The organism is Fluviicoccus sp., from assembly GCF_030646115.1.
Taxonomy (GTDB): Bacteria; Pseudomonadota; Gammaproteobacteria; order Pseudomonadales; family Moraxellaceae; genus Fluviicoccus.
The window spans coordinates 172,268-217,828 of the sequence record NZ_JAUSMX010000005.1 but is presented as its reverse complement, the minus strand read 5'-3'; the positions used below and the strand labels follow the sequence as shown (position 1 = coordinate 217,828).

The following is a 45,561-nucleotide window of genomic DNA, read 5'->3' as shown; positions in this document are numbered from 1 at the left end:
GTCCAGGTTCACATAGCTGAACAGGCTTCCCTGCCGGGTGTCGGAGCCACGCATGGGACGGGTGTCGATTTCAGGAAATGTTGTGCTATTGTCGCATCATCAGGCAGCGACCGGCAGAGGGTTTTTCACCACCCTGTTAACGACATGGCGCAGCGTTTCAACACGGCCATTATCGTGGTGACGCATGACGAGAAGATCATCCCGACCTTCAAGCGCATTTATCATATTCGTGATGGCGTGACACAGGAGGAGCCGGGGGAAGGGCGGCAGGCATACTCGAATCCCTAGAGTATTGGCGATGTGCTTTATCAAGCGCATGAAATTTATATCGACTGGTATAAATCGCATTCTTTCATCCCGGGTTATTACTCAATCCGCCACCAGCACAATACGCTCCCCCATCTCACGCTTCTTCCGTTTCGCCAACGCATATTCCCGCCCCGCCAGTGACAGCCCCATGAAATCCCGTAACGTTGGCCCGTTATCCAGCCGCTTCGCCCCAAACAGAAAATCCGCCACCTCATGAAACCAGACCCGCCGTCCGATCCGTGTATACCAGCGCATGGCATGCCGGTAATCCGCATCCGGGTGGAATAGCATGCGCAGCAACACGCGGGGGCGGGCCTGCATCAGCACCTCAATCAGCTTGAACCAGACAAACACCCGCCAGGCCGGAACGGGAGCCTCCAGCACCTGATGCTTGTAATCCCAGCGGCGGGTGTCCGGCTGGATGACCCGTCGGTCGGCGACCGTGTCGTAGAACGGCGTCCAGCGGTGCGGGGTGGCATACAGCAGTTGCACCTGGTCCGGATCATAGCCCCGCAAATGCCGGAACGATTGCCAGAAATCTCGGTCGCTTTCTTCCTGAAAGCCGATTACATAGGTCGCCATGGAGACAATACCGTGTTGCCGGAGCAAACGGATGGCCTCCTGATCCTCGCGGATGCTGCCACCCTTGCGGATGGCCTTCAGGGTGTTCTCATCATAATTCTCGATGCCCAGCAGGAAGCGGATGACCCCCGCTTTCTTGTACAGGTGGAGGATATCCGCATCGCGCACGATATCGCCCGCGCGGGTGGAGCCAACCAGCAGCAAGGGCACATCCTCGGCAATCAGCGCCTCCAGAAAACGCCGCCAGGCCTTGCGCGAACCGGTGGGCAGTTCATCGGCGAAATTGATCAGTTCCACCCCGTGCTCGCGGTGCAGGCGGGCCAGTTCCCTGGCGAACTTTTCCGGGTCACGGTGCCGCCACTGTGTCCAGAAACCGCGCTGGCCGCAATAGTTGCACAAGTAGGGACAGCCACGCGAGAACTGCACCACCACCGCCCGTTTGCCGCCCCAGTAGGAATAATGGCGATGATCAATCAGCTCCCAGCCGACGCGGTAGTCGTCAAGGTTACGGATCATCGCGGCGGCCGGCGTAGCGATGACAGCACCGTCACGGCGGAACGCGATGCAGTCCACGCTTTCCAGCGGCGCGCCGTTTGCGATGGCCCGCATCACGCTGAGTGCCGTTTGTTCACCTTCACCACGCACGATGCAGTCAATAGCGGGATAGTCGCGCAAGATTTCATCCCAGTGGTAGGTGGGATGCACACCGCCGTAAACGACCATGACATCCGGCAGGCTGCGCTTGAGCAGCACGCACAGCTCCAGCACGGTCTGGTGCGCGGAACTGGAGCCGGAGTGGCCCAGCATCACCACATCCGGTCCCTTGGCGAGCAGGGCGTCAACAATATCAGGCAAGTTCATCGGGGCGAGTTCTGCGTCAATCAGGCTGACCTGGAACCCGGCATCGATCAGCGGTCCACCGATGCTGAGGAGGCCGAGAGGTGGCAGGTGTTCGCGGGGAATCCGGCTGCCGATGGCCGTGTGAGGCGGATTGACCAGGACGATGTTCAGCGGGGCGATGGTCTGTTTGTCGGGGTGGAAAATGCTGGTCATGGCGAATGTGTCCGTAAGCCGTTTGGGGGGTTGAGCGGACTATAGTCATGAACGCATGGCGGTCAGAAGGGGGCGTTGTGCGGTTTCACGGAGACTTCACCGGGGCTTCACGAAGCTGCCTCTGGTGAGGAACATGAAGGTATCATGCGCTTGTGGATACGGATGCCGGTATGCAGAATACCTACGTTCAGGATTGCATCATGATCTGCACGCTCAATGCATAACGATCATGTCCGAGACAAAGGCCCGCCGTATCCGGGGCGCTGTAAAACATCACACCCACTGGAGCATGAACATGCCCTTCGAACCCACCCTCGACCTTGGCCACGGCATTACCCGCATTGAATCCGGCATGGTGCGCGACGAGCTGGTCGCCTGTTATCTGGTGCAAGGCGGTGATGATTACGCGCTGATTGAAACCGGCACCAACAACAGCGTACCGCGCATCCTGGCGGTGCTGGAGCAGCGCAATATCCGTCCCGAACAGGTGAAGTATGTAATTCCCACCCATGTGCATCTGGATCATGCCGGGGGTGTAGGCGGGCTGATGCAGTGTTTGCCGGATGCGACCTTGCTGGTGCATCCCAAGGGCGCACGGCATCTGATTGAGCCGGGCAAGTTGAAGGCGGGTGCCATTGCCGTGTACGGCGAGGCGGAATTTGCGAAGGTGTATGGTGACATCATTCCGGTGGAGGCGTCACGGGTGCGCAGCATGGAGGACGGAAGCGAGGCGATGCTGGGTGACCGCAAGCTGGTGTTTCTGGATACGCCGGGGCATGCGCGGCATCATTTCTGTGTGTTTGATCCGGCGTCGAAGGGGGTGTTTACCGGGGATACTTTTGGGCTGGCGTATCCGGCGCTGACCACCGCGAAAGGGCCGTTCATTATCCCGACGACGACGCCGGTGCAGTTTGAGCCGGAGGCGTTGAAGGCGTCGATTCGGCGGTTGCTGGCGTTGCAGCCGGAGCGGATGTATCTGACGCATTATGGGGTGGTGGAGAATCCGCAGGCGCTGGGGGAACGGTTGTTGGGGCAGGTGGACGATTATGTGGCGCTGGCTTTGGCGGCGAGGGATGCCGGTGGGGCGGGGGATTTGGAGGCGCGGCTGGTGGCGGGGATGAGGGTTTATCTTTTCGGGCGTGCGCGGGGGCATGGTTGCCAGCAGAACGATGAGGAGCTGGAGGGGTTGTTGGGGATGGATTTACGGTTGAATGCGCAGGGGTTGGGGGTTTGGCTTGCCGGATTGAATTAGGTAACTTAGATTTCTATCAGTGTATGTTGCGCTATGTAAGGGGCTGAACATGGCTAACTTGACAATACGCAAGATAACTCTGGCAGCGCTGAGTCGCGATCTTGGGCTAACCAATGAGGACTGCGAGGTTATTAGGGGTTAGGCTGCATGGCTGTTCGCGTTCAAAACGCTGTATTCCGGACTGACATGACGTGAGCGATGCTCGCTATAAGCCACAGTAAGAAACCACACAAAAACGATGAGCAGCCATGCAAAGAAACGATGCATCGACGAACTGCGACGAGTGCGAATCAGGTGTATGAGTGCTGTTGCGTTGACGATCGCAAAGAGAAAGAGAAATGGTGCGACGCACAGCAGCCAATACAGACCATCCCCAGGACCACCAGGGAATCCTTGGTCTTCAGGAGTTGGCCAAAGAGCTACAGAGTTGCGCAAGTAGATCGCGATCCCAGAAACATTGGCGACGGCCCAAATTATGGCCCTGTTGCTCAGTGGCAAGACGTTCCCCATTGGTAGTGGAGAAATTTACGCGGAAAGATAAATGTGTCCGCCCTCATTATGACCGGAAATGGGTGTGGTTTTGGTACTACTTGGGGTAGAAGAAGATCGGAGTTTAATCGTGTTTTCTCCCGTGATCTGACCTTGCAACTATTGAACTTCATTAAGCAACTCTGGATGTCTGTCCAGCAAAGCCAACAATTTCAACAACGCAATCGGCGGCTTGGTTTTTCCATTCTCATAACGCGAAAAGGCGTTATCCCCGCCACCAAACAACCTGCCAGCCTCTTTCTGATCCAACTGGAGCTTTTTCCGAACCCGCATGATGAAGAAGGGGTCAGCAAGACTGCCATTGACCTGTTTATTGAACGCCAGCATCAACCCCGACACCCGCTCGGACTCCGCCAGACTCAACACGCTTTCATCGCAAGCAGGACAGAAATCCCCATCCACACCGGGAATGACCGTCGATTGCCCTTTGTAGGCATAAGGCAGATCACGAAAATCATGCACCAGATCAGCCGCGCCGCAAGCCGGACATTTCATGATTCATTCTCCAGTGCCTTGAAAGACACAATCAGCACATCATCAATAACGGTCAGTTTCAGATAGACCTGACCAACAGATGTTGTGGGACGGTAAACATCCTGCCAAACCTGATGATCCGCATGAGTCGTCATGCTCTTGTAGAAATCAGTCCGGTTCAGGGAATTCACAACGGCAATCATTCCGGTTACATCCAGTCCCAAACTCGCCGCACCACGAAGCGCTGTGCCGGTGACTCGAACTTTCCCCTCAGCAATCAATGTCTTGACCCTATCAAGCCGACAGTGTGGCGTACGCTTTTCCATCCCAACATCCAATGTTTGAGCACCGTTAAAAATAACCTAATGGGTTATATTTTGGCAAGTAGGTTCTATGAGAGCATGCCAGATATACTACCTTCCAGCCTTATCGATTCCGTCCTCACTCCGCCACCGTCCAATCAATCAACCTCTCCGTCAACTCCCCCAAAATCTCCTCCACCGCAACCCCCGCCGGCGGCCCCAACACCACCTGCAACAGCGTTCCGCCCATCAGCGTATTCATCAAAAACAACGACGCCGGCGACGAAAACACCCGGTAATGCGGCGCCGCCTCCCGATTCGACGTCACCGCCACCCGCAACAACATCGCCCCCAAATTCTGGAACGACTCCAGCTCGCGCGTAAACGGAACCTCGAACAGCATCACCCTGATCAACGCCTTGTCCCGCAACATCAACCGGTACGCCGCATCCACCGCAAACCGCACCCCCTCGCGGCCAGGCAGAGGAATGATCTCCTGCGCAATCGCCAGCATTCCCGCCAGCTGCTTGCGGATGCACCGTTCCACCACCTCAGCCACCAACGCATCCTTCCCCGGAAAATACTCATACACCGTGCCAATGCTTACCCCGGAAAGCTCCGCCACATGATTCGTGGTCAACCCGTGATAACCCCGCTCGCACAGAAGCTGAGCCGTCGCATCCAGCATGGCGTCCCAGGTGGCTTGTGAACGACCTTGGCGCGGGCGCTTTTTGGGCTCCAGATCAAAGGTCGGGTGTTTCAAAGGCGACTCCGGCGAGGGGTGGTATGGCAGTAGAGAATAACTGAGTTTTTGCTCAGGTTGGCATGCTGAACATCGGAACGGACCGTGCAGGTTCATCCATGCACCTTAAGCAATCTGTTGGGGTACTTTATAGGCATTAATCGTTTCATAGGAAACGTTTATTGCCTTACTCTTGTTCAAGTCGCATAATCATTCCTATTGGACACTTAAACTTCCAAAAGCATTCTTATGGGAACGCCAAACATGGAAACCCCGCTGCCATTGCCGGTAGAGCGAGCCATCCTCAAGCTGGGCAACGACATCTCGCTTGCCCGCCGCCGCCGTCATATCTCCCAAGCCTCTCTGGCCGAGCGCATGGGCGCATCCGTTTCCACCGTCCGCCGCATGGAAAAGGGCGATACCCGCATACCCATCCATTTTTATGCCCGCGCCCTGCATGTGTTCGGCGAAATCCGGGCGCTGGAACACCTGCTGGATACCCCCAACGACGACATCGGGTTGACGCTGATGGACGAACAACTGCCCAAGCGCATCCGCCGCAAACCGGCATCCTCGGGGGCCTTATGAAAGCCCAAGCCGAGTCGCAGCGCCGACAGGTCAAACTGTGTCTGGGCCGGGCAGGGGTCGACATTGGTACGCTGGTCTATGTACGGCAGGGGCGGCGCGCGCATAGCGCTGTTGCTTATGACGAACCTTGGCTGGCAAACCCGGACCGCTTTGCCGTATCCGCCGACTTGCCTGTGACACCGGGATACCAGACGCACAAGGCTGCTTCTGTGCACGACTCCGTCTTTCATGGCGCCATCGCCGACACCGCGCCGGATGCCTGGGGTCGACGGGTGATTGCCCGCGACCACGCCAAACGCCGCAAGGACAATCCCGGTCTGTCCGCACTAACCGAACTGGACTATCTGCTGGCGGTGGACGACTTCAGCCGGGTCGGCGCCTTGCGCCTGCGTGAACCTGACGGGTCATTCCTTCGTACCGTGGAGGAGGGTCGTCGCAACACACCGCCGTTAATCGAACTGGAACGGATATTCCAGGCCAGCCGGGCGCTGGAAAAGGGCAGTGAAACGGCGGCGGATTTGCGCTATTTGCAGGGCAAGGGCACTTCTTTGGGAGGCATGCGCCCCAAGTGCACGGTGCTGGACGAGGACGGCAGTCTGGCCATCGGCAAGTTTCCCAGCGTTGGCGATCTGCGAAGCGTGACACGCGGCGAGGTACTGGCGTTGAGGCTGGCAGCCAAGTCCGGAATTGACAGTGCGCAGGCTCGGATCGTGACGATCGGCGAAGTGCCGGTGGCGGTGATCCGCCGGTTTGACCGTGATCATGAACAAGGCCGTATTCCTTATCAGTCGGCGGCATCCCTGCTGCAAGCCTCGCGGGAGGAAGACCATAGCTATACCGAAATTGCCGATGCCATCAGGACTTTCGGGCATGCACCCACACAGGATTTGCAGCAGCTTTGGCGGCGAATAGTCTTCAACCTGCTGATCACCAATGTGGATGACCATTTGCAGAATCACGGCTTCCTGCATGTGGCGCGTGGGCAGTGGCGTCTGGCCCCGGCGTTTGATCTCAACCCCTTTCCAGATAAAGACCGGGAATCCAAGACCTGGTTGTCTGAACAGGACGGGCCGGTGACGGATCTGGAAATGCTGTTGGCCCGGTGTGGCTACTTTGCCCTGAGCAGGCCTCAGGCGGTGGCGTTGATTGCTGAAGTCAGCACGGCGGTGTCGGACTGGCGACGGGTGGCGCTGAGCCCCGAGGTCGGGTTGCTGGAGAGGGAACTTGAAGATTTCGCCCCGGCTTTTGAACACGATCAGCAGGAAGCCGCGAAGCTGTTACTGAAATAACCCACGTTCGCACAGAAGCTGAGCCGTCGCATCCAGCATCGCATCCCAGGTCGCTTGCGAACGCCCCTGGCGGGGCCGCTTTTTCGGTTCCAGATCAAAGACTTGATGTTTCAAAACACAACTCCGTGAAGGGCAGTTCGGCATCCGAGTACAACTGAGCATTTGCTCAGGTTAACATGGACAAAATCCAGACGGGTAGGGCGGCTGTATTCCCGCACGCATCCGAACCCAGCGCACCTCGAGAACGCCCTCCATGAGCCAGGAAGTCATCACCTATTGCCGCATCTGCGAACCCTTCTGCGGCATGGTCGCCACGGTGGAAAACCGCAAACTGGTCAGTCTGCGGCCCGACAAGGAACATCCGCTATCGCAGGGCTTTGCCTGCCCCAAGGGCATTGCCTACACGCAGGTGCAGAACGACCCCGACCGTGTCCTTTATCCCCTGAAACGCCAGCCCGACGGCCGCTTCACCCGTGTCAGCTGGGACGAGGCCATGGCCGATATCACCGAACGCCTGCGCCGCATCCACCGCAAACACGGCGGGGATGGCATTGCAGTCTACGGCGGCAACCCGGCGGCGCTCAACTACAGTCACGCGCTGTGGATGAATGTCTTCCTCAAGGCTTTGGGCATCCGCCATTTCTTCGGCCCCGGCACGCAGGACACCAACAGCCGCTTTGTCGCCAGCCACCTGCTATACGGCAGCCTGTTCACCGTGCCGGTGCCCGATATCGACGCAGCGGAACTGGTGGTGATTCTGGGCGCGAATCCGGCGGTGTCGCACGGCAGTCTGGTGAACATGCCGCGCATGATGGACAAGCTGCACGCCGTGACCGAACGCGGCGGCCGGGTGCTGGTGATTGATCCCCGGCGCACCGAGACCGCCCGCGAGTTTGAATGGCAGCCGATTGTGCCGGATGCCGATGCCTGGCTGTTGCTGTCGCTGCTGCATGTGCTGTTTGCCGAAGGGCTGGCCGACCAGCGGGCGCTGGCGACGCAGGCCACCGGCGCGCGGGCATTGCGGGAACTGACGGCCGCTTTCCCGCCCGAAGATACCGCTGCCCTGACCGGCATTCCGGCCGGGGTGGTGCGTGATCTGGCGCGGCAGTTGTCGCAAAAACGCGCTGTGGTTTACAGCCGGTTGGGAACCTGCCTGGGCAGTAGTCCCACGCTGGCCAATTTCCTGCTGGATGCGGTGAACCTGGTGTCCGGCAACCTCGACCGTCCGGGCGGCTGGGTGTTTGGCAATCCGCCCATTCCCTTGCAGAAGATCGTTGCGCCGTTGATGTCCTACGGCAAGTGGCACAGCCGCATCGGCAGTTTCCCGGAAGTGATGGGTATGGAACCGGCGGCGAACATGGCTGCGGAAATCACCACGCCCGGCAAGGGACAAGTGCGGGCGCTGATTGTCTCGGCGGGCAATCCCGTACTGTCCACGCCCGGCGGCGGCAAGCTGGCTGAAGTGCTGGACCAGCTGGAGCTGATGGTGTCGATCGACCTCTACCAGAACGAAACCAACGCCCATGCCGACTACATCCTGCCCGGTGTCGCCATGTACGAGCGCGAGGATTTCCCCATCTTCAGCATGGGGCTGTATGTGCAGCCGTTCATGCAGGCCACGCCCGCTGTGGTGCCGCCCGCCGGGGAAGCCCGTCATGAGTGGATGGTGTACGAGGAACTGGCGCGAAGTGTGCTGCCGGAAACCCTGCGCAATGCGGTTTCCCAGGTCCGGGAGAAAGGACTGGGGCCCACACCGCGTCTGATGCTGGACAGTCTGATCCGGCTGGGTTACGCGGGTGATCGCTGGGGGCTGCGCCGGGAAGGACTGAATCTGGACACACTGCTGCAGCGTCATCCCCACGGCCTGAAGTTGGCCGAGCGCCCCACCACGGGCCAGTTGCACAACGTGGTGCGTCACCGTGACCGCAAGGTGCATCTGGACCATCCGGAAATCCGCGAGGAAGTGCGCCGCCTGCAAGCGCGACGGCCCGACCCGGATTACCCGTTGTACCTGATCGGCCTGCGCGAACTGCGCTCGGAAAACTCGTGGATGCACAACCCGCCCGCCTTGCGCGCCGCCCGGCCGCCGCACGCGGCGCGTATCCATCCCGATGACGCCGCTGCGCTGGGGCTGCTGAACCGGGGCCGGGTGCGGCTGGTGTCGCCATGGGGAGCCATTGAACTGCCGGTGCTGGTTACGGATGAAGTCAGTCAGGGCGTGGTGGCCGTGCCGCATGGCTGGGGGCATAAAGGGCAGGGTGGCTGGGCCAACGCCAACCGCGACGGTGGCGTCAGCGTCAACGACCTGATGGGCACACGACCCTCTGCACTGGACCCGCTCTCGGGCATGTCGCACCTGTTCGGGGTGCGCATCCGCGCCGAGCATGTTCCTGCTGAACCTGAATCACACGCCGTCGCGGCGCTGGAAGCCGGAGCCTGACATGCCTTATGTGATTGCCGCGCCCTGTGTGGCCGATTATTCCTGTGTGGAAGTATGCCCGGCGCAATGCATCGCGCCGCTGCCGGACGATGCCGCCTTCGATCGCACCGAACAGCTGTTCATTGACCCCGACCGCTGCATCGATTGCGAAGCCTGCGTCGCGGCCTGCCCGGTGGGGGCCATTCACGAAGCCTCGCGCCTGCCAGATAAATGGGAACACTACCGCGCCATCAACGCCGCGCATTTCGGGAGAAAGCCATGAACCGTCCGCTGCGCATCGCCATTGTCGGGGCCGGACCGGCCGGGATGTACGCCGCCGGGCATTTGCTGGAAGGGGCCGGTGGCACCTGGCTGGACGGCCGCCTTCAACGGCTGGTGAACCGTCCGGTGGAAGTCGATATGTTCGAGCGACTGCCGGTGCCGTGGGGGCTGTTGCGGCATGGTGTGGCGCCGGATCATCCGGACAAGAAACAGGTACAGCAAGTGTATGAAGACATTGCCGCGCGGCCGGGGTTCCGGTACTTCGGGAATGTTGAACTGGGTGTACACATCCACGCCGGGGAACTGGCGGAATGGTACGACGCAGTGATACATGCCGTCGGTGCTTCCGGTGACTCCGCACTGGGGATTCCGGGGGAATATCTGCCCGGTTCGTTATCCGCGCGGGAGTTTGTCGCCTGGTACAACGGGCATCCGGATTACCGGGATCTGGCAGTCGACCTTTCTGCGGAACGGGTGGTGATTGTCGGCAACGGCAATGTCGCCATGGATGTAGCGCGCATTCTCAGCCAGTCGCCGGACGCGCTGGCGAAAACCGATATCGCCACGCATGCACTGGAAGCCTTGCGGCACAGCCGGGCGCGGGAAGTGGTGTTGCTGGGACGACGGGCGCATGTCCATGGCGCGTTCAACAATCCCGAACTGGAGGAACTGGGGGAATTGCCGGGGGTGGATATTGTCGTCGATACCGGCGGTCTGGATGGGACACATGAGTCACTGCAAGGCCTGACTGATACCGCTACCCTCCGTAAAATCACGACGTTGCAGCGCTTGGCGGAGCGCCAGCCCAAAGAACATCCCCGACGCATTGTGCTGCGTTTCCTTAGCTCGCCGGTACAGGTGCTTGGGGAAGGGCGCGTTCAGGGCGTGAAGGTTGCCCGTAACCGGCTGGAACGGGATGAAGCCGGTCAATGGCGGGCATTATCCACCGGGGAAGTGCAGCAACTGGATTGCGGTCTGGTGATGCGCGCCATCGGCTTCTTTGGCCAACCGCTGCCCGGTCTGCCGTTCGATGCGGTTCGCGGGGTGGTGCCGAGTGAGGAAGGCCGGGTGTTGCAGGGCGGTCAGGTATTGCCTGGTCACTACGTCACCGGCTGGATCAAGCGCGGTCCGCGCGGCATCATCGGCACCAACAAGAAGTGTGCGCGGGACACGGTGCGCTCCTTGCTGACGGATGCAGACGCCGGGCGGTTGCCGACTGCCGGAACGCTGGATGCCGCCGCCGTGGAAAATCGAATACGGGAGCGGCAGCCGGACTACGTCAGCCAGTCAGAATGGTTGCGGCTGGATGATGCGGAACGGCGGGCAGGGCGGCTGGAAGGAAGGCCGAGGATGAAGCTGACTCGGGTGGAGGAAATGCTGGCGGCGGCACATCCTCCGCAAGGCTAATACCAACCCTAATCCGGTACACCTGAAGTCCCCTTGGAAAGGGGACGGCGCAAAGCGCCGGGGTTTTATCCCGGCACCCTCACAAACACCTTGCCGTTTTCTTCCGAAGTCTCATACACCGTCAGCGGTTTCGGATCCTTGCCCATCGCCACCAGCTTGTGCGACCACTTCGGCAGCGGCACCCCGGCAAAAGCGTTGCACCACTCCACGTTCTGCCCGGTGCAGACATCGAATTTCGCACCATGCCAAGGGCAAGTCACCACACCGTCCTTGACCGTGCCCTTGGCCATGGGCATGCCCATGTGCGGACATTTGTTGATGAAGGCTTGGACCTGACCATCGATGCGGGTCACCAGCAGCGACGCGCCGTTGGCTTTCACGGCCAGCAACTGGTTGTCGGTCACGGCGCCCGAGAGGGCAACTTCAATCAGCGGCATGGGGAGCTCCGGGGCATGGGAAGAGAAAGAAAGTCATCAGCAATACCCGCTTACCCTAACAAACAATTCGATATTATGCAAAGTATCGTATTGATTCAGGGTTAGATACCGGTGAAGCGCCCCCGTCAGTCATGCACCGGGGGCTGTTCCTTACACCATTCAACCCAACCCGAAAGCCGGTGAAATACTCTTCAGCCAGGCGTCCAGCCGCTGCTCGGTCAGACCGCTCTGGTTGTCCAGATCCAGCGCCAAGCCCACAAAGCGGCCGTCCACCACCGCGTCGGAGTGCTCGAATTCGTAGCCGTCGGTAGGCCAGTCCCCCACCAGGGTGGCCCCTTGCTGCTTCAGGAAGTCATAGAGAAGGAACATGCCGTCCAGGAACTCATGCCCATAGCCCACCTGATCGCCCAAGCCGTAAATGGCCACGGTCTTTCCGCTGAAATCCGCGCCTTCCAGCTTGGCCACAAACTCCTCCCAGCTTTCGCTGTCGCAATCCGCCGACATGCCGGGCAACTGCCCGTCGCCCAGTGTGGGCGTGCCAAGGATCAAATACTCGTAGGCCATCATGCCTTCCACCGTGGTGCGATTCACGTTCAACGGATCGGCCATGGTGTCGTCGTCATAGCGCTTCTTGATCAGCTTGGCGACCTTACGGGTTTTGCCGGTGTTGGTGCCGAAGAAGATTCCTATTCTGGCCATCATCTACCTCTACTGGATTCGGGAAGGGGTGTTTGCTTTACGGCAGACGGTCATCGCCAGCCCTAAGGCTATTAAGCAGGAAGCAGGCCAACCAGAATACGGTTATATATATTTGTTTTTATTGGATTTAATTTCAGTAAATGGGGAGGCGCTGCTGATTTTGTCGCAAAGCCGACACAATGCTGACGGCCTGGGGAAGGGGCGGTTTGTCGGGTTGGCGACAAACCGCCGGGCAGTTTGCTAGAAGGAAGCCTGACGGGCGGGTGCGGCCGGAAAGTTTTCCAGAGCGGCTGGGTCCAAGGATGCAGGGGCCTCAATCGGCGTACTGACCACAACCAGGGCGGACTCCCCGTTTTCCGCCGCCGGGGCATCCAGCACATAACGGGCCAGACCCGGCGTTGAAGGCAGGGTGAACATGGTCTGGTGCAACGCGGCTTCTAGTACGGCCCGCAGGCCGCGCGCCCCGGTGTGGCGGGCCAGCGCCTGAGTGGCGATGAAATCGACGGCGGCGGCGGTCACGTCCAATTCCACGCCTTGCAATTCGAATATCTTCTGGTACTGCTTCACCAACGCATTGCGCGGTTCGGTAAGGATGCGCACCAGCGTGGCATGGTCCAGTTCCTTCAGGAAAGTAATGATGGGAAACCGGCCGATAAACTCCGGAATCAGCCCGAAGTCCTGCAAGTCATCCGGCAGCAGGGCAGCCATCAGCGTGTTGACTGACAGCGCTTCCGTCAGCGCTGCGGGTGGCTTCAGGAAGCCCATGCCGCCCTGCGGCGGCCGCACCCGGCTGCCGACCAGTTCCTCCAATCCCGGAAAAGCGCCACCTACAATGAACAGGATGTTGCTGGTGTCCACGGTCAATTCCTCACCGCCTTCGCGGCGTCGGCCGGATTTCGGGAGACGCAATTCCGTGCCTTCCACCAGTTTCAGCAAGGCTTGCTGCACGCCTTCCCCGGAAATATCACGTACGGCCGCTGACCCGCCGCCGCGCTTGGCCAGCTTGTCCACTTCGTCGATGTAGACAATACCCCAGTGAGCCTGCTGCACATCGCCGCCAGCGGCTTCCAGCAGGCGGACGATGATGCTGTCGACATCGTCACCGACATATCCGGCCTGGGTGAGGGCGGTGGCGTCGGCGGCGGCGAATGGAACACCCAGGATCAGCGCCAGGCTGCGCACCAGCAAGGTCTTGCCGGTTCCGGACGGGCCGACCAGCAGGATGTTGGCCTTTTCCAGTTCCACGGATTCCTGCAACGGGGAAAACGGCTGCTTTTCCCGGCTTTGCAGGCGCAGATAATGATTGAACACCGCGACCGCCAGCGTCTCCTTCGCCGCATCCTGACCCACCACGTAGGCATCCAGATGCTGCTTGATGGCGACAGGAGTGCGCAGTTCGGGCGTTGCCGACCGGCTCTTGCGGCGGTGCCCCCAACTGTTCACCACCTGATGCGCCAGGTTGACGCAGGCTTCGCAGATGCGGCCTTCATTACCGGCAATCAGCGGCACCTGCGGGCTTTTTTCCACGCCGCAGAAAGAGCAGTGCAGGGAAGTGCTTGTCGTATCGGCCATGAATCAGGCTCCCGAGGGTGGGTTTGCAAGGTGGGCTTAGGGGTTGAGCAGGCTGTGCAGCCAGCGTTTCCGGGCGCGCCGCCGCTGGCGTTCGTCAAGCTGTTCCAGCAAGCGCGGCAAGACCTCTTCTATGGCGGCGGTATGCGACGGCTGGATGCTGTCGCACAGCAACACATGGAATCCCAGGCTGGATTCAATCACCTCGCTGACTTCCCCGGGGCGAAGGCGGAACAAGCAGCTGTCCAGCTCCGGAAACAGCATGCCGCGTGACACCGTGCCCAACAGCCCGCCCTGCAACGAGGTCGGGCATTCCGAGTGTTTCAGCGCCTGCTCGGCGAAACGTTCCGGTTTGCGCCGCAGGCGGCGGGCGATGGCCGAGATGCGGGCCAGCGCTTGCTCACGGGTGTTTTCCGGGAAATCGTTGTTGATCGTGATCAGGATGTGGCGGGCGGCCCGGCGCTCCGGCAGTTTGAACTCGTCGAGATGCAGGTAGTAGAACAGGCGGGCATCGGTATCACTGACGGCGGGCAGTGCGGCGCAGACCCGGTCCAGCACGCATTCAACACGCAGTTGCCGCGCCAGGGCGGCCTCGATATCCGTCTCATCCAGTCCGTGGCGCTGCATCTCAGCCTGAAGGGCCTCCTGGTCCAGTTGACCTTCCGCATCCCTGAAACGCTCTTGCAGTTGCGCCAGCGCCTGCTGAATAACGGCTGGCGGCACAATTACTCCGGACGCTTCCGGACTGCTGAGCACCGCGTCTTCGATCAGCATCTGCCGCAGGGCAATCTGCCGGACCTCATGCTGTTGTTCCGGGCTGAGTGCGTCCGGCGTGCATTTGAAGCGTTCCGAGGCGATGCTGAGCCGGTGGTAGGCCAGCAGGCTGTCCTCCAATTGTTCCGCGCTCCGCTCATCGGCGGCAGGATTATCCGGCATGTGCCTGTTCATGATTTGCGGTCTCCGGGGAGGCGAGGGCGGTTTCAGGAACCTGCAAAATCCGTCCGTTGCCGAAATGGATGTGGTACTGCACACCGCCGGGCCAGTCGCGCAGCACTTTTTCCACGGTGCCTGTGCCGCCTTTTTCCACGATGACTTCACCCCGGATGGCCAGCGCCTTGCGCACAACGACCGGCTCGCGGAACTCGAAGAGATTGGGAATCCAGGGCTCCGAGGCGGCAATCAGCTCATCCTCGCGGCAGCCGACGGTGCGCCCCGCGTCCAGGAAGTGCACGCGGTAGATCAGCTGGTCCTGCAGGTAGCTGCCGACGTCATAGACACAGCCCACCGACCCGCGCCGCACCAGCAGTTCCCCGACCGCCGTGCCGGGATAGGTGCCGTCATTACGCACATTGCGGATCAAGCGGACGGCCTCGCCATACTCGAATTGTGGCAACATGAAGGGCTACTCCAGCAAGTCGATGGAGACGAACGTCTTTTGCGGCCCCTGACGCTGGAAAACCTTGAACACTTTTTCGTCCAGCGCCGTCGAGTTCACGAAGTCCTGATAGGCGTGCGCCAGCAAGCGCTTGTAAACCTCGAAGCGGGCCTCGTCACCGGCTTCGGGCATCTCCGCCTGGGTCAGGTAATTGTGGTAGCGCTGCATGATGTGCAGGCGGTTGACATGAACCACAGGCTGGTCAAACGGGATGCCGAAGAAATTCAGGAAGTCCTCGGCGGACACCAGCTCTTCCATCGCCTCATCCAGCGACAGGCCCGATAGTATTTGCAACAGGTTGGCAGTCATGGTCACCCCCTCAGTTTTCTGGCGGCGATCGGAAATGGCACGATCTCCGCCTGGTTGTCCGCCAGCACATCCAGCAGGACCCTAGCACCCAGGCGATCGGCCTCATCGAGTGATGCGACCTTGGTCAGCATGTGCTTGCCTTCTTCAAACCGCGCCAGCCGCAAATTGATGTATCCCGCCGCTTTCAGCGCCAGCAGGTAGAACCGCACCAGGCTCAGAGAACACAGGATCCCCCGTTCCAGCGCGTGTTGCCCCACTTCCGTCCAATGGCCGGGGAACTCGATACGCGGCGCAATCAAGGTCATCAGCCGTTGCGCCACAGTCAGCGCGTCCTCGTAACGGTGCTGGTAAAAGTAGAAACGGTACAGACCGACCAGCACGGACAAGCTTTCCGGCGCCAGCAGCAGAGCCTCCAGCAAGGGAGCTTCCGCCTGACCGCCGGCATAGGCTTCGGAAGCTTTAGCCATCAACCGGGTGACTTCGATCATCACCGGCTCGTCGAAATACAGCGCCTCACTTCGAAAATCCTGCAGATCCATGATTCACTCCGTACACGTATCAGGCGGTTTGCAACATGACGGCGCCCCCGGCGCAGTCGCTTTCGCACAGGTTGTTGTCAATGTCGCAGGCCTGATAACGTCGAAACTGCGTTCCTGCCGCGATCAGCCGTTGCGTTTCCATCTGTTTTTCCAGGGTGTCGATGCGGTCCAGCAGGCAGGCGATGGCCTTGCCGACCGGGTCGGGAATCAGGTGGTGGTCGAGGTCGATACCGAAGGAATGCACGCGGTCCGGCTGACGCATCTGAACCACGCGTCCGGGAATGCCCACCACTGTACAAGTGCTTGGGACATCGGTGACGACTACCGAATTGGCTCCGACACGCACTTGGTTGCCAAGCCGGATCGGCCCCAGAATCTTGGCCCCGGCCCCAACCAGCACACCGTCACCCAGTGTCGGGTGGCGCTTGCCGTGGGTCCAGGACGTGCCGCCCAGGGTGACGCCGTGATAGAGCGTGACGTCATTGCCGATTTCCGCCGTTTCACCAATCACCACGCCCGCGCCATGATCAATGAACAGCCGCGCGCCGATGGTGGCGCCGGGGTGGATATCGACATTGCTGAGCCAGCGCCCGACAAAAGCCAGTGAGCGAGCGCCGTAATGCCAGCGCCGCCGCCACAGCCGGTGACTGACCCGGTGCAGCATCACCGCATGCACGCCCGGATAGGTGGTCAGCACCTCCAGCCGGTTGCGGGCGGCAGGGTCGCGGGCAAACACGCATTCCACATCATCCCGCCATTCGGTCAGCAGCGACATGGCCCATCCCCCTTAACGGTTTCAGGCGAAACCAACCACGCGCGCCGGGCGTTCGGCCATCAGCGTGCGGTAGAAACTTTCCAGCTCGGCGCTTTCCGGACTGCGTTTGGCGGTCATCGAGAAGTGCCGTATCTGACCGAGCAGAGCCTGCGCCTGCCAGTCCTCCAGATCGATGCCCAGATCGTGATAGCTGCTGCGGACCATATGCGTGCCGGAATGCTTGCCCAGCACCATGCGGTGGCTGCGGCCCAGTTCGTCGGGGTTGAGGCCTTCGTAGTTGCGGCGGTCCTTCAGCAGGCCGTCGACATGCACCCCGGCTTCGTGGGTGAAGACCCCGGCGCCGACCACGCTCTTCTGCCAGGACACCGAACGCCCGGAGGCCTTCTCCACCAGCGCCGACAGCGCGGGCAGGGCATGGGTGTCGATGCCGGTATCGATGTCGTACAGGCGCTTCAGGCCCAGCACGCATTCTTCCAGCGGTGCATTGCCCGCGCGTTCGCCAAGGCCGTTGACCGTGGTGTTGATGTGGGTGGCGCCAGCGATCACCGCGACCAGCGAATTGGCGGTGGCCAGGCCGAAATCGTCATGGGCGTGCATTTCCAACTCCATATCCAGCCGTTGGCCGAGGAAGCGGATGCGCTGCATGATGGCGAAGGGTTCCATGATGCCGACGGTGTCAGCGAAACGGACCCGGCGCGCCCCGGCCCGATGCGCAGCCTCGGCTATCTGGATGATGAAGTTGATGTCGGCGCGGGAGGCGTCTTCACAACCCAGGCACACGTCCAGTCCCTGATCCCGCGCGCGAGTGACAAGCCGGGTGACTTCGGCCAGCGCCCAATTGCGGTCGCGTCCCAGCTTGCCGCGCAATTGGCGGTCGGATACCGGCACCGACAGGTCCACCATACCGACGCCGCTGTCCAGCGCGGCGGCGAGGTCGGTGTCGCACAGCCGGCACCAAGCCAGCAAACGGGAGGGCAGTTTCAGGGCGGCGATGGCGCGCATGCCTTCGCGTTCTTCAGGGCCCATGGCCGGGATGCCGATTTCCAGTTCCGGCACGCCGCAGGCCGACAATGCCCGGGCGATGGCGATTTTCTCTTCCGGCCGAAACGCCACACCCGCGCTCTGTTCGCCGTCGCGCAGGGTGGTGTCGTCGATGATGACCGTGTCCGGCGCACCGGATGCCACATACTCGTCAAACATGATGCAACCCTCCTCAGGCATAGACCGGGGCAAAGGCCAGGGAACTTTCTTCCGCCGGGCCGTTATCGCTCCAGTACGGGGACAGCTTGCGCAGTTGCGCGACGATCGGCGGCACGGCGCGGATGACCTGCTCGATTTCTTCCGCTGTGTTGTAGCGGGACAGCGAGAAGCGGACGGTGCCATGCGCGGCGGTGTAGGGAATGCCCATGGCGCGCATGACGTGCGACGGTTCCAGCGAACCGGAGGTGCAGGCGGAACCGCTGGACGCGGCGATGCCCGCCTTGTTCAGCAGCAGCAGGATGGCTTCGCCCTCAATGTATTCGAAGGCGATGTTGCAGGTGTTTGGCAGGCGGTTGTCGGTATCGCCGGTGACGAAGGCGCTGGGCACGGTGGCGAGAATGCCGCGTTCCAGCCGGTCGCGCAGTTCCCGGACTTCCGTGTTTTCAAAGGCCAAGTGCTGCATCGCCAGCTCGGCGGCCTTGCCCAAGGCGATGATTGAAGCGGTGTTCTCGGTCCCGGCGCGGCGGCCGCGTTCCTGCTGGCCGCCGCGCAGCAGCGGACGGAAACGGGTGCCCCGGCGCAGGTAAAGTACGCCGATGCCCTTGGGCGCATGCAGCTTGTGACCCGAAAGCGACAGCATGTGAATGGAGGTGTTTTTCAGGTCGATGGGCAGCTTGCCGACGGCCTGCACGGCATCGGTGTGGAACATCACCCCGTAGTCCTCGGCCAGCTTCGCCATTTCTTCCACCGGAAACAGCGTGCCGGTTTCGTTGTTGGCCCACATCACGCTGACAATGGCGACGTTGTCGGACAGCAGCGCCTCATAGGCCTGGAGGTCGAGGCGGCCGCGCTTGTCCACCGGCAGCTTGTGCACGGTGTAACCTTCCATTGCCAGCTGGTCGCACAGGGTCAGCACCGCCGGGTGTTCAACAGTGGTGGTGATGATTTCCTTGCGCTCCGGCTGCGCCTTCAGCGCGGAAAGAATGGCGGTGGAATCGGATTCGGTGCCACAGGAAGTGAAGATGATTTCCGATTCGTGCTCCGCGCCCAGCAGCACCTGGATGCTCTGGCGCGCTTTTTTTAAAGCCTGGCCGACGCGATTGCCGAAGCTGTGCATGGATGAGGGATTGCCGAACTGTTCGGTGAAGTAGGGCAACATGGCCGCCACCACCTCCGGATCGACCATCGTCGTGGCGTTGTTGTCGAGGTAGATATCCCCGTGATGCAGCGTCTGGTTCGTCATCTCACACCCCCACGGCATGGGCGGTCGCGTTGGCGCTGACCGGAATCACTTTCACAAATTCTCCAAGCTCTTCGATCAGCTTCTGCTGGATGCCGCTGAGAGTCATGCCCGCCATCTGGCAGCCGGTGCAATTGCCGATCAACTTGACGTAGACGTTCTTGCCGTCCACTTCCACCAGTTCAACATCGCCGTGATCCATTTTCAGGTTGGGGCGGATGGATTCCAGCACCATCTCGACTCGGCGGATGCGTTGCAGGTTGGTCATCTTCTCCGGCACGGCCACGGCAGCCACCGGCAGCGCTTCCGGCGCGGGTTTCTTCACCGCCACCTTCTTGACTTTCGGCTTGATCGGCGCGGCCACGAACACCTCACCGCGTTCAGCCAGCATCTCGGTCAGGATCTGCTCGATCTTCTCGTGGCAGGACGAACAGCCGCCGCCTGCCTTGGTGTAGTTGGTGACGTCTTCGACGGTGCTGAGGTTGTTGGCTAGCACGGTATCGCGCACCATCACCTCGTCCACCGCGAAGCACTTGCAGACCATCGCACCTTCCTCGTGGTCGTCTTCCAGAGCCTCCCCCCGGTAATCCGCCACGGCCGCGCGCAGGGCTTCACGGCCCATCACGGAACAGTGCATCTTTTCCGGCGGCAGGCCGTCGAGATAATCGGCGATGTCCTGGTTACTGATCTTCAGGGCTTCATCGACGGTCATGCCTTTGACCATTTCCGTCAGCGCGGAGGATGAGGCGATTGCCGATCCGCAGCCGAAGGTCTGGAAACCGGCATCCTCGATGACATCCGTTTTCGGGTCCACGCGCAGCGACAGGCGAAGCGCATCGCCGCAACTGAGGGAGCCGACATCGCCCACCGCGTTCGCGTTCGGCACGGCACCGGCGTTACGCGGGTTGTAGAAGTACTCTTTCACCTTTTCGGAATAGTCCCACATGATTCTGGCCCCCCAAGGCTGGATTCAATAACGCCGATCAACAGGAAAAGGACTTGCCGCAACCGCAGCTCTTGCTGGCGTTGGGGTTTTCGAAGGTGAAACCGCTGCCTTCCATGGTCTCGACGAAATCGACGGTGACGCCTTCCAGCATTGGTGCGCTGGCTTCATCAATCAGCACGGTGACGCCGCCGATGTGGACCTGCTGGTCGTGTTCGGCCAGCGAATCCTCCAGCTTCAGTCCGTATTTGTAGCCGGAGCAGCCGCCGCCCTCGACCCGGATGCGCAGCCCGGCGACCGGCTTGTCGGCGCCGCGGATGAAACGGTTCACAGCCTGTACCGCATTGTTGGTCAGCGTGATCATGATGTGCTCCTCGTGCTGGTCGGGGCGGGGTGAAACGGATTCATCCCGGGATACAGTGAAAAGAGCAAGAGGTGTGCCACGGCATGTTTTGTGAAAATATCCTTTTATTTCATGTGATTGATTCGATGCCTTCCTGTCGTGAAGCCGACTGCGGCATCGGCAATCGACGCGGTGTTGTCAGGTTTGCGACAGGAAACCCGACAACGTGGTGCAGGGAAATTCCGGATAGCTGCAGCACGGAAGCTAATGGTATGTTATTTGTAAGGTTATTCAGGCTGGTACCCCGTCCTTCATGATGCGGGGGCCATTCAGGCGGGAAAAAATGGTTCTACATGCTTTCCGGGCGCTGGGCGAACGCCGTTACCGACGCTATTTCACGGGTCAGGCGGTTTCACTGGCGGGAAACTGGGTGCAGCAGGTCACGGTGGCCTGGGTGGTTTACCGCATGACCGGATCGGCCCTGATGCTGGGCATGGTGGCCTTTGTCAGCCAGGCGCCATACCTGCTGCTAGCGCTGACCGGCGGTGTGCTGGCTGACCGCTTCGACCGCCGCCGCCTGCTGCTGCAGATGCAGTGGCTGCAGGGTCTGGTGGCGGCTGTGCTGGCGGTGTTGGCCATGAGCGATGCCTTGACCCTGAGCTGGTTGCTGGGGGCATCCGCTGTTCTTGGTATCACCGCTGCCGTAGAGATGCCGGTGCGGCAGGCCTTCCTGTCCGAGGTGCTGCCCGACAGGGCGCTGTGGCCCAATGCCATCGCCCTGAACTCCCTGACCCTGAACGGCGCGCGGATGGTTGGGCCGCTGCTGGCCGGCCTGATGTTGAGGCTGATTGGCGAGTCGGCCTGTTTTGCTTTCAACGCGCTGTCTTTTCTGGCGGCAATCATCTCCTTGTCGCTGATCCGGACCTCGGACGGCGTAACCGAACGCCGGCGGTCAACCCTGTCTGAAACCCTGAATTGGTTATCACGGACACCCTCGGCCAGCTGGTTACTGGCCACCGTGGCTGTCACCAGCCTGTGCCTGTCGCCGTTCATGACCTTCATGCCGGTCTATGCCCGCGATGTCTTCACGGGCGGTCCGGATACGCTGGGCATGCTGATGGGGGCATCAGGGCTGGGGTCACTGGTTGCCATTGTTTTTCTGGCGTGGCAGCACGACACCGGCAATTTGCGGTACCTGATCCGTTCTGCCGCCCTGATTTTTGGCGCAACCTCACTGCTGTTTGCCGGTAACACGGTCTTTATCCCGGCCTTGCTGCTGCTGTTCCTCTGTGGCGCGTCGATCATCGCCATTGTCACTTCCTGCAATATCCTGCTGCAAAGCCACCTGCCCGACGAACTGCGCGGCCGGGTGATGTCGCTGTATGTGATGGCCTATCTCGGCATGATGCCTGTAGGCAGCCTGGTGACCGGCAGTCTGGCGCACTGGGGCGGTGTACCGATGACTTTCCGGGTTTCCGGTGTCGCGGCGCTGGTGCTGGGCGGGTTGCTGTATGGCCGCAAGCCGTTCTGAGGTAGTGCCCTGTTTTTTAATCCCGCCGTTGTCGCGTTATGTACAAAGTTATATAACGCCCCTGCCGATTGTGGCAAAATCGACAAAACCTGAAGGCGGTTTCCGTATGGAACAGGATGAAACCGGTACTAAGCTCGGTTTCAAGCCAATGTATCCAAAAGGTTTTTTGTTGATGGCCAACTAGTCGCGTCCGACCCGCAGGCTTGGTACAAGCCTTGCTGAACACCCGGTACGACTCCGGATGTATCCCCGGCGGCCCTGAATCCGTCTTGATGAGGACACCCCGATGACCGACACCCCGCTCGAAATTGACGGCCAGCTGTGGTTCAACCGCGACGGCCAGGGCTTCATCAGCGGCAAGCGTATTGCGCTGCTGGAACAGATTGACCGTACAGGATCGATTTCCAAGGCGGCCAAGGAAGTGCAGCTCAGCTATAAGGCGGCCTGGGACGCAGTCAATGCGATGAACAACCTGTCCGGAAAGCCGCTGGTGATTTGCGCGACCGGCGGGCAGGGCGGCGGCGGTACGCAACTGACGCCCCTGGGAAGGCAGCTGGTGCACACCTGGCGTCGCATGCAGTCGGAATACGAGCGCTTTCTGGCCAAAGTGGCTGAAGGCATCGACAACTTTGACGACATCAACCAGCTGCTGAGGGCCATCGCCATGAAAACCAGTGCACGCAACCAGTTACGCGGAACCGTTACCCAGGTCACCAAAGGCGCCGTCAACGGCGATGTCATCCTGGATCTGGGCGACGGCCTGCAGATCTTCGCCAACATCACCAACGACTCCATCGACGAGCTGCAACTGGCGCCCGGCAAGACAGCGGTCGCCATCATCAAGGCCAGTTTCGTGCTGTTGTCGCCGGACCCCGATATCCGCATCAGCGCCCGCAACCGGCTGACCGGCACCGTGGTGAAACTGACCCCCGGCGCAGTCAACAGCGAACTGAAACTGGAACTGCCGGGCGGCAAGATGATTACCGCCGTCGTCACCCGCGAGAGCGTGGAAGAGTTTTCCTTTGCGCCGGGCCAGCGCTGCACCGCGCTGATCAAGGCCTCGCACGTGATTATTGCGGTGGATTGAAGGAGTCCTGTCATGAGCCTGTCCCTGACCCGTTTCGCCTTATTTACCGCGCTGACCACCGTCGGAATGAGCCCGTCGGCCATGGCTGACGACATCCCGGTCGCCGTGGCCGCCAACTTCTCCGCGCCGATGCAGGCCATCGCCGCCGCCTTTGAAAAGGACAGCGGCCACAAGCTGCTGTTGTCCTTCGGCGCCACCGGCAAGTTCTACGCCCAGATCCGGAACGGCGCGCCCTTTGAAGTGTTCCTGTCCGCGGACAACGAAACACCGGCCAAGCTGGAAAAGGAAAAAATGGCCGTACCCGGCACCCGTTTCACCTACGCGATCGGAAAGCTGGTGCTGTGGTCCGCCGACAACGCCACCCTCGACGCCAAAGGCGAGGTGCTGAAGAAGGGAGCGTTCTCCCATCTGGCCATCGCCAATCCCGCCACGGCCCCCTATGGCGCGGCGGCGGTGCAGGCATTGACCGGACTGGGGCTGCTGGACATGGTGCGTCCCAAATTCGTTCAGGGTGACAGCATCACCCAGGCCTACCAGTTTGTGGCCACCGGCAATGCCGAACTGGGTTTTTTGGCGCTGTCGCAGGTCAGCAAGGACGGCAAGCTGATCAGCGGCTCGGTGTGGCCGGTACCGACCTCGCTGTACGACCCGTTGCGGCAGGACGCCGTGCTGCTGACAACCGGACAGGACAAACCCGCCGCGAAAGCCCTGCTGAAATACCTGCAGGGCGACAAGGCCAGGGCAATCATCCGTTCCTACGGCTATGAGCTCTGAACCTTGAATGCCGAAGACCTGGCGGCCGTCTGGCTGACCCTGAAGCTGGCGACCGTGGTGACGCTGATCCTGATGTTGCTGGGCACGCCGCTGGCCTGGTGGCTGGCGCGCACCCGCTCGCGCCTGAAGGGCGTGGTAGGGGCGGTGGTGGCCTTGCCGCTGGTGCTGCCGCCCACCGTACTGGGTTTCTACCTGCTGCTGATGATGGGACCGCATGGTGCGGTGGGGCAACTGACCCAATCGCTGGGCCTCGGCCTGCTGCCGTTCACCTTCACCGGGCTGGTCATCGCCTCGGTGCTGTATTCCATGCCCTTTGTGGTGCAACCCCTGCAGAACGCCTTTGAAGCCGTGGGCGAGCCCCTGCTGGAAGCCGCCGCCAGCCTGCGCGCCGGCGCGTGGGACACCTTCCGCCATGTGGTGATGCCGCTGTCCCGTTCCGGCTTCATCACGGCCGCCATCCTCGGATTTGCCCACACGGTGGGGGAGTTCGGCGTAGTGCTGATGATCGGCGGCAATATCCCCGGTCAGACGCGGGTGGTATCCGTGCAGATTTATGATCACGTAGAAGCCATGAACTATACCGGCGCGCATTGGCTGTCCGGCGGACTGATGGTGTTCAGCTTTGTGGTGCTGCTGGTGCTGTACTCCCTGCGCGCACCAGGAGGCCGTCGTGTCTGAAGATCGTATCCACGCCCGGTTTCACGTGCAATTTTCAGCCGGTTTTGATCTGGATGTGGGGCTGGATTTGCCCGGACACGGGGTGACGGTGCTGTTCGGCCGTTCCGGATGCGGCAAGACCACCGTGCTGCGTTGTCTGGCCGGATTGCATCGCGCCGAAGGTGAACTCCGGTTCGGGTCCGAAATCTGGCAGGACGCCCGCACCTTCATCCCCACGCACCAGCGGCCATTGGCTTATGTCTTTCAGGAACCCCGGCTGTTTCCGCATCTGGATGTGCAGGAAAACCTACTGTTCGGCTACCGGCGCATCCCGGAAACCGGACGACTGGTACAGCCGGAAGACGCCATCCGGCTGTTGGGGCTGGAAAGCTTGCTGACACACCGGCCTTCGCAACTGTCCGGCGGCCAGCAACAGCGTGTCGCCATTGCCCGCGCCTTGTTGACCAGCCCGCGCCTGTTGCTGATGGACGAACCGCTGGCCAGCCTGGACCTGGACAGCAAGGCGGAAATCCTGCCGTATCTGGAACGCCTGCGTCAGACGATGCAACTGCCGATTGTCTATGTCACCCATGCCCCGGAAGAAATGACTCGGCTGGCGGACCATCTGGTGCTGCTGGAAGCCGGAAAGGTGCGGGCGGCGGGGCCGCTGAACGAATTACTGACCCGTCCGGAACTGCCGCTCGCGCATCTGAATGAGGCCGGGGCCGTCATGGAGGCAACGGTGGTGTCGCATGACACCCATTACCGACTGAGCCAGGTTTCGGTGCCGGGTGGTCTGCTGACGGTGGCGCTGTGCGACCAGCCGCCCGGCCGTGTGACGCGGGTGCGGATTCTGGCGCGGGACGTGAGTATCGCCCTGCAGCCGGTGCGGGACAGCAGTATCCAGAATTGCCTGCAGGCGAGGGTCGTGGATATCAGCGCCGACCGGGACGAGTCGCAGGTGCTGGTGCGGCTGGATCTTGGCGGTGTCTGCATGCTGTCGCGGGTGACGCGGCGGTCGGCGGACCGGCTGGGGCTGGTCGAAGGCATGCTGGTATTTGCGGTGGTGAAGGCGGTGGCGTTGATGCGGTGAGGGCTAGCGAATCCCCCGAACCCTCGCCGCCAGCCCCGGCACCGCCAGCATGAACCCCATCCCGAAAGCCATCAGCCGACTTTCCATCAAATCCCGCTCAATGGGGCGTTAATGCTTCCGCCAGCGTTTCAACCGCGGCAGGCCGAGGGCAAAGAACTTGCCGATGAACCGTGGAACACCCTTTTCCTGCAGTTTGTCCACCACCAGCGCCTTCATCTCTTCCAATGTCATGTCGGGGTTAACCAGCGCCCCGTTGACGTAGCAGTAGCTGCAATATTCGCGACTCAACGAGCCGTCGGCGTTGGTGCCGCCGCCTTTAGGGTCGGCTGTCAGTGGCATACCGCAACTTTGACATTTCGGACTGCTGGTCATGGCGATCTCCGAGTGTGAGGGCTTATCAATTTATTATAACGCCTACCTTGCTTCATATTCCCGGTACAGCGCTTCCGCCACCCGGCCAATCAGGTCTACAGGCAATGGCTGGTTCAGCGGAAAAGACAGATTGCCTTTTGGCCCCCGCCAGGGCGCGAGTTCCGCAATCAATTCCACATCCTGTGTCAGTGGCGGATAGATGCCGATGTGCTTTTTGAAGGCGGCGAAATAGAAAAAGATCCGTTTCCCACGGAAAGCGGGCATGTTGTAGCCGATGCATCGGCTTGCACTGGGAAGCCGCCTTTCGACGAGCGTTTGAATGGCTTCGAGCCGGGCGCGCGATTCTGGCGGGACGGTGGCAATATAGGCGTCGTGGGATTCGTAGGGCATGTTTGCTTCACCGGGTGATCACGCATGTTGACTGATATTAGAGCGCCGCTACCCGATACTCCACACCCTCCCCGAAAATCCGCGTCCCGCCGCCTTCCGCCACGGTCTGCCACAGCACAGACGACGAACCGACGCCGACCCCGGCCAGATAATCCACCCCTAACTGACGCCACCCCGGCAGCCACGGCAGGCTGGGCCCCATCAGCACCACGCACGCGTTCTGCGACCATTCCAGCAACCGGGGCAAGGTGCCGTTGGCCAGACTGCTCGCCGTGATGAACACCCAGTCCGCCGCCGCCAGCACCTCCGGTGCGGCGCTTTCCGGCAAATCCCCGGCTTGCGGCCGCCGTTCCAGACATTGATAGGGCAGGTCGGCCCACAGCCGGTCCAGCCCCGGATAGCGTCCGACGACCACGACCTTCCGGCCGCGCACCTGCTCGCTGAAGTGCTCGAACACCCGCAAATGCGGATCGGCAGCGCAGGTCAGCACGGTGGCCTGCGCCAGCAGCGGCGATCCCGGATTCAGGGCTGCATTGATTACCGCCAGCCCCACGGCCGCGTCGGCCGCCGACTTATGGCGCAACCAGGATGCCAGTTCCGTTACCGGCCGTCCGGCCAGCGTGCCGGGCCAGGGCAGGGTGCGAGGGGAGTCCAACGGACTGAAGGCCAGCCCGGTTCCGCCATTGACGTCCGCCAGAGTCCATTGCAGGCCCAGCAACACTCGCGATACCGTGCCCGTGGCCAGTTCCGATTGCGATAACAGCCAGTCGTAGAGGTCAGCGGCCATCAAGGAACGCCCGGCATCGGAAGCAACCGAAGTTCGGCTTTCAGTTGCCCCAACGGCCCCCAGGCGGTGACAGCTTCAATAAACCGGCCCGGCAGCGCGGGATGGCGGATGAGGACATCGTGCTCAGCATAGATCAGCCCGTCCGGATACAGCAGCACATGCCCGCAGGGAAAATCCTGTGCATTACGCCACTCCAGATAACGGGCCTCACTACCGTCAAACACATCGCGCCGGATTTCCCGGCGGGCAACGTCCGAGTCGGGCAGTACCCGGGTGGCCCCGACCCTTTGCAGTACCAGGCTGAAAGCCCTTTCTATCCGGGACAGCAGCTCGGCTTCGTCGGGAAAAGCATCAATGACGGTCTGGCTCCGGTTCATGGCGCTCACCACAACTCGGCGGGTGTCAGCTTGTCAGCCCAAGGCGTTCCACCCAGGATGTGCTGCTCGATGATCTTTGCGGCATCCGCCGCTTCGATCCAGCTGTACATCACTGCACCGGGATAGACCAGCACATTGGCCCCGGCCTGGCACGGCCCAAGGCAGCCGGTGGAAGTGAGAGCGATGCGGTTTTGCAGGTTGCGCTGGATCAGCGCTTCGGCGAAAGCGGTGTACAAGGCTTCGCTGTTGCGCGCCCCGGCGCAACTACTGCGCGGGTGTCCGTCCGCACGGCGCTGGGTGCAGATGAAGATATGCTGTTCCGGTCTGGGCATAGCGGGGTTCTCCGGTCAGCCCGGCAGGGCTTCGTGAGTGTGGCACTGCTTGGGGCAGACGCGGGAGCAGGACATGCAGCCGATGCAGTCCATGGCGTCCTTCAGGGTCATGACTTTCATTTCGTCATCATCGTCATAAAAGTCGTCGTCATCGTCCGCCGCCAGCACTTCGCCGCGATCCACCAGCTCAAAGACATCGCGCGGGCAGACCTTGTAGCAGCGGCCGCAACCGATGCACTTTTTCGCATCCAGCGCCGTCACGAACTCGGGGGTCCACGTTGCGCCGCCCCGGGTGCGGCCAATAATCGTGTCGCTCATGGGGTCAACCTCCGGCCTGTTCCAGATTGACCTTGGCCGCCTGCCAGGCTTCGCAGGCTTCCACGGTTTGCCGCGCCAGTTCCGGCAGTTCGGCGTAGGCCGACCACAGGCGGTCTTCCACCAGATCGTGCACTTTCGAGGCGCAGTCGGTGGCGATGCGCTTGCGGGTGCTGACCTCCTTTTGCAGCGCTTTCAGTTCCTCGGGGCTCATGACCTGTCCTCCCTCAGAGTTCGGCAACCGTGCGGTTTTCGTCCACCAGCAGCTTGGCCTTGGCCAGCAGCTTCTCGGCGTCCTCGGTCATCTTTTCCAGGCTGTCGAAGCCGAAGCGGTGGACATCGCGCAGGGTCTTGTCCAGCGCCACCAGTTTGCCGACCAGGATCAGCGCGCGGCCGAAGCCTTCGTGGGTGATGTTGATCACCGGCACCGCCAGCAGACCGGTCTGCTTTTCCAGCGTCTGCGCCAGCGCGTTGTAATAGGCTTTTACCCGCGACAAGGTGGTTTCGTCGGGATCGCCGACCACCGGGATTGCCTTGCGCCGTTCCTTGGTCAGCACCAGCGGGTCCAGCACGCGGGCGTCCTTCCAGGTGTCATAAGCGCCATAACCGTCCATGGCGCGCAGCTGCACCACCATTTGCTTGACGAAGGGCAATTGCAGCGCCGGATCGTCTTCCGCGACGACTTCAGGGGCGGTCTGTTCCAGGGTAAACATGTTCATCAGGGTTTCCTCTGCCTGTGTGTGGGAAAAATCAGTCCTGCCAGCCTTCGGCTTCCATCGCGTCGAAGCGGGAGTCGGTCTGGCTCTGTTGCCGCGCAATGGCCTTGGCCAGCCAGCTGGAGGGGCCTGCGCGCAGTTCGGCCTGCAAGGCCTCGATCAGCTCCGGGATCGCGGCGTTTTCCGGCACCTTCACCGGCTGGATGCCCATGGCCGTCAACTGGCGCACGGCGGACGCGCCGCAGGCCCGGCAATAGACGGCAATACAGCCGTCAAGCATCGCAATCTTGCTGACCAGCTTGTCCTCGTTGCCGTCCTGGCTGAGATCGCCGAACTCGGTGATGGTGAACAGCTGCGCCCGCTCGGGATTGACGCCGTAAATGGCGAAGGAGCGCGCCGAGCCGAAGTGCTGGTCCACGTGCTGTCGGTCCGAAGTGGCGAAGGCGACATTGAGGAAGGTGCCGTCGTTCTCGTCATCCAGCACCTGCAGTTTCCGGGTGGGAGCGGTCATGGTCAGTGCCTCCGGGAGGGCCGGGCGGCATCCGCCGCATCGGTCTTTTGCGCGTAGACGGAGTGATAGGGGGCAATGCCGGAGTGATGCCCGACAATGAGGTTGGCCAGATCGAACAGCGCCTGCTGCGTGCCGCGATAGCCGAACCACTGGCGCTGGAAACCGCCCAGCAGGTCGTATTGCGGAAACCCGGCGCGCAACAGCGGGATGTCCAGCCGCTGCGCCGTTTCCACCGCATGGCTGTTGCAGATCAGCACCTGCGCCCGGCCCCGGCGCGCGGCCTGTTCCAGATCCTCCAGATCGCCGATCTGCACCGTGTCCGGGCCGTCCAGCACCAGCGCCGTGGAACGGGCGGGCACCACGGCGGCCGCGGTATGCGCGCCCATGTTGCGCAACAGTTTGTCGAAGCCCAGCACCAGATCCGGGTCGCCACCCAGGGCGATGCGGGCGTCGCCCAGCATGAAATGGGTGTCGAGCATGGCGTCCTGCAATTGCCGGCGGTGACGCTGCCAGCGCCCCGGCACCGGCTGCCCGCTGAGACGGCTCAGCGTCATCAGCCAGTCATCCACCGCATCCAGCCCCATCAGGTGTCCAAAACGGAAGTCCGGCACGCCGGTCTTGCGGCGCAGCACATCGGCGGCCTCATTCATGCTGGCGCCGATCACCAGCGTCGCCAGACTGTCATTGACCGTGGCGAGGTCGGCCAGCGTCAGGCCGCCGGTAGTCAGCGCATTGAAGGGGGCATCATCCAGATGACCGTCCAGCGATCCGGACAGGTCCGGCACCAGCAGCGCCCGCAGGCCGAAGCTCTCGATGCTCTCGCTGACAAACTCCAGATCACCCGGCGTCAGGTTGGCCCCGCACAGCACATTCACCTGTTTCGGCCGCAAACCGCTGCGGCCGGTGTCATCGCGCACCAGCGAGTCCAGCATGCCTTTCACCGCCAGCGCATAACCGCTTTCAAAACTGCCGGTGTAATCCGGGGTGTTTACCGCCACCACGGCATGGCCTGCATACTCGGGATACTCGGCGCGGAAATCCTTCACCGCCCGCTGGATGTCACAGCCCTGCGTTTCCGCCAGACCGGTGGTGACCAGGCCGATCACGGCCGGTTGCTGTTTCTCGCAAATCACACGCAAAGCCTCGATGATGTTGTCGTCCGCGCCCATGATGGAGCCCACCTGATCCATGGCCGTGGTCTGCAAGGGCACCGGCTCGCGGAAATGACGCACGAAGAAGACCTTGGCGAAGGCGGTGCAGCCCTGTGAACCGTGCATCAGCGGCATGCTGCGGTGCAGGCCGAGAAAGGCGAGGGCGGCGCCTACCGTCGAACTGACCTTGAGCGGACTGACGGCGAGGGCTTTCTTGCGGCTGATCAGTTCGGCCATGGTCAGGCTCCGGCAACAGAGGGAACGGGGGCGGTGAGGGGCGTGCCCACCGCATGCGGACTGCTCCATGGCGCGGGACGGCGCACCGCCTTCCACACCGGGCTTTCCAGGGTCAGGCACAGTTGCCGCACCAGCTCCAGCATGCCGTCATATCCGGCATAACCGAACTCGCGCTCCTGGTTGATGTCGAGGAAGGGAATGCGCGCCTTCAGCGCCGTGTACATATTGCGGCCCCCGGCGATGAGGATATCGGCACGGTAGTCCTCCACCGTCTTCAGCAGGATGCGCGGGTTGCCTTCATCCAGCATCTTCACGTCATCACCCATCAGCTCGCGGATGCGCGCCTTGTCTTCCTCGGTGGATTTCTTGGTGCCGGTGGCCACCACCTTCATGCCCAGATCCTGCAGGGCGGATATCACAGACCATGACTTGACGCCGCCGGTGTAGAGCAGCACCCGCTTGCCTTCCAACCGCGCCCGCCACGGTTCCAGCATTGCGCGGATGCGGCTTTCCTCGCGTTCGATCAGCGCTTCGGTGCGGGCGGTGAGGTCGTCATCGCCGATCAGCCGGGCGAAATCACGCAGGGATTGCGAGGTGTCGCTGATGCCGTAGAAGCTGCCTTCAAACCAGGGCGTGCCGAATGTATCCTGCAGCTTGCGGGCGACGTTGATCATGGCCTTGGAGCAGACCATCATGTTGACCTTGGCGCGGTGCATGGTCTGCACTTCGCGGAAACGGGCGTCGCCGGAGAGGGTGCACAGTACGCGCAGGCCCAGTTCGTCCAACAGCGGCAGCACATGCCAGAACTCCCCGGCAATGTTGTATTCCCCCACCAGGTTGACGTCGTGGACAGTGATGCCGTCGCGGCGGGCGGCGGCGGGCAGCGGGTCGGGCTCGCGGGTGCCGACCACGTATTTGACCATCGCTTCCCCGGCAATGCGGTTGCCCAGGTTCTTGGTGCCATAGAAACCGGCGGCGTCCACCGGCACCACGGGCGTGCCCCAGCGTTCGGTGGCGGCCTTGCAGACGGCGTCGATGTCGTCGCCGATGAGGGCGGGGACGCAGGTGTTGTAGACGAAGACGGCGGGGGGGGCGTGGGTGTCGATGGCTTGTTTGATGGCGTGGAACAGGCGTTTTTCCGCCCGGCCCATGATGACGTCCTGTTCGGTGAGGTCGGTGGTCATGCCGATGCGGTAGAGGGTGGCGCCGCTGCTGCGGGTGCCGCGGTTGTCCCAGGAGCTGCCGGCACAGGCGATGGGCCCGTGAACGAGGTGGGCGACGTCGGCGATGGGCAGCAGGGCGATCTGGGCGCCGTCGAAGGAGCAGCCGCCGTCGGTGGCGCCTGGTTTGGCTTTGGCGCAGCCGGATTTTTCTTTGTGGTTGTGGCTGCAGGCCGGTTCGTTGAGCAGTTCGGCGATGTCTTTGGCTTTCATGCGCACCTCGGGTTGGCGGTGGGCCGGGGGTTGAGGGGGGAGTTGCAAGGGGAGTGCCAGAGGGGTAGGTGTTGAATTTTATGGGGAAATTGGGGGGAGGGTTTGTCGGGGGGTGGGGGGATTGTCGGGTTTGTGACAGGGGCCGAGTCGATGCGACAATCGTGGATGTAGGATGGGTTGAGGCACGAAACCCATCAACCACCCCAAAAAGAATAAAGAATTATATATAACTTCCCAAAATAAATATTGGATATGCGGGTTTTCAATTGAATATCGTGTTTGGTCGAGATGATGGGTTTCGTGCCTCAACCCATCCTACGGTATTAATAATCGGTAATTTAAATAATAACCGGAATTGAATAAAATTAAATCTTGCGATAACATATCGCCCGGCAAAAGGAGTTGCTCATGACCAATTATCGTCGGGACCGCACCATCGGTGGAACCTGGTTCTTCACCGTCAATCTGGCCAACCGGAAATCCGACCTGCTGGTCAGGCACATCGATCTGTTGCGCGAATCCTTCCGCCATGTGCGACAAAAACATCCGTTCACCATCGATGCCATCGCCGTGATGCCGGAGCATCTGCATTGCATCTGGACCTTGCCGGACGACGATCATGACTTTTCCCGGCGGTGGCGGCTCATCAAGACGCGATTTTCACATCAGCTGCCTTATCAGGACGATGAGCTTTTTACCCAAAGCCGGGAATCAAAGGCTGAAAGGGGAATTTGGCAACGCCGTTTCTGGGAACACCGGATTCGGGATGAGGCGGATTTCAAGGCCCATGTTGATTATATCCATTTCAATCCGGTGAAACACGGTTGGGTAATATCCGAGGCGGATTGGCCATATTCATCATTACACCGGAATTATAATAAATCCCGTAGGATGGGTTGAGGCACGAAACCCATCATCTCGACCAAACACGAATCCCATTTTCTAAAATATAATTTGCGCATTAAAAATTAAAATAACTCTTTATTCTTTTGAAGTCGGTTGATGGGTTTCGTGCCTCAACCCATCCTACATTCGGGAATCACTCAACTTTCAACCTCTCCCCAATCGCCGCCAACACCTCAGGATCACTCTCCCCAGCCAGCGCCTTCAACGCCGCAACCGGCGCATTCCCCACCGCCGCCAACCGCACCGTCCAATCCCCATCCGACAAAAACTCCACCACATCCTCACCCTGCAACCGCGACGCCACCAACCGCCGCACCTCCGGCTCCGGATCACCCGCCATCAACCCCAGACTCTCCGCCGGCAAACGCTGCGCCACCAGCTTCCGCACATGCCGGTCCTCATCCCGCATAAACCGGAACAATCGGCCCGCCGGCAAACGCTGCACCACATACGCCCGCACCAGATAATCCGAATCCTTCGCCATCGCCTCCAGCTGCTCCAGCGGCAAACGGTCCGCCACCGTAATCCGCACCTCCCGATCCTCATCCGCCATCAGCAAACCCAACTGCTCGCGGGGCAGGCGATACGCCACAGCCCGCCGCACCGCCTCGTCGCTGTCATGAATCATCGGCTCCAGCCGCTCCACCGGCGCATAGCGCACCGCAATCGCCCGGCGCTCCCAGAAGGCATCGCGCAGATACAAGGCCGCGAACTGCGGATTCGCCCGGAAAAAACGGTCAATCTGCCGCCCGCTGTTCACCGCCACGCAGGCATCGCCGGGATGGCAACGCCCGCTCAGCAGCAGCTCGGTGCGAAAACGGCAGAAACGGCAATCGCCCAAGGGCGTCTGGTCCGCATCGCGCTGATTCGACATGCCTCATTCCCCCACAGCGAAGTCTCACGCCCGGCGGCGTGTTCAGTCCGGCAGCACTTCGGCAATCACCATCCCGGAGGCGACGTCGAAGTCGTTGGTGAGCACCGAGCAATGATTGCTGGAATTGACCAGATAGATGTTGAAGCCGTCACCGCCCGCCACCGGCTTGGCGTTTACCGGAATGTCGTCGTCCATGCAGCCGGTGAAATGCACGCCGGGCCAGGTTTGGCGCAGGGTGCTCAGCAGGGTGTCGCCCAAGCCATGGGTGGCCACCAGCTGCAGCACGGCGGGCAGGCAGCTTTCCGACAACGGTTGTGCAGGGTTCATGAGCGGTTCTCCGGTGAGAAGCGTTGACGTTGCGGCGGTTCCGCGCCCATGGCCTTGGCCAGCCAGGGCGGCGCGGCGGTAGCCAGCACCCGTTGCAGTTCGCCCGCCACGGCGCGGGCCGGGGTGGGGCGCTCCAGCTTGATCAGGTGTGCCCCGGCGCGCACCACCTTAGCGGCAGCGGGGCCGCCGATGGACAGCGTGTACAGCAACTGGCAGTCGTGCAGGCAATCGGCGCGCTGTTGCAGGCGTTCCTCGCGGCTGCCGCTGAACTCGGCATTGCGCAGGTCAATCAGCCGGATTTCCTGCGGCGACACCTGATAGATCAGCAGCCGGGTGCAACTGTTGAAACCGGCGTTGATCTGTTCGCCGCTGTCCGAGGTGCAGGCAATGCGCACCGAGTCCGGCATATCGCCGTCGCGGTAGGGCACCACCACCGGTTGCGGCGGCGCGGGCACGCCTCGGCCTTTCAGCAGCGCCACGGCGCGCTGCCAGGCGGCATCCGTGGGTAAGGCGGCAGGCGGTTCCGGAAGGCTTTCCAGGCACTGGCGCAGGCGGTTGCCGCGCAGTTTGCCCAGCCGGTCGGCGGTGAGGGGCTCACCCGCGCAGCGGATCAGCGCCTGCAGCAGTTGCGCCGGTTCAACGCCGTCCAGCGCACGCGCCGCCAGGGCGATGCGCAGGGCGATGGCGGCGGACAGGGGAGCCATGACGGCGGGTCCCGGCCGGGTCAGTCGTCATCGCCGCTGCGTTTGGCGCGCAGGGTGATGGGCAATTTGGGGGGAGCGGACAGCGGGGTGATGTAGTAGCTGGAACCGTCGCCCAGCTTGAACTCGCCGCCCCAGCAGTCCGGGCGGTCGTGCTCAATGGAGATGATGTTGTCTTCCAGGTCTTTCTTGGCGATGTAAAAGGTCAGCTGACCTTGCGGATTGCGGCGGATCATGACGCTGGGCATGGAAAGCCCTCCCGAATAAGCGACCGGACGGAGGCAGACCGAAGTCCGCCTCCGTGAAGGACTGCGAGCGACCGCCTTAGCGGATCAGGTCGTAGTTGTAGTCGGTGGTCTGCATGCCGCGTGTCTCTTCATCCAGACGTTCCAGCACGGCGTTGACCAGCGTGGTCAGGATCTGCATCGCGCCTTCGTAACCCATGGTCGTCTGGCGGTGCAGGTGGTGGCGGTCAAAGATCGGGAAGCCGAGACGGATCAGCGGCACCTCGAACTCCTTGCCCTTGTGCAGCGTGTCGCGCTGGATGAACTTGCCGTAGCTGTTGCCGATCATGAAGTCCGGCTTGTCGGTGAAGACCAGCGACCGCATGTGCCACAGGTCCTTGCCGATGTAGACGGTGCTGTTCTTGCCATAGGGCGAGGATTCCAGCAGCGTGTCCACGGCTTTCTTCCAGCGCTTGTTGCCGTTATGGCTCAGGATGTGCACCGGCTCCGCGCCCAGTTCCAGCAGGAACTTGACCATGCCCAGCACGAAGTCGGGGTCGCCCCACAGTGCAAAGCGCTTGCCGTGCAGCCAGGTGTGCGAGTCGGTCATCATGTCCACCAGGCGGCCGCGTTCCTTGGCCAGGCTGGCCGGGATTTCCTGACCGGTGATTTCGCTGACTTTCATCAGGAACTCGTCGGTCCAGTCCAGGCCCATGGGGATGCTCAGTTTCGGCACCTCATGCTTCCAAGTGTTTTCGATGTACTTCTTTGACTTTTCCAGCTGCCAGGGTTGCAGCAGGATGGTGCTGAAGGCATTGGGTGCGTCGCGCACTTCATCCAGTGTGGTGCCGCCGGAGTACATGCGGAACTCGCCGTCGGCGGGGGTGTCCAGCACTTCTTCCGGATCAGAGAGCAGGGTGTAGCCCACGTCCATTTCCTTCAGCATGCGCTTGATGACGCGGTAGTTGCCCAGATAGGTTTCAAAACCCGGCACGATGTTGATCTTGCTGTTGCTGCCCGGCACCTTGTCGGCCATGTAGTTCAGCGTGAAGTAACGGGCAATGCCTTCAAACATGTTGTCCCAGCCGGTGACGTGGCTGCCGACAAAGCTGGGGGTGTGGGCGAAGGGAACCGGGAACTCCTGCGGCAGCAGGCCGTCCTTCTTGGTGTTGTTGATGAAGGCGTTGAGGTCGTCGCCGATCACTTCCGCCATGCAGGTGGTGGAAACGGCGATCATCTCGGGCTTGTAGACGGCCTGGCAGTTCTGCAGGCCGTCCTTCATGTTCTGCTGTCCGCCGAACACGGCGGCGTCTTCCGTCATCGAGTCGGAGACGCAGGCAATCGGCTCCTTGAAATGACGGTTGAAGTAGGTGCGGAAGTAGGCGACGCAACCCTGGGAACCGTGCACGTAGGGCATGGTCTTTTCAAATCCCAGCGAGCACAGCACTGCGCCCAGCGGCTGGCAGGCCTTGGCCGGGTTGATGGTCAGGGCTTCGCGCTGGAAATTCAGCTCCTGGTATTCCTTGGTGGTGCTCCAGAGGAAGGCTTCGTCAATCTTCTCCTGGCTGTGCTTCTCTTCAAAATCATCACGCTTGCGCGCCAGCATGTCCTTGTATTCCTGGTCGCGGAACAGCGGATAGCTGGGCTTGATGTTGTCGACTTGCTGGCTCATGGCTTTTCTCCTCTCGCGCCACTCATCTGTGGACGGCGAATGCAGGGATACCGGCGCGCGGGGCGTCCGCCCGGGGGGAGGGCGTCCGGCGGCCGGCAGGGTGTCACGGTGAACGGGTCCGCTGACAGATCAGGCGTTGACGGCGATCTTCTCGACCGCAGCCTCTTCCTTCTTCTGCCAGGGGGCCTTCAGTCGCTTCCAGCAGGGATTGTTCAGCGTCATGTCCATGTCACGGGCAAAGATGGCGAAGCCGTCAAAGCCGTGGTACGGGCCGGAATAATCCCAGGAGTGCATCTGGCGGAAGGGCACGCCCATCTTCTGGAAGATGTACTTTTCCTTGATGCCGGAGCCGATCAGGTCGGGTTTCACCCGCTTCACGAACTCTTCGAACTCGTAGCCGGTGACGTCATCGTAAAGCAGGGTGGCGTCGCCCATTTCTTTCAATGTCCGGTCGTAGTCGTCGTTGTGGCCAAACTCGTAGCCGGTGCCGACCACTTCCATGCCCAGGTCTTCATAGGCACCGATCACATGACGCGGACGCAGGCCGCCGACATAGAGCATCACACGCTTGCCTTCCAGGCGCGGGCGGTACTTGGCGACCACGGCGTCCCATTCCGGCTTGTACTTGGCGATCACTTCCTCGCATTTCTGCTGGATGCTTTCGTCAAAGAACTTGGCGATTTCGCGCAGCGATTCGATGGTCTTGGTGGGGCCGAAGAAGTTGTATTCCATCCAGGGAATGCCGTACTTTTCTTCCATGTGCCGTGAGATGTAATTCATCGAGCGGTAACAGTGCACCAGGTTCAGCTTCACCTTCGGCGTCAGTTCCATTTCCGACAGCGTACCGTCGCCGGACCACTGGGCAATCACGCGCAGGCCCATTTCCTCCAGCAGGATGCGGCTGGACCAGGCGTCGCCGCCGATGTTGTAGTCACCGATGATGGCGACGTCATAGGGCGTGACCGGGAAGGAAGTGTCGTCATCGCGCGCGCCCAGCACCCAGTCGCGCACGGCGTCATTGGCGATGTGGTGACCCAGTGATTGCGACACACCGCGAAAGCCTTCGCAACGCACCGGCACCACGGTCTTGCTGATTTCCGCGCCTTTCTTCTTCGCCACGGCTTCAATGTCGTCACCGATCAGGCCGATGGGGCATTCGGACTGGATGGTGATGCCCTTGTTCAGCGGGAACAGGGTTTCGATTTCGTCGATCAGCTTCGACAGTTTCTTGTCGCCGCCGAAGACAATGTCCTTCTCCTGGAAATCCGAGGTAAAGTTCATGGTGACGAAGGCGTTCACGCCGGTGGTGCCGATGTAGTAGTTGCGACGGCCGGCGCGCGAGTACTGGCCGCAGCCCACCGGACCGTGCGAGATGTGGATCATGTCCTTGACCGGACCCCAGACCACGCCCCGCGAACCGGCGTAGGCGCAGCCGCGGATGGTCATCAGGCCGGGGGCCGATTTCTTGTTCGAGGTGATGCACTTCTTGGACTGTTCCAGCGACGGATCGTTGGGGGCCAGGTGCTTGGCGCGGTCTTTACGCGCCTTTTCCGGATAAACTTCAAGCACTTCCTGGATGAGGGCTTCCACCTCGTCCCGGGACAGCTTGTCGTGCGAATTGCCAGTCATGGTCTGTCTCCTTTCATGAAGGTCGGGCAACAGCCTGCGGGGGAGTTGCGCCGCCCGCGGCTGACAGGGCCCATCTGCCCTGTCCCGGATTTGCCACAGACACAGCTCAGGCGGCAACTACCGCTTCTTCAGCGGCGGTCTTGCCGATGATGCTGGTGTCTTCCTCGTCCATGATGCCGAACTCCATCAGCAGCTCTTCCAGTTCATCCATGGTCACCGGGGTGGGGATCACCAGCATCTTGTTGTTGATGATCTTGTTGGCCAGCGAGCGGTATTCATTGGCCTGGTTCGCCTTCGGGTCATACTCGATGACCGTCATGCGGCGGATTTCGGCGCGCTGGACGACGTTGTCGCGGGGAACGAAGTGGATCATCTGGGTGCCCAGCTTGGCCGCGAGGGCCATGATCAACTCGTCTTCGCGGTCGGTTTCCCGGCTGTTGCAGATCAGGCCCGCCAGACGCACGCCGCCGGAGTTGGCGTACTTCACAATGCCCTTGGAGATGTTGTTGGCGGCATACATCGCCATCATTTCCCCGGAGCAGACGATGTAGATTTCCTGCGCCTTGTTTTCACGGATGGGCATGGCAAAACCGCCGCACACCACGTCGCCCAGCACGTCGTAGAACACGAAGTCGAGGTCTTCCTCATACGCGCCTTCTTCTTCCAGGAAATTGATGGCGGTGATGATGCCGCGACCGGCGCAACCGACTCCTGGCTCCGGGCCGCCGGACTCGACGCAGCGGATGCCGCCGAAGCCGGACTTCAGCACGTCATCCAGTTCCAGGTCTTCCACGGTGCCGGCTTCGGCCGCCATTTCCATGATGGTGTTCTGGGCCTTGCCGTGCAGGATCAGGCGGGTGGAATCCGCTTTCGGATCACAGCCCACAATCATTACTTTTTTGCCGGCTTCGGCCAGGGCCGCAACCAGATTCTGGGTCGTGGTGGATTTGCCGATACCACCTTTGCCGTAAATGGCGCATTGGCGCATTGCCATGATGTGCTTCTCCTCCAGGGTTTACATTCCGCACCGCGATCAGCGTTGCGGGCGATGCCTGTGAACCGGGACTGCGGTTGCAATTCTGCCGGTGCATCCTGAAGGTTGCAGGCTTTGTGCCAGCAGGTTGGCATGCATTCATACTATTGTTTTTAAATGGTTATTTATGCAGCGTGATGGTTTTTTCATCGTGGGATACCCAACAAAGCCGGCGGCTTGTCGTGTGGGGTTGGCGACAAAGGGACAAAGGGGAGAGGGGACTTCTATTCCGAAATGGCATTGGTGTTGATCCGCCCCCTGTGACAAAGCCGACAAATTGTCTCCCGCCATCCGGAACCGTCTCCCAACCGACAATCACACACCCATCAAATCCCATTCCAGATCAATCGCTTAAAACCCTGCGCCTACTGGCCTGCAAATTGCTGAAGCACCCATACCCGTTCCCTTTCTGGAAACCCGCCATGAGCCTGACTGCCGCCGAATCTGTTCACCGTCATCATTCCCCCCTGTGCCCGAACGCCCTGGCCGACATTCTGGAAGGCCTCAGTGATGGCTCCGTGGTACCTTGTCTGGGCCCGGGTGCCTTGACCGGCGTGGTCGACAGCAAGGATCAGTCGCCGATCCCCGCCGACAGCAACAGCCTGATCCTGTCCATGACCGGCGGCCAGCCGATGTCGCCCAAGCTGATGTTCGAGTTCTCCCGCGCCGCCATGCATGTCGAGAACAAGAAAGGCCGCAACTACATTGAACGCTTCCTGACCAGAATCTATGCCGAGCGCACCTGGACGCAGTCGCCGCTGCATCACTGGTTGGCCGCTCAACGGCTGCCGTACATCATTGACTGCAACCGCGACACCCAGTTGCAAACGCTCTATGCCGACCGGCCCTATACCTTGATTGTCGGCACCGCACGGCTGGGCGGAACGCACTATCGTTTCCACCTGTACCAGTGGGAAGGCAACCGCTATCGGGTCATCAGCCAGGAGCAACTGGACACCTCGCTGCCGATCCTGTTCAAGCCGCTGGGCAGCCCCTGGCCCAAACCGACCTATGTGGCGTCCGACGCGGATTTTGTCGATTACTTCACCGAGCTGATGGGCGGCTTCGCCATTCCTGAGGCGGTGAAACGGCTGCGGCTGGACAAACGCTATGTGATGCTGGGCATGAATTTCACCCGCGACACCGAACGCATGCTGGTCAGCGACCTGATCTATGGCGCTGCAGCGGCGGAGGCGGGTTGGGCGCTGATTGAAGGGGCGACGGCGAAGGAACAGCAGTTTTGCGCGCGGCAGCGTCTCAGTTGGGTGGATGCGGACTGGCAGCGATTGATGGGTTGAAAAACATTTCCGGCGCGGCAAGCCGCGCCGGAAATCCGGGACTCAGATCGCCCCGTGGGTTTCCCTCTTGGTGGCGGTGGTGGTCTTCAGCGCTTCCTCGACCGTGCCCGCCGGATACCTGAAGGTGTTGTCGCGGAAGGCGTCATACAGCCGGATCACCTTGTCCGCCGCACCCAGCCCCTTGAAGTCGCCTTTCTCCAGCGCCACCAGATCCAGCAGTTCATTCCACACCAGGCCTTGCACCAGCGGGGCAAAGACTACCTTCGTTCCATTGGCGTCGGCGATGAACGGCTTGTCGATATTGACGGTGAAAAAGAACAGCACGCTTTCCGGCAGCAAATCCGGGCCGAATTTATCCAGCAACGACGGGAAGAACTGCAACTCATCCAGCAACCCCGCCATGAACAGCAGTTTGTCACCTTCGGCCAGCAGCACCGCTTCCTTCAGTAACTCTTCCGGCGGCCTGCGACGGCCCTGCGCGTCAGCAATTTCGCCTTCCTTCAGCACCAGTTCGCCGCGATAGGCGGCGCGACCGGACGTGGCGGCCGATTCCTTGAAATTGACGTTGAAAAACAGCAGATCGGATTCGTAGCGGTCCAGTAACATGGCAATGCCCCTTTCAGTGGTTTAGTCGGTCATGGCGACGTCGGACGGGACCCATGCCTCATCCCGGTCGAAGCGCGCGCGTTGTTCGGCGTTGACGCCCAGCAGTTTCGCCATCCATGGCGGCGGTGAACTCACCATCACTTCCTGCAGGCGTTCCAGCGCTTCCCGCGCCGGGGAGGTGTCCTTCATCTTTAGCGGATACAGGCCCGCGCGCACGACCTTGGCCGCCGCCGGTCCGCCAATGGACTGCACGAACAGCACCTGGCAGTCGCCGATCAGTTCGGCCCGGTAGGCGTTGCGGTCCTCGGCGAGATCGGCGTCCACCGTCGAGCGGATATCCACCAGCCGCAGTTCAGTGCGGCTCATTTCATAGACCAAGAAGCGCAGGCAGGAGCCGAAGTGGCCGTCCAGCAACTCGTGGTTATTCGAGGCGACCGCCACCCGCAGCACGCCGCTGCGGTCTTCAAAGGGCGCTTGCAGCGGTGGCAGGGCGTCGGTGTCATCCTCGCCCCACAGAATGCGCACACAGGATTTCATGTCCGCCAGGGCAATGCCGGGGTCCATGCCGTCTTCCTCGTTTTCCACCCCGGCCAGCCCGGCCTTGATGTCGGTGACGGTGACGGTCTTCAGACTGTCGGCATCCAGTCCGCCGGCGATGCGGGTGTTCAGCACCTCCAGCAGTTGGCCGACACTGACGCCCGGCATGGCGCGCGCGGCCAGGGCGATGCGCAGGGCGGTTTCACGGTTCAGGCCGCTGGCGGCCGCGACGGGAGCATTCATGGCTGTTCTCCTCGGAAAAGGGGGGCGTACCAGTGACGGGGATCAGTCATCATCATCATCGTCCTCTTCATCCAGCACGCGGGTGATCTTGCGGTAGATTTCCACGCGGTCGCCTTCACGCAGCGCGGCATCCAGCTTGACGAACTTGCCGAACACCCCGACTTTTTGCCGCGCCAGGTCGATGTCCGGACAACGCTTGAGGATGCCGGAAGCGTCGATGGCCTGACGCACCGTCGCGCCGTCGTCCAGCCTGCACTGCAGGGCCACCGGCTGCGGACCGGCATACACCACTCCGATTTTCATGGCGCTTCCTCCTACAACTGTATCTGCACCGGCAGCGCGGCTTCGGCGCGTAGGGCTGCAGTGCGACGGTCTTTCAGACGCTGGTCCACCCGCCGTTTGCCAGCCAGCATGATCCCCAGCACCATGAATCCGCCCGGCGGCAGGATCGCCAGCAAAATGCCCTTATCAGCAGGCATGACGGTCATTTCCAGCCAATGGAAGTGCGGACCGAGCAGGGTGGATGCCCCGGCAAACAGGGTGCCGCTGCCCAGCACTTCACGCACACCGCCCAGCAGTGTCAGCGCCCAGGTAAAACCCAGCCCCATGCCCAACCCATCCAGCACAGACGCGACCGGGCCATTGCGCAGGGCGAAGGCTTCAGTGCGGCCCAGCACCGCGCAGTTGGTGACGATCAGCGCAATGAACAGGCCCAGCACCTTGTACAGTTCGTGCATCCAGGCGTTCATCGCCATGTCCACGACCGTGACCATCCCGGCAATGATGGCGATCATCACCGGGTTGCGGACTTCCGGCGAAATCACGTTCCGCAACAACGAGATCAGCAGGTTGGACAGCATCATTACCGCCATCGTTGCCACGCCCATTCCCAGTCCGTTGGTGGCGGTGCCGGTCACGGCCATGGTCGGGCACAGGCCCAGCATCTGCACCAGCGCGACATTGTTGTTCCACAAACCCGTGGTGAGATTCTGCCGGTAACCGCCGCCCGGTGTTTCCGGAGCGGAGGCGGAACCGCAGCCCTGACAACCGATATGACTCATGATGACCTCCCGGAGACTGCCGTCGGGGCGGCCAGCTCCCCCGCATGCCGAGCGTAGAAATCGAGACCGGCGCGAACCCCCTTCACAACCGCGCGCGGGGTGATGGTGGCGCCGGAGAACTGGTCAATTCTGCCGCCATCCTTCTTCACGGCCAGTTCCCCCAGCGGTGTCAGCGCCAGGGACATGCCGTTGAAGACGGTGATCCAGTCGCTCTTGCCGATGTCGATCCTGTCGGCCAGGCCGGGGGTTTCCTTGTGCGAGAGCACGCGCACGCCCAGCACCGTACCGTCGGCGTCCAGGCCGATCATCAGCGTGATGTCGCCGCCGTAACCTGCGGTCCTGACCTGAAAAGCGACCGCAGCCAGCTTGCCCTGTTTCCGCGCGGGATAGACCGTGACCGGTTTACTGTCCAGGACGCTGTCAGTAATTTCCACGGCATCGCGCAGCGGATTGTTGTCGTAGAGACGAGCGGGCATCACCTGCTCCAGATTGGCCAGCCGGTCCTCCATTTGCCGTTGTCCGATAGCATGGCGGGTCCGGAGGTCGCCGCTCAGCATTGATACGGTGACGACGGCGCAGACCACGCCCAGCAGCAGGCCGTGGTAACCGGGGCGGGTCCGCCAGCGGCGGAGGCGGGACTGGGGGATGTCCGGCAAGGTGTCAGTGGTCATATCTGTCCGCTCCCCTTGACGGTGGCGACGGGGCTGGCGGCCCGCAGGGGCTTGCCGCTGTCCGCCCGGCCATAAACACGGGGACGGCAGTAACGGTCCAGCAACGGCGTCAGTGCATTCATGAACAGCACGGCAAATGCCACCGCTTCCGGAAAACTGCCCCAGCTGCGGATGACCCAGGTCATGAAGCCGCATCCTGCACCAAAGATCATGCGGCCGCTACGGCTGACCGGAGAAGTGACCGGGTCGGTGGCGATGAAGAACGCTCCCAGCAGCAAGCCGCCAGTGCCGAGGTGAAACAGCGGCTCCGGGTAGCGCGCCGGATTGACGGCATGCGCCAGCCACGATGGCAGTGTCACCGCCAGCAGCATCATCACCGGAATCTCCCAGCTGATGATGCGCAGCGCCAGCAGCCAGCCCGCACCCAGCAGCACCAACAGTTCCGATGTTTCCCCGAAGCTGCCGCCGGTAACGCCGGTCAGGGCCTCCGCCAGTGAAAAGTCAGCCGCCAGCACCTGCCGCGCGTCCTGATGCAGGGTGAATGCGGTTTTCAGATGGCCGAGGGCGGTGGCGCCGGTGCTGGCGTCGGGCGGAGTCAGGCCGCCAAAGGTGATTTGCAGTGACTCGGCGAATCCGGGCGGTGTGGCGGAAGGCAACACCCAGAGGCTCATCTGCAATGGAAAGCTGATCAGCAGCGCCACCCGCGCCAACATGGCGGGATTGAAGATATTCTGGCCGATGCCGCCATAGAGGTGCTTGCCGACCCCGACCCCGAAAGCCGCGCCGCCTGCCCCGATCCACCACGGTGCCCAGGGCGGCAGGGTCAGGGCCAGCAGCCAGCCGGTCAGCAGGGCCGAGCCGTCCAGCAGCCGTCGCCAGGAGTAGCCCAGCAGGCGCAGGCAGGCAGCTTCTGTCAGCAGGGCGGTGCTGCAGGTGACCAGCCACAGGTTGAACGCGGGCCAGCCAAACAGGTAGATACCGAATGCGGTGACCGGCAGCAGCGCCAGCGCCACATGCAGCATGATGCGGTCCAGGCGCGACCGGTCATGGGCATGCGGCGAGGACACCGGCAACGGCGGGATGTTCTGAGTCATGACGGGGCTCCTGCAGATTCACGGCCGGCGCTTTTTCCGCGCCGTTGCTGTTTCGCGGCGGAGCGGGCTTCCTCCTCCAGCCGCAGGCGTTCCGCCCGGGCCGCCATCATGGCCATGACACGGTCACTCTTGCGGGCAGCGCGGCGGCGGGTGTCCTGCTCGCCCATGGCGTACTGGAAGTACTG

The 45,561-nt window shown here is 61.5% G+C and carries 56 protein-coding genes and 1 pseudogene (1 of these 57 running past the window's edge); 15 read left to right on the top strand and 42 right to left on the bottom strand.

Annotation, left to right across the window (positions count from 1 at the left end; all coding sequences use genetic code 11):
• Window positions 1-288, top strand: a pseudogene (locus Q7T36_RS03500) (hypothetical protein); the annotation flags it as partial.
• A gap of 81 nt (window positions 289-369) precedes the next feature.
• Here the strand turns inward: Q7T36_RS03500 and bchE are convergent.
• Window positions 370-1,944 carry a magnesium-protoporphyrin IX monomethyl ester anaerobic oxidative cyclase gene (bchE, locus tag Q7T36_RS03495; protein ID WP_304844076.1) on the bottom strand — a complete coding sequence of 525 codons (1,575 nt, stop codon included), beginning with the start codon at window positions 1,942-1,944 and terminating at the stop codon, window positions 370-372.
• A gap of 295 nt (window positions 1,945-2,239) precedes the next feature.
• Between bchE and Q7T36_RS03490 the strand changes: the two genes are divergently transcribed.
• On the top strand, window positions 2,240-3,196 hold the full coding sequence (locus Q7T36_RS03490) for an MBL fold metallo-hydrolase (protein WP_304844073.1): 957 nt from the start codon (window positions 2,240-2,242) through the stop codon (window positions 3,194-3,196).
• A 138-nt stretch (window positions 3,197-3,334) separates the two neighbouring features.
• Here the strand turns inward: Q7T36_RS03490 and Q7T36_RS03485 are convergent, their stop codons facing one another.
• From Q7T36_RS03485 to Q7T36_RS03470, 4 genes are all read right to left on the bottom strand, one after another.
• Complete coding sequence (locus Q7T36_RS03485; RefSeq protein ID WP_304844071.1) at window positions 3,335-3,694, bottom strand: hypothetical protein; 360 nt, start codon at window positions 3,692-3,694, stop codon at window positions 3,335-3,337.
• A gap of 150 nt (window positions 3,695-3,844) precedes the next feature.
• Window positions 3,845-4,240 (bottom strand): type II TA system antitoxin MqsA family protein, encoded by a 396-nt coding sequence (locus Q7T36_RS03480; RefSeq protein WP_304844069.1) that lies wholly within the window; start codon window positions 4,238-4,240, stop codon window positions 3,845-3,847.
• Entirely contained in the window at window positions 4,237-4,545 is a 309-nt protein-coding gene (locus Q7T36_RS03475; protein WP_304844067.1) for a type II toxin-antitoxin system MqsR family toxin, read from the bottom strand. The genes Q7T36_RS03480 and Q7T36_RS03475 overlap by 4 nt, the downstream gene beginning before the upstream one ends.
• 115 nt (window positions 4,546-4,660) lie before the next feature.
• Window positions 4,661-5,284, bottom strand: a complete 624-nt coding sequence (locus Q7T36_RS03470; RefSeq protein ID WP_304844065.1) for a TetR/AcrR family transcriptional regulator — start codon at window positions 5,282-5,284, stop codon at window positions 4,661-4,663.
• Between the two features lie 243 nt (window positions 5,285-5,527).
• Here Q7T36_RS03470 and Q7T36_RS03465 point away from each other — a divergent pair, with 243 nt between their 5' ends.
• From Q7T36_RS03465 to Q7T36_RS03445, 5 genes are all read left to right on the top strand, one after another.
• Window positions 5,528-5,851, top strand: coding sequence for a helix-turn-helix transcriptional regulator (locus Q7T36_RS03465; RefSeq protein WP_304844062.1), 324 nt, complete (start codon window positions 5,528-5,530; stop codon window positions 5,849-5,851).
• Window positions 5,848-7,140 (top strand): type II toxin-antitoxin system HipA family toxin, encoded by a 1,293-nt coding sequence (locus tag Q7T36_RS03460; protein ID WP_304844059.1) that lies wholly within the window; start codon window positions 5,848-5,850, stop codon window positions 7,138-7,140. Before Q7T36_RS03465 ends, Q7T36_RS03460 begins: the two co-directional genes overlap by 4 nt.
• Window positions 7,141-7,393: 253 nt before the next feature.
• Window positions 7,394-9,580 (top strand): molybdopterin-dependent oxidoreductase, encoded by a 2,187-nt coding sequence (locus Q7T36_RS03455; protein WP_304844057.1) that lies wholly within the window; start codon window positions 7,394-7,396, stop codon window positions 9,578-9,580.
• A 1-nt stretch (window position 9,581) separates the two neighbouring features.
• A complete protein-coding gene (locus tag Q7T36_RS03450; protein WP_304844055.1) occupies window positions 9,582-9,842 on the top strand; it encodes a ferredoxin family protein in 261 nt (86 codons plus the stop codon).
• The gene (locus Q7T36_RS03445) at window positions 9,839-11,248 is read left to right on the top strand and encodes an FAD-dependent oxidoreductase (RefSeq protein ID WP_304844052.1); all 1,410 of its coding nucleotides are present in this window, start codon (window positions 9,839-9,841) and stop codon (window positions 11,246-11,248) included. Before Q7T36_RS03450 ends, Q7T36_RS03445 begins: the two co-directional genes overlap by 4 nt.
• Window positions 11,249-11,313: 65 nt before the next feature.
• On the opposite strand, the gene Q7T36_RS03440 is transcribed toward Q7T36_RS03445, so the two are convergent.
• The 12 genes from Q7T36_RS03440 to Q7T36_RS03385 all read right to left on the bottom strand — a co-directional run bounded on the left by Q7T36_RS03440 (window position 11,314) and on the right by Q7T36_RS03385 (window position 20,758).
• Window positions 11,314-11,685 carry a Rieske 2Fe-2S domain-containing protein gene (locus tag Q7T36_RS03440; RefSeq protein ID WP_304844050.1) on the bottom strand — a complete coding sequence of 124 codons (372 nt, stop codon included), beginning with the start codon at window positions 11,683-11,685 and terminating at the stop codon, window positions 11,314-11,316.
• Window positions 11,686-11,844: 159 nt separating this feature from the next.
• On the bottom strand, window positions 11,845-12,387 hold the full coding sequence (locus Q7T36_RS03435; protein WP_304844047.1) for a flavodoxin: 543 nt from the start codon (window positions 12,385-12,387) through the stop codon (window positions 11,845-11,847).
• Window positions 12,388-12,624: 237 nt separating this feature from the next.
• Window positions 12,625-13,956 carry an ATP-dependent Clp protease ATP-binding subunit ClpX gene (gene clpX, locus Q7T36_RS03430; RefSeq protein WP_304844044.1) on the bottom strand — a complete coding sequence of 444 codons (1,332 nt, stop codon included), beginning with the start codon at window positions 13,954-13,956 and terminating at the stop codon, window positions 12,625-12,627.
• 36 nt (window positions 13,957-13,992) lie between these two features.
• Window positions 13,993-14,901 (bottom strand): nitrogen fixation protein NifM, encoded by a 909-nt coding sequence (nifM, locus tag Q7T36_RS03425; RefSeq protein WP_304844042.1) that lies wholly within the window; start codon window positions 14,899-14,901, stop codon window positions 13,993-13,995.
• A complete protein-coding gene (locus Q7T36_RS03420; protein WP_304844040.1) occupies window positions 14,879-15,349 on the bottom strand; it encodes a nitrogen fixation protein NifZ in 471 nt (156 codons plus the stop codon). The genes nifM and Q7T36_RS03420 overlap by 23 nt, the downstream gene beginning before the upstream one ends.
• Window positions 15,350-15,355: 6 nt before the next feature.
• Window positions 15,356-15,697 (bottom strand): nitrogenase-stabilizing/protective protein NifW, encoded by a 342-nt coding sequence (gene nifW, locus Q7T36_RS03415; RefSeq protein ID WP_304844037.1) that lies wholly within the window; start codon window positions 15,695-15,697, stop codon window positions 15,356-15,358.
• 2 nt (window positions 15,698-15,699) lie between these two features.
• A complete protein-coding gene (locus Q7T36_RS03410) occupies window positions 15,700-16,236 on the bottom strand; it encodes a hypothetical protein (protein ID WP_304844035.1) in 537 nt (178 codons plus the stop codon).
• A 19-nt stretch (window positions 16,237-16,255) separates the two neighbouring features.
• A complete protein-coding gene (cysE, locus tag Q7T36_RS03405; RefSeq protein WP_304844032.1) occupies window positions 16,256-17,011 on the bottom strand; it encodes a serine O-acetyltransferase in 756 nt (251 codons plus the stop codon).
• 21 nt (window positions 17,012-17,032) lie between these two features.
• Window positions 17,033-18,211, bottom strand: coding sequence for a homocitrate synthase (gene nifV, locus Q7T36_RS03400; RefSeq protein ID WP_304844030.1), 1,179 nt, complete (start codon window positions 18,209-18,211; stop codon window positions 17,033-17,035).
• Between the two features lie 13 nt (window positions 18,212-18,224).
• The gene (gene nifS, locus Q7T36_RS03395) at window positions 18,225-19,454 is read right to left on the bottom strand and encodes a cysteine desulfurase NifS (protein ID WP_304844027.1); all 1,230 of its coding nucleotides are present in this window, start codon (window positions 19,452-19,454) and stop codon (window positions 18,225-18,227) included.
• A 1-nt stretch (window position 19,455) separates the two neighbouring features.
• On the bottom strand, window positions 19,456-20,397 hold the full coding sequence (gene nifU / locus Q7T36_RS03390) for a Fe-S cluster assembly protein NifU (RefSeq protein WP_304844025.1): 942 nt from the start codon (window positions 20,395-20,397) through the stop codon (window positions 19,456-19,458).
• Window positions 20,398-20,434: 37 nt separating this feature from the next.
• Entirely contained in the window at window positions 20,435-20,758 is a 324-nt protein-coding gene (locus tag Q7T36_RS03385) for an iron-sulfur cluster assembly accessory protein (protein ID WP_304844022.1), read from the bottom strand.
• 322 nt (window positions 20,759-21,080) lie between these two features.
• Here Q7T36_RS03385 and Q7T36_RS03380 point away from each other — a divergent pair, with 322 nt between their 5' ends.
• The 6 genes from Q7T36_RS03380 (at window position 21,081) to modC (ending at window position 25,879) form a co-directional block, all read left to right on the top strand.
• Window positions 21,081-22,268 (top strand): MFS transporter, encoded by a 1,188-nt coding sequence (locus Q7T36_RS03380; RefSeq protein ID WP_304844020.1) that lies wholly within the window; start codon window positions 21,081-21,083, stop codon window positions 22,266-22,268.
• Complete coding sequence (locus Q7T36_RS03375) at window positions 22,249-22,452, top strand: hypothetical protein (RefSeq protein WP_304844018.1); 204 nt, start codon at window positions 22,249-22,251, stop codon at window positions 22,450-22,452. Before Q7T36_RS03380 ends, Q7T36_RS03375 begins: the two co-directional genes overlap by 20 nt.
• Window positions 22,453-22,554: 102 nt before the next feature.
• Complete coding sequence (locus tag Q7T36_RS03370; RefSeq protein ID WP_304844016.1) at window positions 22,555-23,355, top strand: TOBE domain-containing protein; 801 nt, start codon at window positions 22,555-22,557, stop codon at window positions 23,353-23,355.
• A gap of 12 nt (window positions 23,356-23,367) precedes the next feature.
• Entirely contained in the window at window positions 23,368-24,129 is a 762-nt protein-coding gene (modA, locus tag Q7T36_RS03365; protein ID WP_304844014.1) for a molybdate ABC transporter substrate-binding protein, read from the top strand.
• Window positions 24,130-24,132: 3 nt separating this feature from the next.
• Window positions 24,133-24,807, top strand: coding sequence for a molybdate ABC transporter permease subunit (gene modB, locus Q7T36_RS03360; protein WP_304844012.1), 675 nt, complete (start codon window positions 24,133-24,135; stop codon window positions 24,805-24,807).
• Complete coding sequence (gene modC, locus Q7T36_RS03355; RefSeq protein WP_304844010.1) at window positions 24,800-25,879, top strand: molybdenum ABC transporter ATP-binding protein; 1,080 nt, start codon at window positions 24,800-24,802, stop codon at window positions 25,877-25,879. Before modB ends, modC begins: the two co-directional genes overlap by 8 nt.
• A 108-nt stretch (window positions 25,880-25,987) precedes the next feature.
• On the opposite strand, the gene Q7T36_RS03350 is transcribed toward modC, so the two are convergent.
• The 11 genes from Q7T36_RS03350 to nifE are packed head-to-tail and all read right to left on the bottom strand — an operon-like array spanning window position 25,988 to window position 32,500.
• The gene (locus Q7T36_RS03350; RefSeq protein ID WP_304844008.1) at window positions 25,988-26,251 is read right to left on the bottom strand and encodes a zinc ribbon domain-containing protein; all 264 of its coding nucleotides are present in this window, start codon (window positions 26,249-26,251) and stop codon (window positions 25,988-25,990) included.
• Between the two features lie 42 nt (window positions 26,252-26,293).
• Window positions 26,294-26,641: an iron chaperone gene (locus Q7T36_RS03345; RefSeq protein ID WP_304844005.1), complete on the bottom strand. Its 348-nt coding sequence runs from the start codon at window positions 26,639-26,641 to the stop codon at window positions 26,294-26,296.
• A 37-nt stretch (window positions 26,642-26,678) separates the two neighbouring features.
• Entirely contained in the window at window positions 26,679-27,428 is a 750-nt protein-coding gene (locus Q7T36_RS03340; protein ID WP_304844003.1) for a DUF364 domain-containing protein, read from the bottom strand.
• The gene (locus Q7T36_RS03335) at window positions 27,428-27,805 is read right to left on the bottom strand and encodes a hypothetical protein (RefSeq protein ID WP_304844000.1); all 378 of its coding nucleotides are present in this window, start codon (window positions 27,803-27,805) and stop codon (window positions 27,428-27,430) included. The genes Q7T36_RS03340 and Q7T36_RS03335 overlap by 1 nt, the downstream gene beginning before the upstream one ends.
• A 5-nt stretch (window positions 27,806-27,810) precedes the next feature.
• A complete protein-coding gene (locus tag Q7T36_RS03330; RefSeq protein ID WP_304843998.1) occupies window positions 27,811-28,137 on the bottom strand; it encodes a (2Fe-2S) ferredoxin domain-containing protein in 327 nt (108 codons plus the stop codon).
• A gap of 15 nt (window positions 28,138-28,152) precedes the next feature.
• Window positions 28,153-28,455, bottom strand: a complete 303-nt coding sequence (gene fdxB / locus Q7T36_RS03325; protein ID WP_304843996.1) for a ferredoxin III, nif-specific — start codon at window positions 28,453-28,455, stop codon at window positions 28,153-28,155.
• A 4-nt stretch (window positions 28,456-28,459) separates the two neighbouring features.
• The gene (locus Q7T36_RS03320) at window positions 28,460-28,666 is read right to left on the bottom strand and encodes a CCE_0567 family metalloprotein (RefSeq protein ID WP_304843994.1); all 207 of its coding nucleotides are present in this window, start codon (window positions 28,664-28,666) and stop codon (window positions 28,460-28,462) included.
• Window positions 28,667-28,679: 13 nt separating this feature from the next.
• Window positions 28,680-29,171 carry a NifX-associated nitrogen fixation protein gene (locus Q7T36_RS03315; RefSeq protein WP_304843992.1) on the bottom strand — a complete coding sequence of 164 codons (492 nt, stop codon included), beginning with the start codon at window positions 29,169-29,171 and terminating at the stop codon, window positions 28,680-28,682.
• A gap of 31 nt (window positions 29,172-29,202) precedes the next feature.
• Complete coding sequence (locus tag Q7T36_RS03310) at window positions 29,203-29,679, bottom strand: NifB/NifX family molybdenum-iron cluster-binding protein (RefSeq protein WP_304843989.1); 477 nt, start codon at window positions 29,677-29,679, stop codon at window positions 29,203-29,205.
• Between the two features lie 2 nt (window positions 29,680-29,681).
• The gene (gene nifN / locus Q7T36_RS03305) at window positions 29,682-31,067 is read right to left on the bottom strand and encodes a nitrogenase iron-molybdenum cofactor biosynthesis protein NifN (protein ID WP_304843987.1); all 1,386 of its coding nucleotides are present in this window, start codon (window positions 31,065-31,067) and stop codon (window positions 29,682-29,684) included.
• A 2-nt stretch (window positions 31,068-31,069) separates the two neighbouring features.
• A complete protein-coding gene (gene nifE / locus Q7T36_RS03300; RefSeq protein ID WP_304843985.1) occupies window positions 31,070-32,500 on the bottom strand; it encodes a nitrogenase iron-molybdenum cofactor biosynthesis protein NifE in 1,431 nt (476 codons plus the stop codon).
• 408 nt (window positions 32,501-32,908) lie between these two features.
• On the opposite strand from nifE, the gene Q7T36_RS03295 reads away from it, so the two are divergent.
• Window positions 32,909-33,400 (top strand): transposase, encoded by a 492-nt coding sequence (locus Q7T36_RS03295; RefSeq protein WP_304843983.1) that lies wholly within the window; start codon window positions 32,909-32,911, stop codon window positions 33,398-33,400.
• A gap of 139 nt (window positions 33,401-33,539) precedes the next feature.
• Here the strand turns inward: Q7T36_RS03295 and Q7T36_RS03290 are convergent, their stop codons facing one another.
• The 7 genes from Q7T36_RS03290 to nifH all read right to left on the bottom strand — a co-directional run bounded on the left by Q7T36_RS03290 (window position 33,540) and on the right by nifH (window position 39,827).
• A complete protein-coding gene (locus tag Q7T36_RS03290; protein WP_304843981.1) occupies window positions 33,540-34,280 on the bottom strand; it encodes a 4Fe4S-binding leucine-rich repeat protein in 741 nt (246 codons plus the stop codon).
• Window positions 34,281-34,322: 42 nt separating this feature from the next.
• Window positions 34,323-34,607 carry a DUF6129 family protein gene (locus Q7T36_RS03285; RefSeq protein ID WP_304843979.1) on the bottom strand — a complete coding sequence of 95 codons (285 nt, stop codon included), beginning with the start codon at window positions 34,605-34,607 and terminating at the stop codon, window positions 34,323-34,325.
• A complete protein-coding gene (locus tag Q7T36_RS03280) occupies window positions 34,604-35,311 on the bottom strand; it encodes a dinitrogenase iron-molybdenum cofactor N-terminal domain-containing protein (protein WP_304843977.1) in 708 nt (235 codons plus the stop codon). Before Q7T36_RS03280 ends, Q7T36_RS03285 begins: the two co-directional genes overlap by 4 nt.
• A gap of 20 nt (window positions 35,312-35,331) precedes the next feature.
• On the bottom strand, window positions 35,332-35,556 hold the full coding sequence (gene nifT / locus Q7T36_RS03275; RefSeq protein WP_304843973.1) for a putative nitrogen fixation protein NifT: 225 nt from the start codon (window positions 35,554-35,556) through the stop codon (window positions 35,332-35,334).
• Window positions 35,557-35,632: 76 nt separating this feature from the next.
• Window positions 35,633-37,204 carry a nitrogenase molybdenum-iron protein subunit beta gene (nifK, locus tag Q7T36_RS03270; RefSeq protein ID WP_304843972.1) on the bottom strand — a complete coding sequence of 524 codons (1,572 nt, stop codon included), beginning with the start codon at window positions 37,202-37,204 and terminating at the stop codon, window positions 35,633-35,635.
• Between the two features lie 129 nt (window positions 37,205-37,333).
• Window positions 37,334-38,833, bottom strand: coding sequence for a nitrogenase molybdenum-iron protein alpha chain (nifD, locus tag Q7T36_RS03265; protein WP_304843970.1), 1,500 nt, complete (start codon window positions 38,831-38,833; stop codon window positions 37,334-37,336).
• A gap of 106 nt (window positions 38,834-38,939) precedes the next feature.
• Window positions 38,940-39,827 carry a nitrogenase iron protein gene (gene nifH / locus Q7T36_RS03260; RefSeq protein ID WP_304843968.1) on the bottom strand — a complete coding sequence of 296 codons (888 nt, stop codon included), beginning with the start codon at window positions 39,825-39,827 and terminating at the stop codon, window positions 38,940-38,942.
• Between the two features lie 461 nt (window positions 39,828-40,288).
• On the opposite strand from nifH, the gene Q7T36_RS03255 reads away from it, so the two are divergent.
• Entirely contained in the window at window positions 40,289-41,164 is an 876-nt protein-coding gene (locus tag Q7T36_RS03255; RefSeq protein ID WP_304843965.1) for an SIR2 family protein, read from the top strand.
• A gap of 42 nt (window positions 41,165-41,206) precedes the next feature.
• On the opposite strand, the gene Q7T36_RS03250 is transcribed toward Q7T36_RS03255, so the two are convergent.
• The 7 genes in view from Q7T36_RS03250 to rsxC are tightly spaced (at most 42 nt apart) and all read right to left on the bottom strand, a layout consistent with a single transcriptional unit that may run on beyond the window.
• Entirely contained in the window at window positions 41,207-41,770 is a 564-nt protein-coding gene (locus Q7T36_RS03250) for a hypothetical protein (protein ID WP_304843962.1), read from the bottom strand.
• Between the two features lie 21 nt (window positions 41,771-41,791).
• Window positions 41,792-42,550 (bottom strand): dinitrogenase iron-molybdenum cofactor biosynthesis protein, encoded by a 759-nt coding sequence (locus Q7T36_RS03245; protein ID WP_304843960.1) that lies wholly within the window; start codon window positions 42,548-42,550, stop codon window positions 41,792-41,794.
• Between the two features lie 42 nt (window positions 42,551-42,592).
• The gene (locus tag Q7T36_RS03240; protein ID WP_304843958.1) at window positions 42,593-42,853 is read right to left on the bottom strand and encodes an RnfH family protein; all 261 of its coding nucleotides are present in this window, start codon (window positions 42,851-42,853) and stop codon (window positions 42,593-42,595) included.
• Between the two features lie 11 nt (window positions 42,854-42,864).
• Window positions 42,865-43,611: an electron transport complex subunit E gene (locus tag Q7T36_RS03235; RefSeq protein ID WP_304843956.1), complete on the bottom strand. Its 747-nt coding sequence runs from the start codon at window positions 43,609-43,611 to the stop codon at window positions 42,865-42,867.
• Window positions 43,608-44,282: an RnfABCDGE type electron transport complex subunit G gene (locus Q7T36_RS03230; RefSeq protein ID WP_304843954.1), complete on the bottom strand. Its 675-nt coding sequence runs from the start codon at window positions 44,280-44,282 to the stop codon at window positions 43,608-43,610. Before Q7T36_RS03230 ends, Q7T36_RS03235 begins: the two co-directional genes overlap by 4 nt.
• Complete coding sequence (locus tag Q7T36_RS03225) at window positions 44,279-45,376, bottom strand: RnfABCDGE type electron transport complex subunit D (protein ID WP_304843952.1); 1,098 nt, start codon at window positions 45,374-45,376, stop codon at window positions 44,279-44,281. Before Q7T36_RS03225 ends, Q7T36_RS03230 begins: the two co-directional genes overlap by 4 nt.
• A protein-coding gene (rsxC, locus tag Q7T36_RS03220) for an electron transport complex subunit RsxC (protein WP_304843950.1) crosses the window boundary here: on the bottom strand, window positions 45,373-45,561 show its final stretch. It continues 1,275 nt past the right edge of the window; only the last 189 of its 1,464 coding nucleotides appear in the window; the start codon falls outside the window, past its right edge; its stop codon occupies window positions 45,373-45,375. The genes Q7T36_RS03225 and rsxC overlap by 4 nt, the downstream gene beginning before the upstream one ends.

Bases quoted from the DNA above. Each gene is read 5' to 3' on its own strand.
- nifT (WP_304843973.1), bottom strand. From the start codon at position 35,556: ATGCCCAGCGTCATGATCCGCCGCAATCCGCAAGGTCAGCTGACCTTT.
- Q7T36_RS03335 (WP_304844000.1), bottom strand. From the start codon at position 27,805: ATGAACCGGAGCCAGACCGTCATTGATGCTTTTCCCGACGAAGCCGAG.
- Q7T36_RS03420 (WP_304844040.1), bottom strand. From the start codon at position 15,349: ATGTTGCCACAATTCGAGTATGGCGAGGCCGTCCGCTTGATCCGCAAT.
- modA (WP_304844014.1), top strand. From the start codon at position 23,368: ATGAGCCTGTCCCTGACCCGTTTCGCCTTATTTACCGCGCTGACCACC.
- Q7T36_RS03285 (WP_304843979.1), bottom strand. From the start codon at position 34,607: ATGAACCCTGCACAACCGTTGTCGGAAAGCTGCCTGCCCGCCGTGCTG.
- Q7T36_RS03465 (WP_304844062.1), top strand. From the start codon at position 5,528: ATGGAAACCCCGCTGCCATTGCCGGTAGAGCGAGCCATCCTCAAGCTG.
- Q7T36_RS03290 (WP_304843981.1), bottom strand. From the start codon at position 34,280: ATGTCGAATCAGCGCGATGCGGACCAGACGCCCTTGGGCGATTGCCGT.
- Q7T36_RS03295 (WP_304843983.1), top strand. From the start codon at position 32,909: ATGACCAATTATCGTCGGGACCGCACCATCGGTGGAACCTGGTTCTTC.
- Q7T36_RS03370 (WP_304844016.1), top strand. From the start codon at position 22,555: ATGACCGACACCCCGCTCGAAATTGACGGCCAGCTGTGGTTCAACCGC.
- nifU (WP_304844025.1), bottom strand. From the start codon at position 20,397: ATGTGGGACTATTCCGAAAAGGTGAAAGAGTACTTCTACAACCCGCGT.
- nifD (WP_304843970.1), bottom strand. From the start codon at position 38,833: ATGACTGGCAATTCGCACGACAAGCTGTCCCGGGACGAGGTGGAAGCC.
- Q7T36_RS03340 (WP_304844003.1), bottom strand. From the start codon at position 27,428: ATGGCCGCTGACCTCTACGACTGGCTGTTATCGCAATCGGAACTGGCC.
- Q7T36_RS03315 (WP_304843992.1), bottom strand. From the start codon at position 29,171: ATGAACATGTTTACCCTGGAACAGACCGCCCCTGAAGTCGTCGCGGAA.
- nifE (WP_304843985.1), bottom strand. From the start codon at position 32,500: ATGAAAGCCAAAGACATCGCCGAACTGCTCAACGAACCGGCCTGCAGC.
- nifS (WP_304844027.1), bottom strand. From the start codon at position 19,454: ATGACGAACCAGACGCTGCATCACGGGGATATCTACCTCGACAACAAC.
- Q7T36_RS03345 (WP_304844005.1), bottom strand. From the start codon at position 26,641: ATGCCCTACGAATCCCACGACGCCTATATTGCCACCGTCCCGCCAGAA.
- Q7T36_RS03225 (WP_304843952.1), bottom strand. From the start codon at position 45,376: ATGACTCAGAACATCCCGCCGTTGCCGGTGTCCTCGCCGCATGCCCAT.
- nifW (WP_304844037.1), bottom strand. From the start codon at position 15,697: ATGACTGCCAACCTGTTGCAAATACTATCGGGCCTGTCGCTGGATGAG.
- fdxB (WP_304843996.1), bottom strand. From the start codon at position 28,455: ATGAGCGACACGATTATTGGCCGCACCCGGGGCGGCGCAACGTGGACC.
- clpX (WP_304844044.1), bottom strand. From the start codon at position 13,956: ATGGCCGATACGACAAGCACTTCCCTGCACTGCTCTTTCTGCGGCGTG.
- nifH (WP_304843968.1), bottom strand. From the start codon at position 39,827: ATGGCAATGCGCCAATGCGCCATTTACGGCAAAGGTGGTATCGGCAAA.
- Q7T36_RS03240 (WP_304843958.1), bottom strand. From the start codon at position 42,853: ATGAAAATCGGAGTGGTGTATGCCGGTCCGCAGCCGGTGGCCCTGCAG.
- nifV (WP_304844030.1), bottom strand. From the start codon at position 18,211: ATGTTTGACGAGTATGTGGCATCCGGTGCGCCGGACACGGTCATCATC.
- nifN (WP_304843987.1), bottom strand. From the start codon at position 31,067: ATGGCCGAACTGATCAGCCGCAAGAAAGCCCTCGCCGTCAGTCCGCTC.
- Q7T36_RS03245 (WP_304843960.1), bottom strand. From the start codon at position 42,550: ATGAATGCTCCCGTCGCGGCCGCCAGCGGCCTGAACCGTGAAACCGCC.
- Q7T36_RS03410 (WP_304844035.1), bottom strand. From the start codon at position 16,236: ATGGATCTGCAGGATTTTCGAAGTGAGGCGCTGTATTTCGACGAGCCG.
- Q7T36_RS03380 (WP_304844020.1), top strand. From the start codon at position 21,081: ATGGTTCTACATGCTTTCCGGGCGCTGGGCGAACGCCGTTACCGACGC.
- Q7T36_RS03440 (WP_304844050.1), bottom strand. From the start codon at position 11,685: ATGCCGCTGATTGAAGTTGCCCTCTCGGGCGCCGTGACCGACAACCAG.
- Q7T36_RS03330 (WP_304843998.1), bottom strand. From the start codon at position 28,137: ATGCCCAGACCGGAACAGCATATCTTCATCTGCACCCAGCGCCGTGCG.
- bchE (WP_304844076.1), bottom strand. From the start codon at position 1,944: ATGACCAGCATTTTCCACCCCGACAAACAGACCATCGCCCCGCTGAAC.
- Q7T36_RS03455 (WP_304844057.1), top strand. From the start codon at position 7,394: ATGAGCCAGGAAGTCATCACCTATTGCCGCATCTGCGAACCCTTCTGC.
- Q7T36_RS03250 (WP_304843962.1), bottom strand. From the start codon at position 41,770: ATGTTACTGGACCGCTACGAATCCGATCTGCTGTTTTTCAACGTCAAT.
- Q7T36_RS03450 (WP_304844055.1), top strand. From the start codon at position 9,582: ATGCCTTATGTGATTGCCGCGCCCTGTGTGGCCGATTATTCCTGTGTG.
- Q7T36_RS03490 (WP_304844073.1), top strand. From the start codon at position 2,240: ATGCCCTTCGAACCCACCCTCGACCTTGGCCACGGCATTACCCGCATT.
- Q7T36_RS03480 (WP_304844069.1), bottom strand. From the start codon at position 4,240: ATGAAATGTCCGGCTTGCGGCGCGGCTGATCTGGTGCATGATTTTCGT.
- Q7T36_RS03235 (WP_304843956.1), bottom strand. From the start codon at position 43,611: ATGAGTCATATCGGTTGTCAGGGCTGCGGTTCCGCCTCCGCTCCGGAA.
- Q7T36_RS03435 (WP_304844047.1), bottom strand. From the start codon at position 12,387: ATGATGGCCAGAATAGGAATCTTCTTCGGCACCAACACCGGCAAAACC.
- Q7T36_RS03320 (WP_304843994.1), bottom strand. From the start codon at position 28,666: ATGAGCCCCGAGGAACTGAAAGCGCTGCAAAAGGAGGTCAGCACCCGC.
- Q7T36_RS03445 (WP_304844052.1), top strand. From the start codon at position 9,839: ATGAACCGTCCGCTGCGCATCGCCATTGTCGGGGCCGGACCGGCCGGG.
- cysE (WP_304844032.1), bottom strand. From the start codon at position 17,011: ATGTCGCTGCTGACCGAATGGCGGGATGATGTGGAATGCGTGTTTGCC.
- Q7T36_RS03350 (WP_304844008.1), bottom strand. From the start codon at position 26,251: ATGACCAGCAGTCCGAAATGTCAAAGTTGCGGTATGCCACTGACAGCC.
- nifK (WP_304843972.1), bottom strand. From the start codon at position 37,204: ATGAGCCAGCAAGTCGACAACATCAAGCCCAGCTATCCGCTGTTCCGC.
- Q7T36_RS03375 (WP_304844018.1), top strand. From the start codon at position 22,249: ATGGCCGCAAGCCGTTCTGAGGTAGTGCCCTGTTTTTTAATCCCGCCG.
- Q7T36_RS03255 (WP_304843965.1), top strand. From the start codon at position 40,289: ATGAGCCTGACTGCCGCCGAATCTGTTCACCGTCATCATTCCCCCCTG.
- Q7T36_RS03310 (WP_304843989.1), bottom strand. From the start codon at position 29,679: ATGACCGCTCCCACCCGGAAACTGCAGGTGCTGGATGACGAGAACGAC.
- Q7T36_RS03385 (WP_304844022.1), bottom strand. From the start codon at position 20,758: ATGATCACGCTGACCAACAATGCGGTACAGGCTGTGAACCGTTTCATC.
- nifM (WP_304844042.1), bottom strand. From the start codon at position 14,901: ATGAACAGGCACATGCCGGATAATCCTGCCGCCGATGAGCGGAGCGCG.
- Q7T36_RS03280 (WP_304843977.1), bottom strand. From the start codon at position 35,311: ATGGCTCCCCTGTCCGCCGCCATCGCCCTGCGCATCGCCCTGGCGGCG.
- Q7T36_RS03230 (WP_304843954.1), bottom strand. From the start codon at position 44,282: ATGACCACTGACACCTTGCCGGACATCCCCCAGTCCCGCCTCCGCCGC.
- Q7T36_RS03475 (WP_304844067.1), bottom strand. From the start codon at position 4,545: ATGGAAAAGCGTACGCCACACTGTCGGCTTGATAGGGTCAAGACATTG.
- Q7T36_RS03460 (WP_304844059.1), top strand. From the start codon at position 5,848: ATGAAAGCCCAAGCCGAGTCGCAGCGCCGACAGGTCAAACTGTGTCTG.